Below are 55991 nucleotides of genomic sequence, written 5' to 3'. Positions count from 1 at the left end.
GGCGACCGCGTTGCGTACCGGGTGGCCGGTGCGCGGGTCGATCGTGTGGGCGTAGCGCGCATCGCCGTCGCCGGCGTGGCGCCGGTAGTCGCCCGACGTGGCGATGCTGCAGTTGTGCAGCGGCAAGGCCAGCGCATGGTCGTCGCTGGCGTCGGGGACTTCGATGGCGACGCGCCAGGATTGTCCGTCGGGACGCTTGCCGCGGGCGCGCAACTCGCCGCCGACTTCGACCAGGTAATCGGTGATGCCCAAGGCATCGAGCGCCATCGCCGCGCGGTCCACGCCGTACCCCTTGGCGATGGACGACAGGTCCAGATAGACGCCGCCGGGCTGCCAGGCCGCGCGGCGGTCTTGGTCCAGCGGCACGCGCCGCCAGCCGCAACGATCAAGCGCGGTCTGGATGGCGGCCGGAGAGGGCGGTTCAAAGGCGCGCTGGTGCGGCCCGAAACCCCAGGCGTTGACCAGCGGCCCCACGGTGGGATCGTAGGCGCCGCCGCTGTCCTCGGCCAGCATCAGCGCATGATGCAGCACATGGAAAAACTCGGGCGGCAGCGTCTGCCACCCGGACTCGGCACGGTTGTAGCGTGTGATGTCCGAGTCTGCTTCCCAGGTGCTCATTTGCGCGACGACCTGGTCCAGCGCGGCCTGGATGCCTTGCCGCGCTGACGCTTCGGTCACGCCCGCCGGCAGCGCCAGGCGCGCGGACCAGGTGGTGCCCATGGTGGCGCCGGCCAACGCGGCCGGGCGCGCCGGCATTGCGCCATAGGCGACGCGAACGGCCGGGGCCGCCGCGTTGCGCGGTGCGAAGGAAGCAGAGGTCGCCACGCGCGCGCCTTTGCCTTACGGTTGCAGCACTTCGACAGTGCCGGCGTACGACAGGCGGCGCTTCTTGGCCTGCGGCACGGTGACCTTGGCGTCTTCCATGCCGGCTTCGATCCAGTACAGGCCGGGCTGCGGCCACTTCACCGAGAACTTGCCGTCCTTGTCGGTCTTGATCTGGATTTCGCCGACCTTGTCGCGATAGCGGCTGCCGCCGGGCACGACGTTCACGTCCAGGTCGGCGGCGGGCTTGCCGTCCAGCAGCATCTGGAACGTGGCCGCTTCGTCGGTGAAGAGGTCGTTCGGGTGCGTCACGGGCGCCAGCTCCAGGCCACGGCCCACGGGCTTGACGGCCGAGGGCTTGCCGGCGGTGACGAAGGTCTCGACCCGGCCCAGGCTCTGCGAGACTTCAAGCTCGTCGGCCTTGGCCGGCACGGCCTGCGCCATGCCTTCCACCTTGCCGAAGTAGCGCTTGTTCTTGCCGTCTTCCTTCCAGCGCGCGAACACGCCGTCGTTGACCACGGCAACGCGGTAGGTGCCGGCTTGTTTCAACTGCAGGTCGAACGTGCTGCGCAGCTTGCCGCGGTTGATGTTCTCGGCTTCGGCGGCATTGCCGTCAGGCGCGGTGACGGTCAGGCCGTCCAGGCGCAGCGGCGCGTGGTTGAAGTAGAACTTGTCGTTGCCGACCGCGGCGTCCACGGTGATCCAGCTGTCGGTGCCCGACAGCACCGTCGAGGACGGCACGATCCAGACGTCATGGGCGTGAGCGGCAAAGGGCAGGCACAGCGCCAGGGCGGCGGCCAGTTTGGCGGCGGATTTCATCGTTGCGTTCCTTGCGTTTCTTGCGTTGCTTGCGTTGCTTGCGTTGCTTGCGTTGCTAAAGGGGCTGGTCACGAGGCCGGTCAGGGTTTGAGGTCGAGCGCGATGGCGCCCAGTTCGTGTTCGCCGCGCGCGCTCAGTTGCTCGGCCTTTTGCGGCGGCCATTGGAAGGGGATGCGCACCAGTTCGCGGCCGCCCACTTCGCGCGCGGCCTCGACCACCACCGCGTACTGGCCGGGCTTGAGCTGCGCGAGCGGCTTGCTGGCCGCGTCAAACGACAGCGCGTGCTTGCCCACGGGCTTGGTGGCGCCGCTGACGCCGTCCACCGGGAACTGCTGGTTGCGGCCGCTGCGGCGCCACCACTGGCGCATGTCCTTGAGCCATTCGGTGCCTTCGTTGTTCTTCTTGGCCACGTCGTACCAGACGGCCAGGTCGGTGGCCACGCTCTGGTCGGGGTTCTCGATCCAGATCGCCACGTACGGGCGGTGGTATTCGGCCACGTCCAGACGCGGCACCTCGATGGACAGGCCGATGTCTGCGGCGTGGGCCGTTCGTGCGATCAGGCCGGCGAGCAGCGCCGGCAACAGCAACTTGCGCATGGAAATCTCCAGGGCGTATCGATGGAATCAGTGAATGAAAAGCAGCGCCAGCACCAGCGGAATCACAACGCCCAGCCCCACCATGGGCCAGGTTGCGCAGCGGTTGCCGGCGTGCATCTTGAGCAGCACCAGTCCGGTCAGCGAGAACACCAGACAGGCGACGGCGAAGATGTCCAGGAACCAGCTCCAGGCCAGACCCGTGTTGCGGCCCTTGTGCAGGTCGTTCAGGTACGAGATCCAGCCGCGGTCGGTACGTTCGTATTCGATATCGCCGCTGGCGCGGTCGATGGACAGCCAGGCATCGCCGCCCGCGCGGGGCAGCGACAGGTAGACCTCGTCGGGGGACCACTCGGCCGTCTTGCCGGACGTCGAGGCGTCCAGCGTCTCGTCCAGCCAGGCGGCGACCGAGGCGGGCAGGGGCGCCTTTTTTGCCGCGGGCGCGGCTGCAAGCTGCTGGAGTTGGGCTTCGGGCAGATGGGCCTCGCGGCTGGTCACCACGGCCTTGGATTCGATGTGTGACGCGTTGTTCAGCGTCAGCCCCGTCACCGCGAACAACAGCATGCCCAGCAGGCAAAGCGCAGAACTGATCCAGTGCCACTGATGCAGTGTCTTGAGCCAGTAGGCGCGGCGGCGGGGAGCGGGTTGGGTGTCCATGGAATGTCGGGCAGGAAGCGGCCGGATTCTAGCATTTAATGAGAATTACTCTTAAAAAAGCGAGGCCTTTTCGCGCACGGAAATTTCAATCGATTTCGGCGGAAAGCGCCTTATTTGCCGAAGCTGAATGCAGGCTGAACGGGTGCGCCGGCCGACCAGCGGGACTAAGATAGGCCACCCTTTGCAAACACCGGAGGTCGTCATGCTGCAACAGCAAGTCGTGGATCAAATCGGTCGTCATTGGGGATGGGTGGCGCTTCGCGGCGTCGTCGCCATCCTGTTCGGGTTCATGGCCATGTTCATGCCGGCCATCACCTTGTCGGCGCTGGTGCTGGTGTGGGGCGCTTTCGCGCTGGTGGACGGAGTGCTGGCGCTGATCGCCGGATTCCGCATCCGCGACAACGGCAAACCGCTATGGGCGCTGATCATCGTGGGCCTGCTGGGCGTGGCGGCGGGTATAGTCACCTTTCTCTGGCCGGGGCTGACCGCGCTGATCCTGCTCTACATCATCGCGATCTGGGCGATCGTGGCGGGCGTATTCCAGATCATCGCCGCCGTGCGCTTTCGCAAGGCCATCCGCAACGAATGGCTGCTGGGCCTTTCCGGGCTGGTGTCGGTGGCCTTCGGCGCCATGCTGGTCATGCAGCCGGGCGCCGGCGCGCTGGCGCTGGTGTGGGTGATCGGGATCTATGCCGTGTTCTTCGGCATACTGCTGCTGGTCTTTTCCCTGCGTCTCAAACAACACGGCACCGTCTGACCTCCATGTCCGCCTATCAAACGCTGGTTCCCCTGAATTTTCTGGCCGTGGGCCTGGGCGCGATCCTTGGCGCGTGGTCCCGCTGGCTGGTCGGTCTGTGGCTGAATGCGGGCTCGTGGCCGTGGGGCACGCTGGCGGTCAATCTGGCGGGCGGGTATCTGGTAGGCGTGGTGCTGGCGCTGGTGGCCGGGCATCCCGAGTGGCCCGCCTGGGTGCGGCTTGGGGCCATCACCGGTTTCATGGGCGGGCTGACCACGTTCTCGACCTTCTCGGCCGAGACCGTAGCGATGCTGGAGCGTGGCGCATATGTCAGCGCGCTGGGCTATGCCGGGTTCAGTCTGGCCGGGTCACTGGCGCTGACGGCGGCGGGGCTGGCCACGGTCAGTCTGCTGCGCTAGGCACGTTGATGCGCGTGCTTTAGCGGCGATTGAAGCTGCGGGCGTGCCGCCGCCATTGACGCCTTGCGCGTGCCGCGCCGATCAGCCTCCGTCCGCCCGCGTGGCGACCGCCGCGGGCAGCCACGTCGGCTGGCCGGGCATGTCGTGCGCCTGCATGTTCATGCGGTATTCGTAGCGGTCTGGCCGGTAGCGGGCATGCAGCCACTCTACCGGCCGCCCGGACTCGTCGCGCACCACCCGGTGCAAGCTGAGCAGGGCCGACCCCACCGGCACCTCCAGCAATTCGGCGATGCCGGGCTCGGCCAGCACGGCTGAAATCGACTGTTCGGCCCGCGCCACGCGCACGCCCAGGTCGCGGAAGATGGCCAAGAGCGGTTTGGCGTCCAGATCCTGACGGCGGATGCGCTGGCCGATGTCATCCGGCACAAACGTGGTCAAGTAGGAAAACGGCTGGCCTTCGTGGCTGCGCACGCGCACGGCGCGCTGCACGGGTGCGCCGGGCGGCAGTTCCAGGCGAGCCGCCACCGGCGGCGGGGCGGGCGCGGTTTCCAGTTCCAGCAGGCGCACTTGCGTGTGCATGCCCATGCGGGCCAGGTGCGCCATCAGCGCGTCGATACCCGCACCGTGCTGCGGGCCCGGAAACTGCGCCGGCGGGGCCGCGAACGTGCCGCGCCCCTGCCGCCGCTCGATGAGGCCATCAGCCGCCAGCGCATCTAGCGAGCGCCGTATCGTCAGGCGGGACACGCCGTATTCGGCGGCCAGCGCGTTTTCGCCGGGCATCGCCCTGTCCGTGGCGAACCCGCCGGCTTCGAGCCGTTGCTTCAGCAGCAGATAGACCTTGTGATAAAGCGGCAGCGGGCTGTCGGGCACGGTGGGGCTCCTGGTTGACGTTCAGTCGACGGTCGCGCCGGTGAACTTGACGATCTCGGCATAGCGCGCGATGTCCTCGCGCACGAAGACGCCCAGTTCCTCGGGGCTGCTGCTGACCGCGCTGGCGGCCTCGCCTTCGAGCAGCTTGCGGAACGATGGCGTGTCGACCGCCTTGCGCGCCGCGGCGTTCAGGGCCGCCAGCTTGTCGGCCGGCATCTTGGCCGGACCAAACAGCGCGAACCACGCGTTCGATTCGAAACCCTTGATGGTATCGCCGATGAGCGGCACGCCGGGAAACTGCGGCAGCGCCTGCGGACTGGTGACCCCCAGCGCCCGCAGCGCGCCGCTCTTGATGTGCGGCAGCGCGTTCAGCGAACTGGCGAACATCATGTCCACCTGACCGCCCAGCAGGTCGGTGATGGCCGGCGCCGTGCCCTTGTACGGCACGTTCAGGATGTCCAGGCCTGCCATCATCTTCATGCGTTCACCCGCCATGTGCAGCGACGACCCGATCGCGCCCAGCGCCATCGTGTGCTTGCCGGGGCTGGCTTTGACCAGCGAGACGAACTCCGGCATGGTGCGCGCCGGGAAATCCTTGCGCACGACCAGCACGCTGGGCACGTTGGCCAGCATGCTGATCGGCGTGAAATCGGCCACGGGGTCGAAGGGCAGGTTCCGGTACAGCGTGGCGTTGATGGAAAAGCTGGTGAAGGTGACCAGCAAGGTATTGCCGTCGGGATTGCTCTTGGCGACATAGTCGGCGGCGATGTTGCCGCCCGCGCCCGGCTTGTTCTCGACCACGACGGGGCGTTTCAAGTCCACCGTCATGTGCTGGGCGATGCTGCGCGCCACGGTGTCGGTGGTGCCGCCCGGCGGTGCGCCGACGACCAGCCTGATGGCGTCCGCCTGCGCGAGGGCGGGGGCGGTTGGCATGGCGAACGCCGCCAGCAGCGCGCAGCCCGCGGCGATCCGATGAAGTCCCGGCATGAGTTGTCTCCTGATATGTTGTATTGAGGACAATACAAGTATAGGAAGACGCTCCCGGGCACGCCAGATCGTTTCCCCGTAGAAAGGCGTCAATTGTCCGGCGCACCTGCCGCCTTCGCGTACTCCACGATGGCGATGTCCCGGAACGCCTGGATCAACGCCAGGCGCGGCGACACGCGCGACCAGATCAGTCCGAAGCGGCGCGGTTCGCAGTGCGCGGGCAGCGGCAGGGCGAGCAGACCCAGCCGTTCGATCGTGCCGTTGGTGGACCGGGGCAGGATCGCCACGCCCAGATCCCGGCTCACCATGACCGCAATCGATTCGATCGCGTTCAGCTCGAACCGGTCCCGCGGCGTGATGCCGACGCGGCGCAGATACTCGTCGACATGGCGCCCGCTCCAGTCGTTGCGCTGGTAGCGGATGAACGGCTCCGCGGTGAGCAGGCTGTGCGGATGACGGCCGGCGTGGCGCGGGGCCGCCGCCAGCACATAAGGTTCTTCTCGCAGCAACTGCCAGCCCAGGCTTTTGGACAGCGGATAGGGCGCTTCCAGCGCGATGGCCGCATCGAGTTCGCCGCTTTCAATGGCCGGATAGAAGCGGGCGCTGTGCCCGGGCTGGATCTCCACGCTGATCAGCGGATGGCGTCCGACCAGATGTTCAAGAATGGCCGGCACCATGGAGTTCAGCGCGGTGTTGCCGGCGCCCAGCCGAAGCTCGCCCATCATCTCGCCCGACCGCGCCAGGTAGCGGATCTTTTCGATCCGCTCCAGGACCTCGCGCATCGGTCCGATCAGTTCGATTGCCTTGGCCGTCAGGTGCACGGTGCGGCCGGCGCGCGCGACCAGTGGCACGCCCAGCTCCTGTTCCAGCTTGCGTAGCTGCTGGGCGACGGCGCCGTGTGTCAGTCCCAGGCGGCGGGCGGCCTCGGCCATGGAGCCGTGCTGCGCTACGGCGGACAGCGTGTGGAGAAAGTCGGTGTTCATGATGATAGGGATTCTATCTTCTTATCGTATGGCGGCTTTCCCCTGGCGGCGTGCAGCGCGGTCACAATGCGGCCAGGAGACCACAATGAGAAGCAAGCTTTTCGTGCCGGCGTCACGCCCGGAACTATTCGACAAAGCCATGGCCAGCGCTGCCGATGCGCTGTCCTTCGATCTGGAGGACGCGGTCGCGCCGCCTCGCAAGGCGGCCGCGCGTGCCGAGCTGGCCAGCTGGCTCGGGTCGCCCGCCTTTCAAACGGCGCAGGCTCAACATCCCAAGAAAATTATCGTTCGCGTCAATGCGTCGGACACCCCCTATTTCGCCGACGACCTGGACGCGCTGGGACGATCGCCGATCGACATGCTGAATCTGCCCAAGGTCGAGTCCGCCGACGCGCTGCGCGAGGCCGCGGACCGCGCCGGCCAGGCCGGTTTCGAAGGCGAGCTGCTGGTCACCGTTGAAACGCCGCTGGCGCTGGCCCGCGCGGCCGAGCTGGCGGCGGCGCACCCCCGCGTGGCGGGCCTGCAATTGGGCCTGGCCGACCTGTTCGAACCCCTGGGCATCGACCGTTACCAGCCCGAGACCCTGCGCGCGGTGATGCTGGCGTTGCGGCTGGGCGCCGGTTCCGCGGGCAAGTACGCCATGGACGCCGCCTATGCCCGCGTGCGCGACGGCGAGGGCTTCCAGGCCGAGGCGCAACTGGCGCGCTCGCTGGGTTTCCTGGGCAAATCCTGCGTGCATCCCAGCCAGATCGCCATCGCCAACGAGGTCTTTGGATTCAGTGCCGAAGAGATCGATGCGGCGGAACGGATCGTCGCGGCAAGCAAGGCGCAGGAAGGGGTGGGCGCTTTTCTGCTGGACGGCAAGATGATCGACGCGCCCTTCGTGCGGCGCGCCCGCGACGTCCTGCTGGCCGCAGGACGCGCCGCCTGAAACGGCCTGCGCGAATCGCGGCCGAGCTTTTTATCGGATGAATTGCATGATGGAAATTGAAACCTCCGCTCAGTTGCCGCTGGCCGGCGTCAAGGTGCTGGACCTCAGCGCCTACATCGCGGGTCCGTACGGCTGCGCCTTGCTGGGCGACATGGGCGCCGACGTGATCAAGGTCGAGCCGCCCGAAGGCGACAACCTGCGCAAGTACCCGTCGACGCTGCCGGCCGAGAGCCGCGCCTTTCTGGGCATCAACCGCAACAAGCGAGGCCTGTGCCTCAATCTGAAAGACGAAGCGGGTTACGAGGTGCTGGTCAGGCTGGTGCGCGAGGCCGATGTGCTGGTTCACAATTTCCGCCCCGGCGTGCCGGAGCGCCTGCGCATCGACTTCGCCACGCTGGCCGCCATCAACCCGCGCCTGATCTATTGCGCGATGACGGGTTACGGCGCGGCCGGTCCGATGGCGCGCCACGCGGGCTACGACCAGGTGCTGCAGTCCATGACCGGCATGTGCGCGGCGCAGGCCAAGCCCGACGGCCCGCCCGAGGTGCTGTACGGATCGGTGGTCGACTACTACGGCGCCGCGCTGATCTCCAACAGCGTGTCCGCCGCGCTCTATCAGCGCGAAAAGACCGGGCGCGGGCAAGCCATCGAAGTGTCGCTGCTGGGCAGCGCGCTGGCCATGCAGTCCGCCCGCCTGGTCTGGGCCGAAGGCGAGCCGCGCCGCATCGAACGCGACATGCGCTCGGGCGGCATCACGGGCATCCATCCCACGCGCGAAGGCCATCTCTACATCTCGGCCAACACGCCGCATTTCTGGCGTGCGCTGTGCGATCACCTGGACCTGCGGGATCTGGCGGACCATCCCGACTACGACACCGTGAAAAAGCGCGCGGCGCAGGCGGCCGTGCTGATCCCGCTGGTGCGCGAGGCGCTGGCGCGAGCGTCGGCCCGTGAATGGGCCGAGCGCTTCGGCCAGAGCGTGCCTTGCGCGGAGGTGCGGCCGGTCGAGGACATGTTCGACCACCCGCAGGTGGAGGCGATGGGATTCATGCGCCCGTATCACAGCGAGAAGGCGGGCAATTACCTCGGTCTGGCGCAATGGGCGCAGTTTGGCGGAGCCGCCGCGCAAGACGAAGACAATGCCGGCGCCGTGCGCGCCGCGCCGGGTCTGGGCGAACACAGTCGCGCCATTCTGTCCGCCCTGGGATACACAACGAGCGAAATCGACCAATTGCTGCACACCTCCGTGGTGCAATAAGCAGTAACAACCAAGATAAGCATCGTCCGGCAAAAGGGCGAGGAGACAGGAATCATGAATCAAGCGCAACGCTATGTGCGCCGCCCGGACGGATCGAACTGGGGCGATTTCGGACACGATGACCAGCTGGGCACCCTCAACCACCTGGACGTCCAGGCGCGCCTGGCCGCGGTTGCCGAAATCCGCACCGGGATCTCGTTTTCGCTGAGCCTGCCGCTGACCGTGCCGCGCGCGCCGGTGCTGAATCCGCGCCGCAAGGGCCCGGTGATCCAGCCCGCCGAAAAGAACGGGGTGCCGGTCTACCGCTATCCGCTGGACCGCGACGTACCGGGCGCCACCGATGTCATCAGCGACGACCGCGTCACGCTGTCGCCGCAATATTCCACGCAATGGGACGCGCTGGGGCACGTGGGTTCGATGTACGACGCCCACGGCACCGGCCAGCCGCAGCCCACCGGCTACAACGGCTTCACCGTCAGCGAGCCCGCCACTGAGGGCTTTACAGGCACCCGCGACCTGTCCATCGCGCCGATGGCGCGCCACGGCATCCAGGGGCGCGGCGTCTTGGTGGATCTGCGCGCCCATTTCGGTGATGCGCAGCGCAAGGTGTCCCACCGCGAGCTGATGGACGTGATGCGCGCCGATGGCGTGGAAGTCCGGCCGGGCGACGTGCTGTGCCTGCACACTGGGCTGGCCGACCTGGCGCTGACGCTCGGCGACGACGAGCAGGAGCGGCTCAAAACGAGCTGCTGCGTGCTGGATGGCGGCGACGCGGACCTGCTGGCCTGGATCAAGGACAGCCGGATCGCGGCCATCGCCGCCGATAACCACGCGGTCGAACTGCGCAACCATCACCTGGACTCGGGCAAGGGCGCGCTGTTGCCCCTGCACGAGCAATGTCTGTTCAAGCTGGGCCTGCCCTTGGGCGAGCTCTGGCACCTGACCCCGCTGGCGCAATGGTTGCGCCAGCACGGCCGGCATGCCTTTTTCCTGACCGCGGCGCCCATGTACGTGCCCGGTCTGGTCGGCGCGCCGGTCAACCCCATCGCGACCGTCTGACGACGGCTCGCGCCACGACCCTTGACCGATCGAACATCCCCGCAGGGGAGACCCGAGGAGCACACATGAAGAAAACCCGTCGCACGGCCTTGGCCGCAATTCGTCCGCTGGCCGCCGCCATCGGTCTGGCCACCGCCTTTGGCGCCGCGCACGCAGCCGGCTACCCCGAGCAGCCCATCACCGTGGTGGTGCCGTATTCCGCCGGCGGCGGCGCGGACAACGCCGCGCGCATCATCGCGCAAGGCATGGGCGAAGTCGCCGGCCAGAGCGTCGTGATCGAGAACAAGGGCGGCGCCAGCGGTTCCATCGGCGCGGCGTTCGTGGCGCGGGCCAAGCCCGACGGCTACACGGTGCTGTACGACGCGTCGTCCTTCTCGATCAATCCGGTGCTGCGCAAGCTGCCCTATGACGCCAAGAAGGACTTCGTTCCGGTCTCGCAGGCCGTCAGCGTACCCAACATCCTGGTGGCCGCGCCCGGTTCCAGCTTCAACAACCTGCAGGACTTCATCGATGCCGCGCGCGCCAAGCCCGGCCGCCTGACGTTCGCGTCGTATGGACCGGGTAGCCTGGCGCAGATGGCCGCCGAGCTGCTCAAGAAGGATGCGAACCTGGATATGGTGCACGTGCCCTACAAGGGCGGCGCGCCGGCCATCGTGGACGTCATGGGCGGTCAGGTCGACGTCTACTTTGCCAACGCCGCGTCCAGCCTGAACTACGTCACCGGCGGCAAGCTGAAGGCGCTGGCGGTCTCGTCGTCGCAGCGCATGCCCGAACTGCCCAACGTGGCGACCGTGGGCGAAGCCGGCATCAAGAACTTCAACGTGGTCGAGTGGAACGGCTTCTTCCTGCCGGCCGGCGCCAGCCCTGAAGTGGTGGCCAAGCTGCAGGACCTGGTGCAAAAGGCGCTGGCGCGTCCCGATACCCGCGAGAAGCTCGCCAAGCTGGGCCTGACGCCGGTCGGCAGCAGCGCCGAGGACTTCGCCAAGTTTGTCGACGCGGAACAGACCCGCTGGGCCGAGGTCGTGAAAACCAATAACATCCAGGTGAATTGATATCCGGGGGCGGGCGCGGCAACGTTTGCACGCGCCAGCCCCCGATCCGAATGGAGATTGACCAGATGAGCCGGGAAGACGATTTCGAGCGCGGCCTGGAAAACCGCCGCGCCGTGCTGGGCGATGAATGGGTGCAGCGTTCGCTGGATCGCGCCACCACGTTCACCGCCGACTACCAGAACATGATCACGCGTTATGCCTGGCACGATATCTGGAGCCGCCCCGGACTGCCGCACAAGGCGCGCCGCATGATGGTGCTGGCGGTGACGTTGTCGCTGGGCCGCTGGGAAGAATTTGAACTGCACGTGCGCGGCGCGTTGACGGCACAGGATGCCTCGCGCCTGACGCCCGATGAACTCAAGGAAGTGCTGCTGCAGAACGCGATCTACGCGGGCGTGCCGGCGGCCAACACGGCCTTCAATCTTGCGCAGAACATCCTGCGCGAGGTTGCGGGGCAGATCGGCTATGAACTCGCCGCGGCGGATCCGCGCCAGGCCGACCTGTTCGGGACAAAGCCGGCTTGACCGGTCTGCGGAAGGCGGGCGGCTTGCCCGCCTGACGCTTTTCAGTCCGCGCGGGGATTCAGCACGCGAGCCGCCTGCAGGCCGCTGCGCACCGCGCCTTCCAGCACGCCGGGATAGCCGGTATCGGTCCAGTCGCCCGCCAATGCCAGCGTGGGCCACGGCGTCGTATTCAGCGGGCGGGTCAGGCCCGGCACCGCGGCAAACGTCGCGCGCTTTTCAATGAACAGTTCAGCCGCTGCCACCTCGGGCATCGGCGGCAGCCGCAGCGGATGCGCCGCGGCCTGTTCGGCCACCTGATCGATCAGGGCTTCAATAGTTTGCCGCCGGTTGCGTTCGCTCATGCCGATGGCGGCGCTGGCCACCAGGGCCAGTTCCCCGGCCTTGGTGTCGCCCGCGAGCTGGGCGCGGTCGAACAGCCATTGGCCGGCATGGCCGCGGGCCGAATCCTCGCGCAGCATCATCATTGGCTCGGGCAGCCGCCACGGCCCAGCCAGCCGTATGTTCAGCGTGGCGATGGGCAGATAGTCGAAGGCCTTCAGCGCATCAAGCAGCCCCGTGGCGCCGGCCTCGCGCAGCGGGCCGTCCAAGAGACGCGCGGCGAAGGTGGGCGGCACGGCTAGCACGGCCGCGTCAAAACGTTCCTGGTTGATGTCGATGCCGTCGGCGGACGGATGCAGCTGGCGCACCGTGCTGCCATAGCGCATGGTGACCTGTCGCGCGGCGGCGTCCGGCCATAGCGCCGACAGGTCCGTGCATGGCAGCAGCAGATCGCTGTCTTCACGCGCGCCGGCCAGGCTGTCGCGCAGCACGCGGGCGAACAGCACTGCGCTGGCCGTGGCGATCGGCGTGTTCAGCGCGGCCAGGCAAAGCGGTTCCCACATCTGCCGGATCAGCACATCGGATTGCGCGTGATAGTGCAGCAACTGCAGGACGGTCCAGTCGCGCGGGGGCGACCAGGACATGGTCTTCAAGCCGCGCATCAGGCGCAGCATCGCCAGCCGGTCGGACCAAGACAGGCCACGTGCGCGCAGGACGGCCATGGCCATGTGCAGCGGCGCCGGCAGGCGTGGGGCGGACAGGTTGAAGCGGCCGTCCAGGCTTGCCAGCCGCAAGGGGCGCCGCATCAGCAGGGCGTCGGGATTGCGGCCCACGCGGCGCATCAGCGCCAGGGTTTCCTTGTAGGCGCCGCACAAGAGATGCTGGCCGTTGTCGAGCGGCGCTTCAAAATCGCCGTGGAACACCCGCCGCGCGCGGCCGCCGGGGGTGTGCCCGGCCTCGAACACCGTGACCTTGGCGCCGGCTTCCCGCAGGGCGACGCTGGCCGCCAAGCCGGCCCAGCCTGCGCCAATGACCGCCGCCTTCACCGGGCCAACCGGCGGACCAGGCCGCGTCCGCCGCCCACCCAGGTTTTCCAGGCGAGCCAGAGTTTGCGCAAGGGGGTGAGCGAAATGCGCTGGTGCAGCACCTGCCAGTTGTCGCGCTCGATCTCGTCGAGCAGCGCATGGTAGATGGCGGCCATCATGAGTCCCGGACGCTGCGCGCGGCGGTCGGCCTCGGGCAGGTTGCTCATCGCCTCGCGGTAGAGTTCGCGGGCGCGGTCGGCCTGGAACTTCATCAGCGCGCTGAAGCGGTCGGAATACTCGCCATTCAGGATGTCCGAGGCCTTGACCTCGAACTGCTGCATGTCGTTGACCGGGATATAGATGCGGCCGCGGCGGGCGTCGTCGCCCACGTCGCGGATGATGTTGGTCATCTGGAACGCCAGGCCCAGCTTTTCGGCGTAGACCAGCGTCTTGGGATCGGAATAGCCGAACACGCCGGCGGACAGCTCGCCCACGACGCCGGCCGCGTGCCAGCAATACTTGCGCAGGCCGGGCCAGTCCAGATAGCGGGTCTGGTCCAGGTCCATTTCCATGCCGTCGATCACGGCCAGCAGCCGGGCGCGGGTGATCGAACAGCTTTCCAGGTGCGGCTGCAACGCGCGCGTGACGGGATGGTCGGGCTTGCCGTCGAACATCTGGTCGATCTGCGTGCGCCACCAGGCGAGCTTGATGCGCGCCAGCGACGGATCGGTGCACTCGTCGACCACGTCGTCCACCTCGCGGCAGTACGCATACAGGGCCGTGATGGCGCGCCGGCGCTCGGGAGGCAGGAACAGGAAGGAGTAGTAGAAGCTGGAGCCGCTTTTGGCGGCTTTTTCCTGGCAATACTCGTCAGGGGTCATTAGGCACGGCCTGTTACTTGATGGAGCGCCACAACATGATGGCCCAGTCTTTGGCGCCCAATTCGGGGCGATTCATGAATACATCGTAGCCGCTCGCCTCGATCCGCTCCAGGACGCGCAGCCCGCCTTGCACCACCAGGCGCAACTCCAGGCCGATGCGGCCCGGCAGGCGGCGCGCCAGCGGAGCGCCGAAGTGTAGCAGCGCACGTGTGCGGTCAACCTGGAAGGCCATCAGCTCGCGCCACGCCGGCGTAAGCCGGCAGGCGGCCAGGTCTTCATCCGACACGCCGTGACGGCGCAGGTCTTCCTGCGGCAGGTAGACGCGGTGCTTGTGCCAGTCCACTCGCACGTCCTGCCAGAAGTTCACCTGCTGCAGGCCGGTGCAGATGGCGTCGGACTCGGTGATGTTCTGCGGCGTGCTGGCGTCGAACAGGTGCAGCATCAGTCGCCCGACCGGGTTGGCCGAGCGGCTGCAGTAATCCATGAGGGTGGGGTAGTCCTCGTAGCGCTTGACCGTCAGGTCCTGCTCGAAAGCGGACAGAAGGTCGTAGAACGGCGTGATCGGCAACTGGTGCCGGGCGATCGTCTGCGCCAGCGGCCCGAAGATGTCGGACAGGGGCGGCAGGCCGGGCGCCGGGGGCGTGCCGGGTTCGGCGCCGATGCGGTGCAGCTCGGTGCGGAACGTGGCGAGCTGGGCCAGGCGCTCCTCGTCGGTCGCGCTGCCTTCGTCGGCAATGTCGTCCGCAGCACGGGCGAACCGGTAGATATCGGTCACGGCGCCGCGCAGCCTGCGCGGCAACAGCAGCGAGGCAACGGGAAAGTTCTCGTAGTGATCGATGGACATAAAAAGAGGCCAGTGGGCAGGAATGGACCTGCAAAGACGGCGTAAAGCGGAAAACGGTCTCATTTTAGAGTAGTCGCCCGCGCTTGATCCGGCGCGCCGCCGCCGCGGGCGGCGATCAGTTAGACTTGGACGCCACAGGATCCCACACCATGCCGCGCCCAATATCCGCCACCGTTTCCGTTTCCGCCCTTGCGCACAATCTGGCCACCGTGCGCCGCCACCTGGACCAGACCGCCGCCGCGGCCGCCGGGCTGCCGCCGTCGATCTGGGCCGTCATCAAGGCCAACGCCTACGGCCACGGTATCGAGCAGGCGGTGGCGGGCTTTTCCAAGGCGCAGGGCCTGGCCATGCTGGACCTCGAAGAAGCCGTGCGTTGCCGCGAGGCCGGCTGGGGCGGGCCGATCCTGCTGCTGGAAGGCTTCTTCAACCCGTCCGACCTCGACATCGTCGACCGCTACCATCTCAGCAGCACGGTCCACCACCGCGACCAGCTCGACATGCTGGCCCGAGCCCGCCTTTCCCGGCGCGTGGACATCATGCTCAAGCTCAACAGCGGCATGAACCGGCTGGGGTTCAGCCCGGCGGCGTTTCCCGCCGCCTACGAGCGCGCCGCGCTGCTGCAACAGCAGGGCACGCTGGGCTCGGTCGGCAAGATGACCCACTTTGCTTGCGCGGATGGTCCGCAAGGCGTGAACGAACAGCTCAGCGTCTTCAATTCGGTGACGCATAAGCTGCCCGGCGCGATCAGCGTGTGCAACTCGGCCGCCGCCCTGCGCTTTGCCGATATCGCCGTCGGCTCCGAAAGCCAGGCGCACTGGGTGCGGCCGGGCATCTGCCTCTACGGCGCGTCGCCTTTCGCAGATGCCGAAGCGTCCTCTTTCGGCCTGAAGCCCGCCATGTCGCTCCGCTCGGAAATCATTGGGGTCCAGGAAATCAAGGCCGGCGACTCCGTCGGCTACGGCGCGCTGTTCCGCGCCGAACGCGCCATGCGCATCGGCATCGTGGCCTGCGGCTACGCCGACGGCTATCCGCGTCACGCCTCCACCGGCACCCCGGTCGTGGTGGCGGGTATCCGGACCCAGCTGCTGGGACGGGTGTCCATGGACATGCTGGTCGTGGATCTGGGGCCCGTGCCGTCCGCCGGGGTCGGCTCGCCCGTGTCGCTATGGGGCGAAGACGGCCCCTCGGTGGACGAAGTCGCCAGCGCGGCCGGCACCATCGGCTATGAACTGCTGTGCGCCCTGGCGCCGCGCGTCCCGGTCACTCGGGACGTCTGATCCCCCCGGCGTCACGGCGTCCAGGGGGCAAGAATTGCTACGCAATTTACAAGACACGCGGCGCCGGATGGTGTCTACTTTGGAAACGGGGCGCTCAGGCGCCCGTTTTTGACCAAGAAAACAGACTGCGAGGTTTCAATCCATGAAGGACAAATGCGTGCTCATTACGGGCGCCACCAAAGGCATAGGCTGGGCGCTTACTCAGCGGTTGTCCGACATGGGCTGTCACGTGGTTGGCATCGCGCGCAACACGACCGACGTCGATTTCCCGGGCTACCTGTACGCCTGTGATCTGGCCGACGCCGGCCGCACCGAAGAGGTCCTGCGCGAAATCCGCGAAAAATTCCCGGTCGACGCCGTCGTCAATAATGTGGGCATCGTGTCGCCCCAGCCGCTGGGCGAAATCGATCTGGCCACCCTGTATAACGTGCTGGACCTGAACGTGCGCGTGGCGGTGCAGGTCACGCAGGCCTTCATCGAATCCATGAAGGTGCGCCGCGCCGGCCGCATCGTCAACGTGGTCAGCCGCTCCATCCACGGCGCGCTGGACCGCACCGCGTATTCGGCCGCCAAGAGCGCGCTGGTGGGCTGCACCCGCACCTGGGCGCTGGAACTGGCCGAATACGGCGTAACGGCCAATGCGGTCGCGCCGGGTCCCATCGAAACCGAAATGTTCCGCGCCACCCGGCCCGCCGGCAGCGACAACGAAAAGCGCGCGCTGGCTTCCGTGCCCATGAAGCGCCTGGGCACCCCGGCCGAAGTGGCCGCGGCCATCGCCTTCCTGCTGTCGGACGACGCGGGTTTCATTACCGGACAGGTGCTGGGCGTGGACGGTGGTGGCAGCCTGGCTGGCCGCTCCTGAACTTTGCCGCTGCATGGATCAGCAACGCACCTTCGGGTGCGTTTTTTGTGCCTGGCGGGCGCGCCGTTCTTCAATCGCGCGTCGCCGGCGCGTCCTGCAAGGCGCCGGCTTCGTGGCGCAAGGCGTCCAGGAAATGCGTCAGCGCCGCGGTCGGTTCCACGTGCGCCCGCTGCACGACGCCCACCGCCGGCAGGCTCCAGTCCGGTTTGAACTTCAGGATCGCCAGCACGCCCAGGTCCGCGTAATGATGCGCGACGGCGCGCGGCATGGCGGCCAGCATATCCGCGCCGCGCAGCAGCACTTCATTGGCCAGCAGCGACACCGATTCGGCGACGGGGGCGGGCAGCGCCATGCCCTGTTGCGCGAAATAGGCGTCGATCCGCTGGCGCAACGGCGCATCGGGCGGCGGCAGAATCCAGTCCTGGCGCACAAGCGTGGATGCAGTGATGCGGGTCGACCGCGCCAGCGGATGCCCCTTGCGCGCCACCACGCATATCGGCTCCTCGTACAGCACTTCGGTGCGGAACACTGCCTGGGCGGCATCGAGCATCAAGCGGCCCAGCACGCAGTCCAGTTCACCGCGGGTCAGACTGTCCAGCAGCGCGTCGTGCGCGCCCTCGTGCAGCATGACGGTGACGCCTGGATGATGTTCGCGCAATCGCTGAATGGCGCGCGGCACGAGCACAGGCAGGGCCACCGGCTGCACCCCGACCCGGATGCGGCCGCGCGCGCCGGCTGCCAAGGCGGCGATCTCGTTGCGCGCGCCCGCCAGGTCGGCCAGCAGCACATCCGTCTTGCCCGCAAGCGCCTGGCCGAAGGCGGTCGGCGTGATGCCCCGCCGCGAACGCACGAACAACGGGACGCCGAACATGTCCTCCAGTTCCAGCAGTAGCTTGCTGGCGGCGGGCTGGGTCATGCCCAGCCGCGCCGCGGCCTTGTGGACGCTGCCCAGCGCGTGTAGCGCGTGCAGCAGGTCAAGGTGGCGAAGGCGCAGGCGTCCGCTGATGTGGCGCAGGTCGGGAATGCGGGGGCTGGCGGGCATGGCGCAGTGATTCCTAGCGGTTTTCACAGCATTCTAATAATTGATCGTTCGGTATGCACCCCGTTCCTATACTGGTTTCGTGCTCACGCGAGCCCATGCTTCTGACCAGAGAGGATGCCGATGAAGATCACCATGCTGGGGACGGGCGCGGCGTTGCCCGATCCTGACCGGGCGCAGTCCGCCATTCTGCTGACGCTGGACGATGACCGGCACTACCTGTTTGACTGCGGCGAGGGTGCGACGCGGCAGATGGTGCGCGCCAACGTCGATCCTGCCAAGGTGGGGTTTGTTTTCCTGACCCACCTGCACCACGACCACATCTGCGACTACCCGTATTTCGTCATCTCAAGCTGGATTCTGAACAAGGAAGGCTCTCCGCTGGTGCTGGGCCCGAAAGGCACAAAGCATTTCGTGGACCACTTGTTCGAGAACGGCGCGTACCACACCGATTTTCAGGCGCGCGCCGCTTATCCCGTGCGCCAGCGCAACCTGGAGGCGATGCGGCCCCAGGTGCGCGAGGTGAGTCCCGGCGTGGTGTTCGAGGACGACAAAGTGCGCATTTCGGTGGATTGGGTGGAGCACATCCCGCGCGACGTCTGCGAGTGCTTCGGCGTGCGCGTCGAGGCCGAAGGCAAGGTCATCGCCTTCAGCGGGGATACCGCACCCTGTGAGGCGATGGTGCGCCTGGCCAAGGATGCGGACCTGCTCATCCACGAATGCACCTTTCCCGAGTCTTTCATCGCGCACCGCGCCAAGACCGGTGTCGGCACCTACGCGCACACCAGCCCGACCGACCTGGGCAAAATCGCACGCGAGGCCAATGTGAAGAGCCTGGTGGCCACCCATTTCGGTCACTTCGATTCGACCAGCCCGGTCCTCAAGCGCGCGGCGGCCAAGCATCTGCCCGTGGAACTCATGGGGCCGCACCTGATGGACGAGATCGTGGCGGACATCCGCAAACACTACCCGGGGCCGCTGCGTCTGGCCCACGATCTGATGCGTATCGACCTGTAGCACCCGCAACGTTGCAAGGCCGGCCGCCCGGGCAGCGCCGCCGGGTCGGCCAGGGAGATCACGATGCCGTACCGAGCTTGTGCCGTATCCATCCTGGCAGCGCTTGCCCCGGCCCTCATGCCGCCCGCTGCAAGCGCGCAATATCCCGAGCATCCCATCCGCGTGGTGCTGCCATACGCGCCGGGCGCGGCGGGCGACATCGCCTTGCGGCAGATCCAACCGCTGCTCGAAAAGCGGTTGGGCCACCCCGTGGTGGTCGACTACAAGACCGGCGCGGGCGGCAACATCGGCATGCAGGACGTGGCGCGCGCCAAGCCCGACGGATACACGCTGGTGCTGGGCGCCGCCAACAATTTCGTCATCAATCAGTTCCTGTATCGCAAGCTGGGCTTTGATCCGCTGACGGATCTGGAACCGGTGGGCAAGCTGGCGGACGTGCCGGCCTTCGTCTATGTCAGCGCCCAGGCGCCGGGCACCGACTGGCGGCAATTCCAGCAGTACGCGCGCGCGCATGCAGGCAAGCTCAATTACGGCTCGCCCGGCATGGGCACGACGCCGCATTTGTCGGCGTACCGCCTGTCGAAAGCCATGGGCGCGGACATGACGCACATTGCCTATCGGGGAGCGGCACCCGGTGTACAGGCGCTCCTGGCCAACGAGGTGCAGCTCTACATCGGCGGCTACAGCGTCGCGGCCGCCTACGTGCCGCAGGGCAAGGTCCGGGCACTGGCTGTAGCATCGCCCGAACGGTTTGCCGCCTTGCCCGACGTGCCCACGGCGAAAGAGGCCGGCATGCCGGACGCGGTGCAGGGCAACTGGTGGGGCTTTGCCGCGCCGAAGGGCACGCCGGCCGACCGCGTCGCGCGGTTTGCTGCCGTCTTGCACGAGGTGCTGGGTTTGCCCGAGGTGCGGCAGGCCTTTCTCGCGGGCGGCTTCGTCCCTGGTCTCGACACGCCGGCGTCGTTCGGTGCGGTGTGGCGTGACGAGGCCCGGCGATGGGAAACCGTGGTGCGCGAGTCGGGCGTGGTGCTGGACTGACGCCGCGCGGTGCCGACGTTTGGGCGGCGCGTGTTGCAACGTCCATCGCCGGAGTGGCCACCCCGCCGGGCTTGTATAATAATAACTATCATTTCCATTTTGGATGCTCGCCGTGTCGGACCGAGAGCACGCAGTTGGCGCATCGCTTTCCGCCCTGTACACCGCGCATTGCGGCTGGTTGCAGAATTGGCTGAATCGCCGTCTTCAGGACAATCACCAGGCCGCCGACCTGACCCAGGACACCTTTCTGACCTTGCTGGTGCGCCGGCACGCCATCGCGGATGTGCGTGAGCCCCGGGCATTCCTGACCACCATCGCGCGCGGCCTGCTGATCGATTTCTGGCGGCGCCGGGACATTGAACTGGCCTGGGCCGAAACGCTGGCCGCGCGTCCCGAGATCACGCACCCATCCCCCGAAGTGCAAGTCCAGGCGCTCCAGGCGCTGGTCGAGATCGACCGCAAACTGCATCGCCTGGGCGTGCGCGCGCGCGCCGCTTTCCTGATGCACCGTATCCATGGCATGACGCATCCCGCCATTGCAGCGGAGCTGCGCGTGTCCGAGCGGACGGTGCGCAACGACATCGCGCAGGCCATGTTGTGCTTTTTGCTCGATACCGACCTGCAACCCGCTGGTGTGTATGGCGAAGAGGCTGGACGTTGATAGGCGCCGCCGCCGTCGATCCGCGCATTCTTGAGGCTGCCGCGCAGTGGTATGCGCTGCTGAGCTCGGGGGCGGCCAGCGAGCAGGAGCGCGCACGCTGGCAGGCGTGGATGGACGCCGACAACGCGCATCGCCGGGCGTGGCAACGCGTCGAGGATGTGGGCGCTCAGTTCGATGCGCTGGTCGCCCAGCCGATGGGACGTGAGGCCAGCCTGGCCAGCCTTAATGCCGCCGCGCAGGGCCGGCGCGAGCGCCGCCGGCTGCTGACGGTTGCGCTGATTGCAGGCGCGACGGGATTGCTGGGCCTGGGCATTGCGCAGTCGCCAGCCGGCCGTCGAACCTGGGCGGTCTGGCAGGCGGACCTGGTTACACCGGTGGGCGGATCGAAAGAAATCCGGCTTGCCGACGGCACGCTGATCCAACTCAATACCGATACCGCAGTGAAGGTCGACTACACCCGCGACCAGCGCCGCCTGGTGCTGCTGCGCGGCGAGATCATGATCGCTACCGCGGCCGACCCCGGGCGCACCTTCGTGGTGGACACGCCTGAAGGGCGGTTGCAGGCGCTGGGTACGCGGTTCAACGTGCGCAGCCTTGACGGCGAAACCACGCTCGCCGTGCTGGAGGGCGCGGTGCAGGCGCATTTTGCGGGGGCGCCGCCCGCCGGGATTCGAGTCGATGCCGGCATGCGGATGCGTGGCGGATCGCAAGGCATGGACGCGCCGGCAGCGCTGCGGGCCGACGATCACAACTGGACACGCGGCATCGTGCAGTTCGAGGAGGCGCCGTTGGCGCGGGTGATCGCGGAACTGGCGCGTTACCGCCGCGGGCATCTCGGCTGTGCCGATGACGTGGCGGCGCTGCCCGTGACGGGCACATTTCCGCTGCATGACAGCGATCGCGCGCTGCGCCTGCTGAGCCAGGCACTGCCCGTGCGCATCAGCCAGCCGCTGCCGTGGTGGACGACCCTCCAAGCTCGCTGAACCCTCGCTGTTACAAATTAGTTTGCCGCTTTTGCCGCGCTCATCCGGCCTATGGGCAATTCAACACCCATATCGCGGATTCGTGGCATGACCAACCCCCTCACTGTTTTCCCCAACCTTCCGCGCCGCCGCGCGCGCATCGCCCCGCTGGCGCTTGCCATCGGCGTGATGCTGAGCGGCGGGGCGCCCCTGGGCGTCGTGCACGCGCAGTCCATCCAGACGCAGGTCCGCGACTACGACATCCCGGCCGGACCGTTGAGCCAGGTGCTCAATCTGTTTTCCGCCGAAGCCGGCCTCTTCGTCAGCGGCCACGGCGATCTGAGCAGCGGCCGGCAGAGCCCCGGCGTACGCGGCCGGTATACGCCCGAGGCCGGGATGGCCGCGTTGCTGACCGGCACTGGTCTCGTGGCGGAACGTCTGCCCGATGGCGGCTTCGTCCTGCGGCAAGGCCGCCAGGACGTGACGCTGCTGGAGCCGATTGCGGTGACCGCCCAGATCGAACGCCCGGATGGCCCGGTGCTGGGCATCGCCGCCACGAACAGCGCCACGGCCACCAAGACCGATACGCCGATCATCGAAACGCCGCAGTCGATCTCGGTGGTGAGCGCCGCGCAGATCAGCGATCAGAAGGCGCAGAACCTGCAGCAGGCGCTGGGCTATACGCCCGGCATCATGCCCGGCATCGTCGCCAAGAGCTCGATGTTCGAAGACACGATGAGCATCCGCGGCTTCGAAGCCAACCCGCAGACCGGCAGCTATTACCGCGACGGCATGCGCTACATGATCAATCAGTACAACGGTAAGCAGGAGCCGTACGGACTGGAGCGGGTGGAGGTGCTGCGCGGGCCGTCATCCGTGCTGTATGGCGCCGCCGCGCCGGGTGGCATCGTCAACACCGTGACGAAGCGTCCGCCCGGCGAAACGATGGGCGAGATCAATCTGGACGGCGGCAGTTTCGACCGCCGTCAGGTGTCGGCGGACATCGGCGGTCCGATCGATGAGGCCGGCGTGTGGTCCTATCGCCTGACCGGCCTGTTTCGCGAGAGCAAGCAGTTCATCGACTACAGCGCCGACGATCGCACCTACATCGCGCCCGCGTTGACGTGGCGCCCGTCAGCGGCCACCTCGGTCACGCTGCTGGCCAACTATCAGCGCAGCAAGACGATCAATCCGACGGAGGTGCCGGTCACCGGCTCGCTCTGGACCAACCCGAACGGACAGGTTCCGCGTTCGCGCTTTCTGGGCGAGCCCAACAACAACCGCTTCGATGTCGAATCGACGTCGTTGGCCGTGCTGATCGAACATGCGTTCAATGACACGCTGAAATTCCGCCAGTCGATGCGCTACTACGACGCGGACCTGACGATGCGCTACGTGCTGCTGCAAGGCGACGTGGACGCCGCGACGCAGCGCAGGGTGGCGCGTTCGGCACGCGGTTTCGATGACCGCACCACGGTGCAGACGATCGATACCAACATCGAAAAGCGATTTGAAACGGGGCCGGTGACGCAGACGATTCTTGCGGGCTTCGATTACACGCGCTCGACCTACAACAGCGACCGCCTGCGCGGCAATCTGCGGCCCATCGACGTCTTCGATCCGGTTTATATGCCCGGCGATGTCGTGGTCCTGCCCTGGCAGCAGCGCCGCAACACCGAGCATCGCCTTGGCATCTACCTTCAGGATCAGTTGAAGATTGCGGACAAGGTGGTGGTGCTGCTGGGTGGACGGTATGACAACGTGCGCGCCGAGAACCGCGCCTTGCACGCGCCGTCCACCAATTCGAACGACAAGGACACCGCCTTCACCGGCCGCGCCGGCGTGGTGTATCTGGCGGACAATGGTCTGGCGCCGTACGTCAGCTTCAGCCAGTCGTTCGAACCCACCAGCGGACGCGACCGCACCGAGGGCGCCTTCGAGCCCAGCCGCGGGACGCAGTACGAAGTCGGCATCCGATATCAGCCCGCCGGTCAAGACATCATGCTGAGCGCGGCGCTGTTCAACCTGGAGCGCAAGAACGTGCTCACGTCGGATCCGGTGGATCCGACCTTTCTGGTGCAGACCGGCAAAGTGCGCTCGCGCGGCCTGGAGCTCGAGGCGCGCGCACGCGTCACGCCGCAAATCGATGTGATTGCCGCCTACACCTACACCGACGCCCGCGTGGTCAAGAGCAATCTGCCGGGCGAAGAGGGCGAGCGCTTCAACACGCCTCTGCACGCTGCTTCTCTGTGGACCGACGTGAACCTGTCGGAGTGGGTGCTGATGGGACTTAAGGCCGGCGCCGGCGTGCGCTACGTCTCGGCGCGTCCCGACCGGCCGTCCAGCGGTTCGCTCGGCGGCGCGGGCTACACGTTGATCGACGCGCGCGTCAGTTATGAAAGCGGGCCGTGGCTCTACGCGCTCAACGTCACCAACCTGACGGACAAGACCTACATCCCGTCGATCTGCTACGGCGGCGTGTGCGACTACGGCGAGCCGCGCCGCATCATCGGCACGGTGAGCTACCGCTGGTGAACGTGCGCGCCGCGCTGCTGCGGCTGCATCGCGGGACCGGCCTGGTGCTGGCCGGCTTTCTATGCCTGGTGGCGCTGACCGGCATCCCGCTGGCGTGGTACGACACGCTGGACGCCGCCACCGCGCCGGCCTTGCATCGCGTGGCGCCGCCTTCGGCGGATGCCACGCGGCTGGACGCGTTGATCCTGCGGGAACACGTAGCCCGACTCGCGCCAGCCGCGGCGATGCCCGCCACGCCGCTCGGCGGACAGGGCGGCCGCAGCGTGCCGTTCCCGGTCTGGCTGCACGAGGAAGGCGCGGGCGCGCCGGTGCTGCACGAGGTCTTCGTCGACCCGTACTCCGGCGCCATTCTGGGCCAGCGCCGCTGGGGCGATCCGCGGGAAGGGCTGCGTAACCTGATGCCGTTCCTGCATCGGATCCACACGGCCCTGCTGTTCGAGGGTATCGGCGAGCTGTTGCTCGGCATCGTCGCCTTGGCGTGGACGCTGGACGGATTCGTCGGCGCGTGGCTCACGCTGCCTGCCCGGCCCCGAGCGCGCAAGCCGGCGTCCTCCGCGTGGCAGCGCTGGGCACCCGCCTGGCGCATCCGCTGGCGGGGCGGTCCGCATAAGCGCAACTACGATCTGCATCGTGCCGGCGGGCTGTGGCTGTGGGCAGCGCTGACGCTGATGGCATGGAGCAGCGTCGCGCTGAACCTGCCCTCCATTTACGATCCGGTGATGCGTGCCGGTCTGAGCTATCAGGCCGATCCCCGGCGCGGCGCGGCCGTGGCGGCCGGTGACCCGATGCCGCCCGCGCAGGCCCGCGACGCCGGGCGGCGGCTGATGGCGGAACTGGCTGCCCGCGAAGGCTTCGTCGTGCTCGGCGAACACTGGCTGGCGCTGGATGCGCGCCGCAAGCTGTATCGCTACAGCGTGCGCAGCAGCCGGGATCTGCGCACGCGCAGCGGCGCGACGTCGGTCGTGTTCAATGCGGTGAATGGGCAGCTCGTGGGCAGCCATCTTCCAACGGGCAGGGCCGCCGGCGATACCGCCAAGCATTGGCTGACCAGCCTGCACATGGCGGCGTTCTGGGGCTGGCCGTTGCAGCTGATGGTGGCGCTGGTCGGCGTGGTTACGCTGGCGCTAAGCGTGACCGGGGTCTGGCTGTGGTGGACGCGCCGCCGCGCCCGTCAGTACGGACCCTTGCTCGCGCCGACGGCGGCCAGTTCCTTGAACTCGCCGGCCAGCGCCTCGGCCGCGCGCGCCAGCAGTACGGCGTCCACGCCCACCGCCACGAAGGTCGCGCCCAAGGACAGGTAATGCTTGGCCTGCTTCACGCCGCTGTGCAGGATGCCTGCCGCCTTGCCGGACCGCACGATGCGCGCGATGGCATCGTCGATGGTCTTCTCGACCACGGGATGCTCCGGCTGGCCCAGGTAGCCCATGCTGGCCGACAGGTCGGCGGGTCCGATAAAGACACCATCCACGCCGTCCACGGCCAGGATCTCGTCAAGCGCCGCGATGCCGTCCGGGGTTTCGATCTGCACCAGCACGCACATCTGGTCGTTGGCGCGTTCAAGGTAGTTGGGAATGCGATTCCAGCGCGACGCGCGCGCCAGCGCACTGCCCACGCCGCGGATGCCCTGCGGCGGATAGCGCACGGCAGCAACCGCGGCGGCCGCTTCCTGTGCCGATTGGATCATGGGCACCAGCACCGTCTGCGCGCCGGTGTCCAGGATCTGCTTGATCTGGACGGGGTCATTCCAGGCCGGACGCACCACGGGGGCAACCGGATACGCCGCCACGGACTGCAATTGGGCGAGGGTGGAGTCGAGCGTATTGGGCGCGTGCTCGCCGTCGATCAGCAGCCAGTCGAACCCGGCGCCCGCAAGGATTTCCGAGGTGTAGGCGCTGGCCAGGCCGGCCCACAGGCCGATCTGGGGTTTGCCGTCGCGCAGGGCTTGCTTGAACGTATTGGTCAGGAGGTCCATGGACTGGGAATCGCGTGGAGGGAGGAGAGGGGATTGACGTTCAGGGCGTACCGGCATCGCGGGTGGGGCCGTCGCGCTTGATGAGGTCGACCATGGCGTCCACATCGGTGTACAGGCGCTCCAGCAATTCCTTGCCGATCCTTTCTTCGATTTCCTGGTACTTCGCGTCGACCTGGGGCCGCATGCGGTCGATGAGCTTGTTGCTTTTGGCGGTCAGGGAGATTTCCTGGCGGCGCTGGTCGGCGCTGGACCGCGTGCGCTTGATGAGCCCTTGCTCTTCCATGCCGGCCAGCATGCGCGTGAGGCTGGGGCTCAGGATCTGACAGGCCCGGGCGATCTGATTGGGTTCCAGCGAGCCTACCTCGCTCAGCGTGCGCAAGACCCGCCATTGCTGTTCGGTGACGCCGGCTGCGTGCAGGATGGGGCGGAAATGCGCCATCAGCGTTTCGCGCGCGTAGAGCAGCAAATGGGGAAGATTGCGGTGGTGGAAGCTCGGACTCATGGCGGCTATGTTAGCAAGAAGCCGCCCAAAAAATGCTCAATTATTCAGGCCTGAACGAGGCCTGCCCCGGCGCGGCGGCGGGCCGGGGCAGGGGCAGGTCAGGGGGGCGGATCAGCGGCGCGGTCTGGCGGCAATGCCAAGGCCGCGTTGGGACTGGCGAGGGCCAGTCCCGGACGTCACGCCGGGTTCTGGCGGGACAGTTCCTGCAGGTCGTCAGGCAGGGCAAAATCGGGCGCGCCCCGCTGCAGCTCGCGCAATGCCTGCACGGCGTCTTCTTCACGGTCGTCCACGATCAGGCCGCGGATCTGGGCCACGCGCGCCTCGATGTCCTGCTCGGTAAAGGCTGCAACCTGCTGTGCTTCTGCCGGGGCCTCCTGCGCGGCTGCTTGCGCGGATTCCTGCGCAGCCGTTTCAGGGGCCGCGGGCTCGGCGGGTGCTGCGGCCGCGGCGGATTGCGCCGCTGCAGGATGGGTCGATACGGGTTGGGTCGATGCAGGCTGCGACACCGCCGGCTGTGCCGGGACGGCTGGTTCCTGTTGCAGGGCGACGACGCGGCGCAGAGGCGACGGATCGCTGGCCGGCGCGGCGGACGCGGAAGGCGCAGTCTGCGCGGCGTCGCTTTCCTGTACAGCCACCAGTTGCATCTGAGGCTCGGTGTCCTCGATGGCCTCGCGCATGTCGGTCCATGCAAACAGGCCTGCGACCATCACGGCGCAGGCGGCGGCGCCCCAACCGGGATGCCAGCTATGGCCGGGGTGCCATCTGCGTCGTACCGCGGCATCCAGTTCCGGATTGGCGCCGGGACCCGGCTTGCGGTACAGGGCGCGCAGATCCCGTTCATCGTCTTCGTCAAAAGGGGGGCGATAAGTAATGCTCATGCGCGTACTCCTCGCACATACGCCGGGTGGCACAGCGTATCCGCGTTCGACCTTTGCGAGCGCCGCGCCGGTGGTCCGGCGTCTGGTCGTGCTGGGGTCATGTTCCGGTTTGAGCGGTCTCGTGAAAGGCCGCGAGTGATTGCGCCGCGATTCCCCACGCAGTGCGTCGCAAGGACGTCCGTCGTGGAGTATGCCGTCCGGTCGGGACGGTTCGACAATATGCGCTGCACCTGGCGATTATGCGCGATTTGAAACGGATCGGGCAGGAAATTTCTTCTGTTTGCATCATGTAACCACTGCGCTGGGCGGTTTGTGAAAGCTGTCTGAAAGAAATGCCTTTCGCCCGTGCGCAATCGGTGTGCCAAAACGATCTCGGTACTGGCGCAGCGCCCGCAGGTTGCCGGGTACACTTTCGCGCATGGCAAAAACCCGAACCGTATATGTGTGCGCCGATTGCGGCGGCACCACCCCCAAGTGGCAGGGAAAATGCCCGCATTGCAACGCGTGGAACACGCTTGAAGAAACGGTGGAATCGTCCGCGCCCGCGGCCGCTGCCCATCGTTATGCGCCGCTGGCCTCGTCCAGCCCGGTGCGCAGCCTGTCCGAAATCGAGGCCCGCGAAACCCCGCGCACGCCCACCGGCCTGGACGAATTCGACCGCGTGCTTGGTGGCGGCCTGGTGGCCGGCGCGGTGGTGCTGATCGGCGGCGACCCCGGCATTGGCAAGTCGACGCTGCTATTGCAGGCGCTGGCTTCGCTGTCAGAGTCCACCAACGTGCTGTACGTCACGGGCGAAGAATCCGCCGAACAGGTCGCGCTGCGCGCGCGCCGGCTTGGCCTGCAAACCGGCAACGTCAATTTGCTGGCCGAAATCCGCCTCGAAGCCATCCAGGCCGCGGTGTCGGAACAAAAGCCGTCGGTTGCCGTCATCGACTCGATCCAGACGCTGTACAGCGGCGAACTCACCGCGGCGCCGGGCTCGGTCTCGCAGGTGCGCGAATGTGCCGCGCAACTGACGCGGCTGGCCAAGCAGACGGGCATCGCGATCGTCATGATCGGCCATGTCACCAAAGACGGCGCGCTGGCCGGCCCGCGCGTGCTGGAACACATCGTGGATACCGTGCTGTATTTCGAGGGCGACACGCATTCGTCGTTCCGCCTGGTGCGCGCGTTCAAGAACCGCTTTGGCGCCGTCAACGAACTGGGCGTGTTCGCCATGACCGACCGCGGCCTGCGCGGCGTGGCCAATCCGTCCGCCTTGTTCCTGTCTCAACACGAACAGCAGGTCGCGGGCTCGTGCGTCATGGCCACGCAGGAAGGCACACGCCCGTTGCTGGTCGAAATCCAGGCGCTCGTCGACAGTTCCCATGCGCCCAATCCGCGCCGCCTGACGGTCGGCCTGGAAGGCAACCGGCTTGCCATGCTGCTGGCCGTGCTGCACCGGCATGCGGGCGTGTCCACCTTCGATCAGGACGTGTTCGTCAACGCGGTGGGCGGCGTGCGCATCACCGAACCCGCGGCCGACCTGCCGGTGCTGCTGGCCATCATGTCTTCGCTGCGCGACCGGCCGCTGCCGCGCGGTCTGATCGCGTTCGGCGAAGTCGGTCTGGCCGGCGAGATCCGTCCCGCCCCGCGCGGGCAGGAGCGCCTGCGCGAAGCCGCCAAGCTCGGCTTTTCGGTGGCCCTCATCCCCAAGGCCAACGCGCCGCGCCAGCCCATCGAGGGCCTGGAGATCTGGGCGGTGGACCGGCTGGACGCGGCACTGGAAAAGCTGCGCTGATGCGTGGCGTCGTTGGTTGGAGCAATACGTGAGTCTGTTCGTCATCGCCGCATGCCTGGCCGCCGGCTGCATGATCGGTTTCATGGGCGGCGTGCTGGGCATCGGGGGCGGGCTGATCGCCATTCCGGCCCTGGTCCTGCTGATGGGCATGTCGCAGCAGCTCGCGCAGGGCACGGCGCTCATCATGGTCTTGCCGACCATCATGATGGCCGTGCGCAAATACAACCAGCAGACGCGCATCGACAAGCGCGTCGCGTTGGCCGGTGCGGCGGGCGCCGTGGTGTTCACGTGGGTGGGCGCGCAGATGGCGCTGGGCATCGACTCGACCTTGCTGCGTCAGAGCTTCGCGGTGTTCCTGTTCTTCATAGCGCTGTTCTACGTCTGGCAGACGTGGCGCGCCTCGCGCCCGGCGGCCCACCACGCACCGCGGCCGACACGCGCCACGCCCGTCTTCACGCCGCGGCGCGCCAGCGTGCTGGGCATGCTGTGCGGCACGCTTGGCGGGTTCTTCGGCGTGGGCGGCGCGGTGCTGGCCGTTCCCATCATCACATCGGTCTTTCGCCTGCCGCAGACCGCCGCGCAAGCGCTCGCGCTCAGCATGGTGATTCCGGGCTCGATGATCGCGCTCGTCACCTACACGTGGGCAGGGCAGGCCAACTGGATGGTCGGCGCGCCGCTCGCGATCGGCAGCCTCATCCTCGTGCCCATCGGCGTGCGGCTTGCGTACCGGCTTCCTGAACGCAAGCTGAGAGCTTGCTTTGCGCTGATGCTGTTTGCCACCGTCGCGCTGTTGGCGTTTGAAGGTTAAACCGACAAAAGAACAGCCGCCCCGCCGCCCGGCCGCCCGAAGGCGGGGCAGCCCCCTCGGGGGGCAGCAAGCGAGCGAAGCGAGTGCGGCGTGGGGGCAACAATTTTTTAGTGACCGAAAAATTGTGGTTCGGTGTTGAACCTTCTTGGCGGGCAAGCTTCCAACCGCATACGGGCCTAGCGGCATCGTGCCGCCCCGTAACGGAAAAGGGCATATGCCCTTCACCAACCAGGAGTACTTACATGACGACTCACTCCCGCATTGCTGCGTTTCTTTCCACTTCGGCCCTGTGCCTTGGCCTCGCTGCCGCGCCGTCTGCGTTCGCGGCTGGCGCCAGCAAGACCGGCGACACCAAGACCCAGGCGCATCACAAGCATCACAAGGCTGACAAGTCGTCCGCCAAGCATTCAGCAGGCGCAGCGACCAACCACAAGTCCGGCGCCACGACGCCGACCAAGTAACCGCGCCGGGCGGCGACGCCCACGTTCCTTTGCGCGACAAAGACTGACCGGACACGCGGGGGCCGGAAAGTCGAAAGCCTCTCGGTATGGGCGCCGAGAGGCTTTTTCATTTCTGCTTCAAGCCGCGCGCCATGCCGGCGGCGGCCGCATTCGCTTACTCCACTGGCGTGATCACGCGGCCGTTCTCGAAGAACGACTGCAGGTTCTCCAGCATCATGTCTTCCATTGCCAGACGCGTTTCCTCGGTGGCGCTGCCGATGTGCGGCAGCAGCACGGTCTTGTCGCTCTTGATCAGCGCTTCCGGCACCTTGGGCTCGTGTTCGAAGACGTCGAGCGCGGCGCAGCCCAGCTTGCCGTCTTCAAGCGCGGCGACCAGCGCCGTCTCGTCGATGACCGGCCCGCGTGCAATGTTGACGATGATGCCCTTGGGTCCCAACGCCTCGAGCACCTCGCGGTTCACCAGGTGGCGCGTGCTCGGTCCGCCGACGGTTGCCACGATCAGGAAATCGGCCCACTTGGCCAGGTCCGTCAGCGAGGCCTCGTAACCATAGTCGACGTCGTCGCGCTTTCTGCGGTTGTGATAGCGCACGTCCATGTCAAAGCCCGTACCGCGCTTGGCGATGGCTTCGCCGATGCGGCCCAGACCCACGATGCCCAGTTTCTTGCCGCTGACGCGCAGCCCCAGCGGAATGCTGCCGTGCACCTGACCCCATTGGCCGGCACGCACGAAGCGTTCGCCCTGGCCCATGCGGCGCGCGCCTGCGATCAACAGGCCCCAGGCCAGATCGGCCACGCAATCCGTCAACACGTCCGGCGTATTGCTGACCAGCACGCCACGCTTGCGCGCGGCGTCGACATCGATCGTCTCGTAACCCACGCCCCAACTGCAGATGGCCTTCAGGTCGGGCAGCGCGTTGATGAGTTCGGCGTTGGCGCCGAAATTCGCGGACGTGACGACGGCGGTGACGCCCTTGCCATGTTCGGCCAGCGCGGCCTTGCGGTCCGGGTACTTCCACAATTCGATGACGTCATAGCCGTCGGCCAGGCGCTTGTTGGCGGAGGGAGAGCCGGCCAGCGAGCCGACCTGGATGATGCGTTGCTTGGTGGTCATGTTGTCGTACGGTTGGGTGGCGAAGGGTTCATGCTACTTGATTCATGCGCAAGACCGCGGGCCAGCCCCGCATCCGCGGGATCGGGACGGGCCGCGGACAAAAGATGCCAGCCTTCGGGCATCCCGTCGCTTTACTCGAGCTGGATGTTGGCTTTCTGGATCACGTCCTTCCAGCGCTTGACCTCGGCCTGCTGGAATTCCGCGAACTGCTGCGGCGTGTTGGCGACCACTTCAAAGCCCAGGCCTTGCAGCGTCTTCTGCGTCTGCGGTTCGCGCAGCGCGGTGCGCAGGGCTTCGGCCAGCTTGTCGACGACCGGCTGCGGCGTACCCTTGGGCACGGCAAAGCCCTGCCAGGAATACACGACCATATCCTTGATGCCGGCCTCGGCCAGCGTCGGCACGTCGGGCAGGTCGGTCGCGCGCGTGTCGCCCGTGATGGCCAGCGCCTTCAGCTTGCCCGCCTTGATGTGGTTCTGCACCGCGCCCAGATTCTGGAAGGACACGTTGACCTGGCCGCCGATCAGGTCCGCGATGGCGGCGCCGCCGCCCTTGTACGGCACGTCGACGCCGGTGCTTTGCGTGCGCTGCCGGAACAGCACAGCCGACAGGTGGTCCGACGATCCCGTGCCGGACGAGGCGTACGACACGCGGTTCGGATTCTTCTTGGCGTAGTCGACCAGTTCGGCCACGGTGCTGGCCGGGAACGACGTCGCCGCGACCAGCACGTTGGGGTTGCGCACCGCCTGCGTCAGGTAGGTGAAGTCCTTGCTGGGGTTGTACGACAGGTTCTTGTACAGGGCTTCGTTGATGGCGAAGGTGCCGATGGATCCGACCATCATGGTGTAGCCGTCGGGCGTGGAGCGGGCCAGCGCCTGCGCGCCGATCGCGCTGTTCGCGCCCGGCTTGTTCTCGACGACGAAGGTCTGCCCCAGGATCTTCGCCAGCGCCGGCGTGACCGAGCGCCCGGTGATGTCGGAAGAACCGCCTGGCACGAAGGGCACGATCATGGTGACGGGCTTTTCCGGGTAACCGGCGGCAAGGGCCGCCGGCGACCCAAGCACAACGGCGCCCGCCGCGAGTACGGCGCTGATCAGTTTGCTCATGGTGTCTCCTGGTTCGCGTGATGATGAAGAGCCCGCCGCTCACGCGTTGCGGACGGGCCCCGGATCGGCGCAGGGTCAGTCGACCTTGGCGCCGGATTTCTTCACAACGTCGGCCCACTTGACGGTTTCCTGGGCCATGAACTGCTTGAACTGGGCGGGCGTGTTGCCGGAGGGGGTCGCGCCTTGCGCCTGAAGCTGTGCGCGCACGGGCTCCTGCTGCAAGGCCGCCGCCACGTCGCGCTGGACCTTTTCCACGATGGCGGGCGGCGTGCCGGCCGGCGCCAGCAGACCGAACCAGCTCGAGGCCTCGTAGCCCTTCACGCCGGCCTCGGCCATCGTGGGCACGTCGGGCAGGGCGGGCGAGCGGTTGGCGGTCGTCACTGCCAGCGGGCGCAGTTTGCCGGCTTTGATAAAGCCCATGGACGAGGGGAGATTGTCGAAGATCAGGTCCGCCTGCCCGGCCATCACGTCGGTGAGGGCGGGGCTGCTGCCCTTGTAGGGCACGTGCGTCATGCGCGTGCCGGTCATGCTCTGGAAGAGTTCGCCCGACAGATGCGTGGAAGTGCCGTTGCCCGTGGACGCCATGTTGACGCTGTCGGGATTGGCCTTCAGGTATTTGATCAGGTCCGCCACGTTGCCGATGCCGTGCTTGTCGGCGAACTTGGGGTTGACCTCCAGGATGTTGGGCACCGGGATCACCAGCGTCACCGGCACGAAGTCCTTGACCGGGTCATAGGGCAGCTTGGCGTACACGGACTGATTGATGGCGTGGGTGCTGACCGTGCCCATCAGGAAGGTATAGCCGTCGGGCGTGGCGCGCGCGGCTTCGGCCGAGCCGACATTGCCGCCGGCGCCCGCCTTGTTGTCGACCACCACGGGCTTGTTCCAGCTCTTGCCCAATTCGGCCGCCACGACGCGCGCAGCGATGTCGGCGGTGCCGCCGGCGGGGAAGGGCACGATGATCTTGACTTCGCGTTCGGGGTAGTCCGCGAAGGCCGGCGAGGCCGGCAGGGCAAAGGCGGTGGCCGTCAGCAGGGCGGCCGCAATAAACCGGCCTCGCACAGGGGCTGCATGCATGGAATTCGTCTCCTCGGTGTGCGCGTGGCCGCGCATCGTTTCTGGGGGTATTCCGCTCCCGGCGAGCCGGGAGCTCAAAGTCGCATGCGGCCCGCGCCTCATGCGACTTGTGTGCTGCCGAACTACTTGTAAAACAAATATAGGTATTGAGCTATAGCTTGTCAACCAAGTATACTTTTTTCACCTTACTTATCTGACAACCGCACTGACAACCCACCCGCCAGGAGCCCCTTCCATGAAAACCACCCCGGTCACCGCCCAGGATCTGCAGCGCTCGGTCATCGCCGTGCCGCCGCTGGCCCGCAACGCCGATCTGTCGCTGAACGAAGCGGCCAACAAGACGCTGCTCGGCCACCTGGAAGCGGGCGGCGTGCGCAACGTCATGTATGGCGGCAACGCCAATTTCTACAACGTGGGTGTGAGCGAATATGCACGCATCGTGGACATGCTGGCAAGCCTGGCGGGTCCGGACACCTGGATCCTGCCCTCGGTGGGGCCCGACTACGGCAAGATGATGGACCAGGCCGCCATCCTGCGATCGCGCGCCTTTCCGACCGCGATGCTGCTGCCCATGTCCTTCCCCTATACCGACGCCGGGCTGGCCGACGGCGTGCGCCGCTTCACGGATGCGCTGGGCAAGCCTGCGGTGGTCTACATCAAGTCGGCCGACTACCTGGCCCCGGAAACCGCGGCACGTCTGATCGAGGAAGGGCGTCTCGTCGCCTTCAAGTACGCCGTCGTGCGCGACAACCCGTCCGAGGACGCCTACCTGTCCGCGCTGCTGCAAGCCGTGGATTCGCGCTGGGTCGTCAGCGGCATCGGCGAGCGCCCGGCCATTGTCCACTACCGCGAATTCGGCCTGAAGAGCTTCACGTCGGGATCCGTCTGCGTGGCGCCGCGCGGTTCGATGCGCCTTCTGCATCTCTTGCAGGAAGGCCGCTTCGACGAAGCCGAAGCCGTGCGTGAGCAGTACATGGGCCTGGAAGACTGCCGCGACGGCATCAGCCCCATTCGCGTGCTGCACGATGCCGTGACGCTGTCGGGCGTGGCGGACATGGGCCCGATGCTGCCGCTCCTGACCGGCATCTCCAGCACCGAGCGCGAACGCGTAGCGCCCGTGGCGCGCGCGCTGGCCGCCTGGGACCGCGAAGCCGCCACGGCATGACCGCGTGCGGCGCAGCGGACGCAATGCGGGTACGATGAGCGCCGTCCGCGCATCGCAGCAGTCTTTCAGGGCCTGTTCTCCGCGCGAGGACAGGCCCTACTACCAGGAGTTTCCGTGGCTCGACCCAAAGCATCCCCCTCATCCACGCCGCACGCGCCCGACGAGGCGCAAGCGCCCGCCGCGCCGGTGCTGGAACGCGGGCACCGGGTGCGGCTGGCGGACCAGCTTTACGGGCAGATCTTCGAACAGATCGTGTCCGGCGGACTGAACGTCGGCGACAAGCTGCCGTCCGAAAACGAAATCTCCGAACGCTTCGGCGTGTCGCGGCCCGTCGTGCGCGAAGCCTTGCTGCGCCTGCGCGCCGACGGCCTCATCACCGCGCACCAGGGCCTGGGCACTTTTGTCAGCCACCAGCCTGCGCCGCGCCTGAAGGCCTTCAACGATGTGCAGAATGTCAGCGCCTATCTGCGCGCCCAGGAGGTGCGTGTGGCGCTGGAGGGCGATGCCGCGCGTCTGGCGGCGCTGCGGCGCACCGACGACCAGCTCGGAAAGATTGCCGACGCTCACGCCGCATTTGCCGACACGCTGGCAAAGGGACAAGTGTCCGCCGAAGCGGATCTGGCCTTTCATGCCAGCATTGCCGAGGCCAGCGGCAACGACTTCTATCTGGGCGTGCTTGAAAGCATCCATGAGTCCATCAGCGGCTTCATGCGACTGACGCTCAACCTGACGCGCACCGGCTCGCGCCAGCGCGCGCAGCGCGTTGTGGACGAACATGCCACCATCCTGGACGCCATCCGCGAACAGGACGGCGAACGCGCGCGCGTCGCCATGCAATTCCATCTGGGTCAGGCGCGGCACAGACTGGTCGACCGCGACCGGGACTGACACCGCTGCCGACGCCCGCCTCACCTACAAGACGACAGGAGACAGACAGTGTCAGGGAACGGAGCAAACGCCACGGCCGTGCCGGTGGAGCAGGTGCGAGAACAGATCCTGCAGGTGCTGATGGCATGGGGCATGGCCGAAGACCTTGCCCACATCACCGCGGGCCTGATGGCGCGCACGGACCTGCTGGGCATCGATTCGCATGGCATCTCCATGCTGCCCGCCTATGAGGACAAATGGCGCGCCGGCACGCTGCGGCTGGACGCACGGGCTCGCGTGGTGCGCGACGGCGGCGCCAGCGCGCTGATCGACGGCATGGGTGGCCTGGGCTATCCGGTCGCCGCGCAGGCCATGAACCTGGCCGTGGACAAGGCGCTGGAACACGGCGTGGGCGCTGTCTCGGTCTGCAACTCGCACCACTTCGGCGCGGCCGGCGTCTATGCGCGCATCGCCGTCGAGCGCGGCGTGGTGGGACTGGTCACCAGCAGCGCCAACGGCGTCATCATGGTGCCCACGCGCGGCGCGATGCCGATGCTGGGCACCAATCCCATCGCGTTCGGTGCGCCCGCCGCCTACAACGAACCCTTCGTGCTCGACATGGCGACGACGACCGTCGCGGCCAACAAGGTCAAGGTCTACGACTTCCTGGACAAGCCGCTGCCGCCGGGCTGGGCGGTGGACGGGCAGGGCGCGCCGGTCACGGACGCGGATGCGGCCATGCAGTACATCTTCAAGCGCCCCGAGGGCGGCCTCACGCCGTTGGGCGGCACCACCGCCATGAGCAGCCACAAAGGCTATGGCCTGGCGATGATGGCGCAGATCCTGGGCGGCACGCTCAGCGGCAGCGCGTTCGCTGCGCGGCGTGCGGGCACGCGCCGCCCCGGCGAGCCCGACGACGTCGGACATTTCTTTTTGGCGCTCAACCCCGACGCCTTCCGCGCGGCCGGGTCGTTCGAAACCGACATGGACGACATGATCGACGCCATGCACGACACGCCGCCCGCCGATCCCGCCGAACCCGTGCTGGTGGCGGGCGAGCCCGAAGCGGCCGAGCGCATGCGCCGGCTGCGCGAGGGCATCCCGATTCCCGCAGCGCTGGCCGAACGCCTGCGCGCCATCTGCGAGCGCGCTGGCACGCCGTATCTGCTGGATCCCGCCTGACCGGTCGTGGCGCGCGCGCAAGAAGCCCGAGCCGCTTTGCGGTCCCGTGGCCATCGGATTCCAAGTTCACTTTTCAAGACATGAGGTCAGCAATGAATTCACCTCTTCCCAATCGTTTCCGGCAACGCATCCTGGCCCGCGAGCGGCTCATCGGATTTTGGATGTGCATGTCCAGCCACATCACCGCCGAACTCGTCGGCCTGGCGGATTTCGACTGGCTGCTTCTGGATGGCGAACACTCGCCCAACGAGGTGCCGATGTTCCTGCAGCAGCTCCAGGCCCTGCAGGGCAGCGCCAGCGCGGCCGTGGGGCGTCCGTCCTGGAATGATCCGGTCGAGATCAAGCGGCTGCTGGATATCGGCTTCTACAACCTCTTGATTCCGTTCATCGAATCCGAAGAAGACGCGCGCCGCGCGGTGGCCGCCACGCGCTACCCGCCGCAAGGCATCCGCGGCGTGGCGGGCGCGATGCGCAGCAACCGCTACGGCACGGTGCCGGACTATCTGCACACCATCAACGACAACATCTGCGTGCTGCTGCAGATCGAAAGCCGTCCGGGCATCGAGGCGGTGGACGAGATCGCCGCTGTCGAAGGCGTGGATGGCGTGTTCATTGGCCCGTCGGACCTTGCTGCGGCATTGGGTCATATTGGCAACCCCGGCCACCCCGAGGTGCAGGAGGCGATCCGCCACCTGCATCAGCGCGTGACTGCGCAAGGCAAGGCGGTGGGCATTCTGGCGCCCGTGCATGCCGACGCGCGCCGTTATCTGGACATGGGGATGCACTTCGTGGCCGTGGGGACCGACCTGGGCGTATTCAAGCAGGCAACCTTCGCGTTGCGCGAGGCGTTCCCGACCTGATGTCTTGATGCGCCAGGCCCCCGTGGGGGCGCTGGCCGTTGCGAGCGAAACCGCTACGCCGGCGCCGGACAGGCAAACTGTCCGGCGCCGTTTGCATTTACAGGCGGCTTACTCTTCCAGCGCGAGCAGCTCGGCCACGGTCTGGCGGCGCCGGATCAGGCGTGCCTCGCCCTGGTCCAGCAAAACCTCCGGTGCGAGCGGTCGGCTGTTGTAGTTCGAGGACATCGACGAACCGTAAGCACCTGCGTTGTGAAAGACCATGAAGTCGCCGATGCGCGGACGCGGCAGCAACTGGTCGGTCATGACGCCGCCTTCGTTCTGCGTGAATACGTCGCCCGATTCGCACAGCGGGCCGGCCACCGCGATGCGCGTCTGCGGCGCGTCCTGCGGGTCGCTGCCGTCCGGCGCATGCACCGAGATCCGGTGATAGCTGCCATACATGGCCGGGCGCATCAGATCGTTGAAGCCCGCGTCAACCAGCGCAAAGTCGCGCTCGGGACGCCGGTTGATCGAATGCACTTCGGCGACCAGCACGCCGGACTCGGCGATCAGGAAGCGGCCGGGTTCGATCTCCAGGCGGATCTCATGACCCAGATACTGGGCAATGCGCTGACGCGCGGCATCCCATTGCTCGAAGTAGTGATCGCAGTCGATGCGCGGCTCGCCGTCGCGGTAGGGGATCGACAGCCCGCCGCCCGCCGAAATGGCTTCGATGTCGTGATCCAGCGACTTCACCACGTCCACCATGGCGTCGCACACGCTGGAAAGATGGCCGTAGTCCACGCCCGAACCGATGTGCATGTGCACGCCCACCAGCTTCAGGCCGTGGCGGCGCACGATGGAGATCGCCTCGGCCACATCGTCGATCCAGATGCCGTGCTTGCTTTGCGGACCGCCGGTGTTGGTCTTGTTGCTATGGCCGTGGCCAAAGCCCGGGTTGATGCGCAACCAGACGCGATGGCCCGGCGACGCCTGGCCCACACGCGACAGCATGTCCAGCGAGCCGGCGTTGACCGTGATGCCGTGCTTGAGCGCGGTGGCCAGTGTGGCGTGGTCGATCAGGTCGGCCGTGAAGACGATGCCTTCCGGTTCGCTGCGCGGGTCGAAGCCGGCGGCCAGGCTGCGTTCGATCTCGCCCAGGGATACCGCATCCACCACCACACCTTGCGCGCGCATCAGGCGCAGGATGTGCAGGTTCGAGCACGCCTTCTGCGCGTAGCGGATCGTGTCGAAGCGGCGCAGTTGGGCGATGCGTTCGCGGATGACGGCGGCGTCGTACACCCAAAGCGGCGTGCCGTGTTCGGCGGCAAGTTGGGTGAGCTGGCGCGGATCGAAGGTCATGATGAAAGGAACCCTGTGGGAAGTGAAGCGAAGGCGGCATGATGCCTGCGTTGGTCCATCCAGTAAAATGCTTTGATTTTCGACACCGATTCATTCCTGATATGGGAGGCGCGATGCTCACGCATCGGCATATCGAAGTCTTCCGCGCGGTGATGATCGCGGGCAGCGTGACGAAGGCCGCCGATCTGCTCAACACGTCGCAGCCCACCGTCAGCCGCGAACTGGCCCGGATGGAGCAAACGATCGGTTTCGCTCTCTTCGAACGGATTGCGGGGCGTCTGCGGGCCACGATGCCGGCGTTGGCGCTCTTTGAAGAGGTGCGGCAGTCCTACGCCGGCCTTGAGCGCGTGGCGTCCGCCGCGGCCCGTCTGCGAGCGTTTCGCGAGGGGCAGCTGTCGGTGATCACCCTGCCGGCGTTTTCGCATTCGATACTGCCTGATGCGTTTCAGCGTTTTCATGGCCAACACCCCGGTGTGAGCCTGTCCGTCGAAACCCAGGAGTCTCCGCTGCTCGAAGAGTGGCTGACAGCGCAGCGCTACGACCTGGGCTTGACCGAACACGATGCCGCGCCCGCCGGCACCCGGCTGGAATTGCTGGTGCAGGTTGACGAGGTCTGCGTGCTGCCTGACGGCCATCCGCTGCTGGCGCGCGCGGCGGTCGAGCTGGCGGATTTTGAAGGGCATTCCTTCGTCAGTCTGTCCGCCAGCGATCCCTACCGCGTCCAGATCGACGAAGCGTTCGGCCAGGCGGGCGTCTTGCCCCGCTCCATTGTGGAAACACCTACTGCGGTGTCGGTTTGCACATTCGTGCGACAAGGACTGGGCCTGGCGATCGTCAATCCGCTGACCGCGCTGGACTTCGTGGGGCGAGGGCTGCACATCCGGCCGCTGACACGGTCGTTTCCGTTCCGCGTGAATGTGGTGTTTCCGGAACACCGTCCGGGCAATCCGCTGGTCGCCGCGTTCATGGAATCGCTGCGCGACGCCGCGGCAGCCATCAAGGGCAGGCTGGCGGCAGCAGAATCCGCATGAAGCGGGGCAGGGCACGCCGGAGAGGGGGCGGCCCGGTAGGCCGGCTGAGACGCAGGTGCTGGGCCTTGGGGCGCGCAGCGAACCGCTCAGTCAATCGGCGCAGACAACAAAAAAGGATGCCCGTGGGCATCCTTCTTTATTTGCCGTATTCGTGTCGCCCCGGAAGACCGGGGCGGCAGAATGGCTTAGGCCAGCGCCTTGATGGCGGCAGCCAGGCGGCTCTTGTGGCGAGCGGCCTTGTTCTTGTGGATGATGTTCTTGTCAGCCACGCGATCGATCACGCTGGTGGCCTTCTGGAACACTTCGCCAGCCGCAGCCTTGTCGCCAGCGGCGATGGATTGGCGAACGCGCTTGATGGCGGTGCGCAGCATCGAGCGCAGGCTGGAATTGTGCTTGTTGCGCTCAACGGATTGGCGAGCGCGCTTGCGGGCTTGGGCGGTATTGGCCATGTTGCTTTGTAAGTTGAATTCGGCAAAGTCGAACATTGTAGCAAGCCCCGTAGGGAATGCAAGCTTTTAATGTCGCTTTAACCGATGGAGCGCCCGTCAACCGGGCGGGAGGGCGCTGCTGGGAAGAATTCCCGGGTTGGAGAACCCTTGCGTCAGATCCTCTTGAAAACATGAGGAAAATTCGCGGCGCCTATCGATAAAACCAATGGACAAACCACTGGATAAAAACTAGGTGTCGAGTATACAACGGAAACCGCGCCGCCCGGCATACCTTAGGGGCGGACGTTGTCAGGCGGCGACGTTGATGGAGACGAACCAGGGCGTGAAACGGCGCACCTGGATGGGCATCTGGTCTTGCAGGCTGTCCAGCGCGGCGTCGGTGTCGTCCAACGGAAAATGGCCGGACACGGGCAAGCCGCCTGCGGCCATGGACACGCGCAAGGTGCCGCTGCGATAGGGGCGCAGCGCCGCGATGACTTCGCCCAGGGGACGGCCACGGGCCTCAACCCAGCCCGATTCCCAAGCGGCTTCGGCCATGAGCTCGGCGCGCGGCGTGTCCATGCGGGCATTGTCGAAGCGGGCGCCGGTGCCGGCGCGAATGGTGCCGTGCGCCCCGGACATGGTCTCGACCTCGACTTCGTGTTCGTGCACCACGACGACCGTACGCTGCGCCTGCTGGCGCACCATGTAGCGGGTGCCGAGCGCGCGGACCGTGCCCTGGGCAGTCTGCACCAGGAAAGGACGGCGGGAATCGGGTGCGACCGACACGGTCACGGCGCCATCCAGCAGACGGACCTGACGATACGCAGGCGTGAAGTCCAGGTTGACGCGGCTGCGCGCGTCGAGCAAAAGCTGGCTGCCGTCCGACAGCAGGTAGCGGCGGCGCTCGCCCGTTGCGGTGGCCGCGTCGGCGGCAACGTTGTTCAGCGGGTAGAACGCATTGCCGACATAGGCAGCGGCCGCGCCGGTGCTGGCGAGCGCAAGCGCGCCAGTCAGAAAACGGCGGCGGGGCGGCACGATGGCGGCGGGTGGGGGCGGGATCAGCGACTGGGCAGCGGCCGCGGCGTCGCCACTGCCGGTGGCATAGGCGTCGCCAAGCCGGCCAAACGACGATCCTGCCAGGGTGCCCGTCAGTTGCTGCCAGGCGTTTTCATGGACAGGGTCAGCCGCTCGCCAAGCCAGGAAGTCGTTGTAGTCTTGGGCTGTTGCCTTGCCGGAGCGCAGCAGCAGCAGCCAATTGATCACCTGGTCCGCCATGGGTTGTCCTTGGGCGTACTTCAATTCATGCTTCCCGCAGGCAGGGGCCTACAGGGGGTCCTCTCAGTGGCAATTTTTAAATCATAAAGGTTTTTTACCAAAGATTACGGTGTGGTTGTCAATTCTTGACGAAATTAATGCGAAAAGCCGGCGTTTGGCCGGCTTTTTGAAGGCAATGTAGCCCGAACAGGCGGAATTACTGCTTCGGGCGTCGTCCGAAGTCCCTGGGGCGAAATCCAAACAGTAACAACATTCCGAAGTACACCACGCCGCTTGCCGCCAGCACGCCGGCCAGCAAGAGGACACGCTGGCCGGAGTGGGTTTGCAGCGCGATCCAGTCGATCCGTGTGTCCGCATACCAGAGCAGCGCCGCCAGCCCGGCCAGCGCGGGCATCAGGCGCAGGGCAAACGCAGTCCAGCCGGCGCCCGGCATGTACACGCCCCGCCGCCGCAGCCCGATCAGGAGCGCCAGCGCGTTCAGGCAGGCGCCCAGGCCAATGGCCAAGGCGAGCCCCGCGTGGGCCAGCGTCGGCACCAGCATCACGTTCAGCAGCTGCGTCACCACCAGCACGGCGATGGCAATCTTCACGGGCGTGCGGATGTCCTGCTTGGCATAGAAGCCGGGGGCCAGGATCTTGACCGCCAGCAGGCCAATCAGCCCGGCAGAGTAGGAGATGACGGCCAGGCGCGTCTGCAGCACGTCCTGGGCGCTGAAGGCGCCGTAATGAAACAGCGTGGCGACAAGGCCGTCCGACAGCATTGCCATGCCCACCGCCGCGGGCAGCCCCAGCAGCAGTACCAGGCGCAGGCCCCAGTCGAGCAGCGCGCTGTAGCCGCCGTGGTCGTCGCGGGCATGCGCCGCGGACAGGCTGGGCAGCAGGACGGTGCCCAGCGCCACGCCCAGCAGCGCCGTGGGAAATTCCATGAGGCGGTCGGCGAACGACAGCCACGTCACGCTGCCCGGCGTGAGCCACGTCGCGATATTGGTGTTGATCAAGAGCGAGATCTGCGCCACCGACACGCCCAGCGTGGCGGGCGCCATCTGCTTGAGGATGCGCTGCACGGTCGGATCGGCCCAGGCCTGCCCAAAGCGCAGCGAAAAACGTGGCGTCAGGCCCAGGCGCGCCAGGGCCATCCATTGCACGGCCAATTGCAGCACCCCGCCGATCATGACGCCGACGGCCAGCGCGTAGACCGGGACGTCCATGCGCGGCGCAAGCCAGATGCAGGCGCCGATCATGGACAGGTTCAGCAGCACGGGCGTGAAAGCGGGCACTGCAAAGCGCCGCCACGTATTGAGCACGCCGGACGCGAAGGCGATCAGCGACATGCAGAGGATGTACGGGAACATCATCCGCGTCATCCAGACCGCCGCGCCGAATTCGGTGTCGCGCGCCGCACCCCGCAGGCCGCTGGCCATGGCGGACACCACCCAGGGCGCCGCGACGATGCCGATCAGCGTGACCAGCATCAAGGCGGCGGTCAACAGCAGGGCCACGCGGTCCAGCAGTGTGCGGACTTCTTCTTCGGAGCGGTTGTTGCGCGCGGCGCCCAGGATGGGGACGAAGGCCTGGGCGAAGGCGCCCTCGGCGAACAGGCGGCGCAGCAGATTGGGAATGCGGAAAGCGACCCAGAAGGCGTCGGTAATGGGGCCGGCGCCAAACGCGCGGGCCACCAGGATGTCGCGGATCAGGCCGGAAATGCGGGACAGCAAGGTGAAACTGCTGACCGTGGCCGCCGAACGGAACAGGCTCATGGGTGGACTACTGAAGTGAAAAGCGGGCCGGATCGCCGCGTTGATGGGGACGGAATGCCGGCCATCTGCAGGGCCGGCATTGCAAGGCCGGCCCCTTTGGACCGGCCCGTACGGACCGGCCATGAAGCTGAGTTACTTCGGCGGCATGCGGATGGCGCCGTCGAGACGGATGGTTTCGCCGTTCAGCATGTCGTTGGTGATGATGCTGTGGACCAGCTTGGCGTAGTCTTCCGGGCGGCCCAGGCGCGCGGGGAAGGGGATGCTGGCAGCCAGCGAGTCCTGCACTTCCTGCGGCATGCCGAAGATCATCGGGGTGCCGAAGATGCCCGGGGCGATGGTCATGCAGCGGATGCCGGTCTTGGACAGGTCGCGCGCGATCGGCAGCGTCATGCCCGCCACGCCCGCCTTGGAAGCTGCATAGGCCGCCTGCCCGATCTGGCCGTCAAAGGCAGCGACGGATGCCGTGTTGATCATCACGCCGCGTTCGCCGGTGGGTTCGGGCGTATTGGCGCTCATGGCCTCGGCGGCCAGACGCATCATGTTGAAGCTGCCGATCAGGTTGATCGACACGACTTTCTGAAAGAGTTCCAGCGGGTGCGCGCCATTCTTGCCGACGATCTTGGCGGCGGGAGCCACACCCGCGCAGTTGACCAGACCAAACAGCGAGCCCAGTTCCAGCGCGGCGGCCACGACCTTCTTGCCGTCGGCTTCCTGCGTCACGTCGCAGTGCACGTAGCGCTGGCCGAGTTCCTTGGCGAGGGCTTCGCCCGGCTCGTCCTGCAGGTCGGCAATGACGACCTTGGCGCCATGTTCGACCAGCATGCGGGCGGTGCCGGCGCCCAGGCCGGATGCGCCGCCGGTAACGATGAATACCTTGTTCGCGATTTCCATGTGTGTACCACCAGATCAGTTCAAGGGAAGGAAGGCGGCGCGCCGGGCGCCGGATGCAACAAGGCCTTCGGGCCTGGGCCGGAACGCGCTGCGTCCGGCCGGCGCCGAAGGCCTTTGGGCCATCGAGACGCCGATCAGCTTTGAACGGCTTCGAACAGGCGCGACTTGATTTCGTCGACGGCGCCCACGCCCGAAATCTTGCGGTACTTCGGGGCCGCGGCGGAATCTTGCTGCGCCCAGGCCGAGTAGTAGTCGACCAGCGGACGCGTCTGCTCGCGGTACACCGACAGGCGATGGCGCACGGTTTCCTCGCGGTCGTCGTCGCGCTGGACCAGGTCCTCGCCGGTGACGTCGTCCTTGCCTTCGATCTTGGGCGGGTTGAAGCGCACGTGATAGCTGCGACCGCTGGGCTGGTGCACGCGGCGTCCGCTCATGCGTTCGATGATGTCTTCTTCGGGCACGGCGATTTCCACGACGTAGTCCAGCTTGACGCCGGCGCTCTTGAGCGCGTCGGCCTGCGGGATGGTGCGGGGAAAGCCGTCGAACAGGTAACCGTTGGCGCAGTCGGGCTGCGTCAGGCGGTCTTGCACGAGGCCGATGATGATCTCGTCGGAAACCAGGCCGCCGGCGTCCATGACCTTCTTGGCTTCAATACCCAGCGGGGTGCCCGCTTTCACCGCGGCGCGCAGCATGTCGCCGGTGGAGATCTGGGGAATGCCGAAGTGCTGCGTTAGAAACGCGGCCTGGGTGCCTTTGCCGGCGCCGGGGGGTCCGAGCAAGATGAGACGCATGAGTGCTCCTGAAGGGGTTTATTTTTTGTGATCCGGGGGATTATGCCGCAACGCAGCAGCCAATGCGGGGCTGCGCCATGGGAAATAACCCTTATATCTGATTGCTGTAGATCAAGCGGACGCGCTCGAGATCGGCCGGGGTATCTACCCCACCCGCAGGAGGCGTCGACGCCCGATGGACGACGATGACGTGGCCGTGTTCCATGGCCCGCAATTGCTCCAGCGATTCGAAGCGTTCCAGCGCGCCTTGGGGCAGGGTCGGGAAGCGGCGCAGGAACGACGCGCGGTAGGCGTACAGGCCGATGTGATGCCAGGCGGGCAGTCCCTGCGCCAGCACACGTTCGCCGCCGGCCAGCGCGTCGCGCGCCCAGGGAATGGGGGCGCGCGAAAAATACAGCGCGCGGTCGTCGGCGGCACAGACCAGCTTGACGACGTTGGGGTTGAACAGCGCCTCGGCATCGGCCAGGGGGCAGGCACAGGTGGCGATGTCGGCCTGCGGATACGCTTGCAGCTTGGCCGCCACCGCGTCGATGAGTTCGGGTTCGATCAGGGGTTCGTCGCCCTGCACGTTCACCACGATGGCGTCGTCGGGCAGGCCAAGCTGCTCGACCGCTTCGGCCAACCGGTCGGTGCCGGTGGGGTGATCGCCACGGGTCATCAGGGCGCGCAAGCCGTGCGCCTGCGCCGCCTGCTGCACGCGCCCGTCATCGGTGGCGATGAAGATCTGCGAGGCGCGGGACAGGGCAGCACGGTCGGCGGTGCGCACGACCATCGGCTTGCCGGCGATGTCGGCCAGCGGCTTGTCGGGCAACCGGGTCGACGCGGTGCGTGCCGGGATGATGGCGATGAAGCTCACGATGCAGCGTTCAGCGAGGGGCGGCGGTGTCGTCCAGCGCGCGGGCCTCGGATTCCAGCATGACCGGAATGCCGTCGCGCAGCGGGAAGGCCAGCCGGTCCGCACGGCAGACCAGTTCGGCCTGCTGCCGGTCGTGTTCGAGGCGGCCCTTGCACAAGGGGCAAACGAGGATGTCGAGAAGGCGGGATTCCATGACCGCGATTCTAAAACAGTTTTGCCGCCGGACAGCGCGCGCCGCGTCGGGGTTGCGGCAAGAGGCCTGTTACGCCGTTGGGTTGCGGCCCCGGTTTTCGCTGCCACCGTTCTGCCCACGACCCGGACGCTCTTTGCGAGCGCGCAGCGCGTCGGCCAGCCAGTCAAAGAGCCTCGGGTCGGAGAACGCGGCTTGCACCGGCACTTCCCACAAGCGGGGATCGTTCAAGGCGCCGCATTTGATGGCGTCCTTGGCGGTCACCAGGATGACGTCGGCGTCCAGCGCCTGGAAGGGTGACGTAGCGTAGTCGTGGTGATCGGGCAGGGGAAGCGTTGCGGACAGCGTGATGCCGGCTGAGCGCAGCGTGGTGAAAAAGCGCTCCGGATTGCCGATGCCGGCCGCGGCCGCGATGCGGGGCTGGCCGGCAAAGGCGGACAGCGGCTGCGTGGCCTGTCCCCCGATATGGCGCGCCAGGCCCGGTTCTAGCCACATCTGGATATGGCGGGGCCGGGTGTCTGACACCGTTGAGAGACGGCCGTCATGCTGCGAAGGCGCCTCAAGGGTGTCGGACACTGCAGGCGAGGCGCCGGGCGTGCCGATATTCGTGACCACGGCGTCCACGTCGGCCAGACGGCTGGCGGGTTCGCGCAGCGGGCCGGCGGGCAGCAGGCGCCGGTTGCCCACGCCGCGCTGGTCCTGCACCACGATTTCGATGTCCCGTGCTAACGCCAGATGTTGCAGGCCGTCGTCCGAGACGATGACATCGACCTTCGGATGCGCCTGCAGCAACACCTGGGCGGCGAGGGCGCGCTTGGGGTGGATGCACACGGGGGCGCCGGTGGCGCGCGCGATCAGCGCGGGTTCGTCGCCGAATCGAGCCGCTTCCAGGTCGCCCAGCCCCACCCGCGGATGGGGACCGACCTTGACGCCATAACCCCGGCTGACCACACCGGGCGTGTAGCCGCGGGCCCGCAGGTTCTCGACGGTGGCGATCACCATGGGCGTCTTGCCCGTGCCGCCCACGAAGATATTGCCGATCACGACCACGGGCACGGGCGGCCGGTAGGACACCTTGGCGCCGCTGGCGTAGCGCGCGCGCTTGCGCTCGACCGCCCAGGCGGTCAGCGCGGACAGCGGGCGCAGGGCGGTGGACAGCCAGCCGCCGCGCTGCCATTGGCGGGCCAGCAGTGATGCGCGTCGGGTTTTCAACGGTTGGTCTGGGCGGCGAAATTGACGCGGCCGATGCCGGCAAGGCGCGCGGCTTCCATGATGTTGATCACGGACTGGTGGGTGGCCTGGGCGTCGGCATTGATGATGACGAGCGGCTCGGTCTTGCCGGCCGCGGCCTGGCGCAGGGCGTCGGCGATTTCGGGCGGCGTGGAGACGTCGATCAGGGTGCCGTTCAGGGCGTAGCGGCCATCCTGGCTGACCGCGACTTCCAGCGCGGGCGGCGTGTCCTGTTCGGACGATGCCTGGGGCAACGTCACCTTCAACTGCGTGAACCGGGTGAACGACGTGGTGGCCGCCAGGAAGATGAGGATGACCAGCAGGACGTCGATGAGCGGAATCAGGTTGATGTCCAGCTCATCGCGGTCGCCCCGGGAACCGCGGAAATTCATGGGCGGGCCTCGCGGGAGGCGCGCGCCGGCGCAAGGGCGCGGATCAGGCGGGAGGCAGCCTGTTCCATGGCGTTGAGGTAGCCGTCCACGCGGCCGCGCAGATAGCGGTGCGCAATCATGGCGGGAATGGCGATCAGAATGCCGAAACCGGTGTTGTAGAGCGCGATCGAAATGCCGCGCGCCAGTTGGGCGGGGTCGCCGCCGCCGGGCGTGTAGGAGCCGAAGATTTCGATCATGCCGACGACCGTGCCGAACAGGCCCATCAGCGGGGCGACGACGGCGATGGTGCCGATGGCGGAAATGTAGCGGCTGAGATCATGCGCGACGGCGCGGCCAGTGTCTTCGACCACGTTGCGCAGTTCTTCGCGCGGCAAGTGGCGGTGGCGCATCACTTCGGCCAGCACGCGGCCCAGCGGCGAATTGCGTTCCAGCCGGTGGATCGAGTCTGGCGTGTCCTGGTGATTGCGCAGCATTTCGGCGACCTGCTCGTTCAGGCCGCGCGGCATCACCAGGTTTCGGCGCAGGGACAAAAAGCGCTCGAAGATCAGCGCCAGGCCCAGCACGGATGTCGCCAGCAGGGGCCAGATGGGCCAGCCGGCCTCGCGCAGAATGGAAAGCAAAGCGGTCAACTCCTGAGGAGCCGAAGGCGCCGCAAGCGGCGCACAGTGGCATCTGAACAAGCCGAAACTGTAACGGTGCGGCGCGTATGTGGCAAGGCGGGGGAAGACCCGAATTATCCACAGAATCTGTGGATAATTCTGTGTAGAACTCAGCCGGAAGGCTTATGGGCACGGGGCTTGCGCTTGTTTGCTTCAAATGCGCGCACTGCCGTGTCCTATATAAGTCCTTATAAATCAATGATTTGCACCGAATTTGCTGGCTTTCTGGGCAGTTCGTGCAAATTTCTGCGAACGCGGTATCATTGCGCCCCGCTCCGCCTGCCCTGTGGACAGGTTCGCATCGGAAAGCCCCATGACAATTGAGCTCCCAGTCACAAACAACGCATTTGCGCGGGAAATCCTTACAGTTGCCCAGCTAAACCAAGCAGTGGGGCAGTTGCTGGAACGCAGCATCCCGGCGCTGTGGGTTCGCGGCGAGATTTCCAATTTCACGCAGGCGGCGTCCGGGCATTGGTACTTCACGCTCAAGGACAGCCGGGCCTCCGTGCGGGCCGTCATGTTCCGCAGCCGCGCCAGCGCCGTGGGCTTCGTGCCCCGGGCGGGCGACCAGGTCGAGATCCGGGCGCGCGTTTCCCTGTACGAACCGCGGGGCGACTATCAGCTCCAGGCTGACGCCATGCGGCGGGCAGGATTAGGGAATCTGTACGAGGCTTTTTTGCGCCTCAAAGAGCAACTGGCCTCCGAGGGGCTGTTCGATCCGGCCCGCAAGCGCGAGCCCGTCCGTCTGCCCCGTGCGATCGGGGTGATCACCTCGCTGCATGCGGCAGCGCTGCGTGATGTGCTGTCGGCCCTGGCCCGGCGGGCGCCGCAGGTGCCGGTCATCATCTATCCGGCCCCGGTTCAGGGGGCGGATGCCGCCAACAAGCTGGCCGCGCAGTTGCGTCTGGCCAACGAGCGGGCCGAGGTCGATACGCTCCTGCTGGTGCGGGGCGGCGGCAGCATCGAAGACCTCTGGAGCTTCAACGACGAAGACCTGGCGCGCCAGGTGGCGGTCAGTGAGATTCCCGTCATCAGCGGCGTGGGTCACGAAACCGACTTCACCATCGTGGACTTCGTGTCCGACCTGCGGGCGCCCACGCCCACCGCCGCGGCCGAACTGGCCTGCGCGCCGCGCGCCGAATTGCTGGGCCGCGTCATGCAGACACTGCAAACCATGGTGCGCGGCCAGCAGCGCCGGCTGGAGCGGGCAGCGCAGCGCCTGGACCGCGCCACCGCGCAGTTGGTGTCCCCGGCACAACGCCTGCAACACCAGCGCGAGCGCTTGAACAGCCTGCAATACCGACTGGCCTCGGCCTGGTCCGCGCCGCAAGGCCGGCGCGCCGCGCGCGTCAATCTGCTGGCGCAGCGCCTTAGCCATCGCGTGCCGGACACGGGCAGGGCCGCCGAACGTCTGGCGGGCGCCGTGCGTCAACTGGGGCAGGCCCATGCCCGCCTGCTGGTGCAGCGGCGCAATCGCCTTGCCGCCGCCTCGGCGCAACTGCGCGCCCTGGATCCGGGCAATACGCTGGCGCGCGGTTACGCGATCGCCCGCGACGCGGAGGGCCGCATTGTTCGTGACGCGGCCGCGCTGTCGGCGGGCCAGCCGCTCGACCTGAGCTTCGCGCAGGGCGGGGCGCAGGTCCAGGTGCAATCCACGCGTTCCACGCGCGACCCAAGCTAGTTTTTCCGCGAGCCCCGAAAGGGGACGGCGCGCGGCGTGAACGCACGCAAATCCTCTCCACCCGAATCATGGCGGCAGGATGTTCCACGACAGAAATCTGAAATGGGCGGCCACCGGACTGGCCGCGGCGATATGGGCGACCGGGGTGGGCTCCGTGGCCTACGCGGAAAACGCGACCGTTTCCCCGGCAGCGCCCGCAGCCACCGCACCCTCAGTTACACCACCCTCAGCCGCAGCCGCCGATTGCAACTGCACGTCGCCGTACCGCGAATACAAAAGCGCCGACACGCCGGAAACGGAGGCCCTGTTCGCAGCTGCCGGGCGCAACGACGAGGCGGCATTCCTGGCCGCGCTGGCGCAGGTCGAACGGCCCGGCGACTATGCCCGTGACGGCGTCCCCTTGCTGCATGCCTTGCTGATGCCGCCACGTGATCTGCGGTCGCAGTACGTGTATTGGGACATGACGCCGGAAGACGCGGCGCGGTTGCGCCAGACGCACGAGGCCAGCATGCCGGCCCGCGCGCGCATGCTGGCCGCGCTGCTGGCCACCAGGCCGGACCTGAACGACATCACGTACGAATCGCGCCGGCCACCGCTCCACCTGGCGCTGTTGTACGGCACGCCGGCCATCATGGAGGCGTTGCTGGCCGCGGGCGCCAACCCCGACCAGCGGGGTGACCAGAACAACACCCCGCTGGAATTCCTGCTGCACCGCGATTTCGAATTCGCGGTGCGCCAGACCTACCTGCCGCGCCTCGTCGACCGCAAGAGCCTGACGCGCATGGTGGTGGCCTTGTTCGGCGCCGGCGCCAGCCGCCCGTATGCGGCGCTCGACGCCGATACCGCCGCGTCAAGTGTCTTGAAGGACGGACAGGGCAAGACGCGGCCCGCGGCGGACTTCCTTGCGTGGTTGCCCCTGGTGGAACTGACGGAAGGTGCGGAGGCGCTGCGAGCGCTGGCCGCCACGGGCAGCCGGCCGGCCTATGAAGAGGAACTGACCGCCCTGGCGTTCGCCGCCTACGAAGGCGATGCGCAGGCCGTGTCGTACCTGATGGAGGTGGGCCCTCGCGCGATCCCGGCCACGGCGTACGGAGAAACCGGCGACCGTGACGTGTGGCTGGATGCGGCGCAAGCAGCGGTCGAAGGCGGACATCCCGCAATCGCCGAACATTTGCTGCGCGCGGGCATGCCCTTCGCGCAACGCGGCCCGCAAGTGGGCTCGGGCGGCCTGATATTCGCCAAGCCCCAGATGGGCAATCGGCCGATCCTGAACCTGGCGGCCCAGCGCGGCGACACGCAGACCGTGCAGCGCCTCCTGGCCCTCGGTGCGCCGGTCGACGGCGATCCCGCGGAACCGCATGGCAACACGCCGCTGGCCGATGCCGTCGAAGCCGGCAAGTCCGGCGTCGTGAAGGCGCTGCTGGCCGGGGGCGCCGATCCGGGCTTGCGGCGCGAAGGCTACGACCGCCGGTCGGCGCTGGAGGTTGCGGTGCGGGCCGGAGACACCGCGCTGCTGCGCACCCTGTTGGCGGCGATGAAACCCGACACGCTGCGCGCGGCGCTGCAGAACCCCGCCGACTCGCCCGTCGCGCAACTGCTGCGGCAGCCGGGCGGGCAGGGCGCGGCAGTGCTGCGCATGTTCGCGGACGCCGGTTTCGATATGAAGACGCTGGACGCAAGCGCCATTCGCCAGGCGCTCGAAAGCCGTGATACGGCGCTGGCCTTGATGCTGATCGAGGCGGGCGTGCCGGTGAATCCGTATGTGGACCCCGCGGTAAAGGCGGCCGATAAAGCAGCCGGGGATGGGGCCGGCCGCGATGCCTGGCCGCCAATCCTGGACGATCCGCGCGGCACGCCGCCGCTACTCCTGGCGGCGACCTCGGGTCAGGTGGCGGTCGTCGACGCATTGCTGGCCAAGGGCGCGGACCCCGCCGCCATCGCGCCGGACGGCGAGAGCGCTTTGTATTGGCTGATCGGTCGTCAGGACACCGCCATGCTGGATCGGCTGCTGCGCGCCGGCGCTCGGTTGGACGACCCGCGGCTGCCGGTCGCGCCCAACCCGTACGCACTGCTCAACGCCGCCGTGGCGTCCGGCGACATGGAAACGGTGCGCCGCGTGAGCGCGGTGAACCGCCAGCCGCTTGCGCAAGCGTGCATGCCAGACAACGGGGAGTTCGTGCTGATCGACAAGCCTGGCTACTTTGCAGCACTGCATGCGGCCGGTTTCACCGGTCAGCCATCGTCATGCGCGCGGGATGGACGTGCCTTGCCCGATCGCATCGTGTCGATGCTGCTGCATAGCCGGGAGCTGGTCACCGCGCGGCATGACACTGTGGTGCAGGTATTGCGTCTGTTGAAGGCGTCGGGCACCGATCTGGATGCGCCGCTGCCCGATGGCGATACGCCCCTGAACGCCGCCATCCGGCTGGGACGCCGGGACCTCGCCCAAGCGTTGCTCGACGCCGGCGCCAGCCCTGATGCCGGCGACGGCTCGGGCCGCGGTCCTGCGTGGATCGCACTTGAAACCGGCCAGCCCGCCATGCTGGCCTTGCTGGCGCAGCACCACGCGCGCTTCGACGCGGCGGTGGCGCCGCCGGGCCAGTCGTTCCGCACGGCGCTTGCCTGCCAATCCGATCCGGCCTTCGCGCGCGTCCTGCAGGATGCGGGTATCACGCTGCGGGCAGACTGCGCGCCGCCGCCCGCGCAAGGCCGGCGCGTGGGATCCAAAGCCGCCAGCAAGTCTTCGGAAGCCGTGCGCATTCCGGGCCATTACTACCTGCGCGGCGTGCGGGAAGTGGGCAGCGAATTGCTGCTTCTGGAAGACGGCAGCTTCGAATATTTCCTGAGCTATGGCGCCGTCGACATCAACGCGCGGGGCGCCTGGCGCAGCGACGGCAAGCAGGTGTTCCTGGACACGCCGCCGCTGCGGCCGTACTCCGCCATCGCGAACGTGCGCGCGGACACCAGGCCGGCCAAGGCCGGCATGCTGACGGTGCGCGTGTATCACCGTGACCGCCCGGTCAATATCGACGTGGCGGTGTCATCGGCCGATCAGGACTACGGCGGCGGGCCGCGCCAATCGGAAGGGGCGGACGGCGTCTCCGTGCCCATCGCGGCAGGCGCGTTGAAGGCGCTGGCCGTCTTCGTGCCGGCGCCGTCTGGTGGACGTTGGCACGAGGTGGACGTGGCCCGCATCGACGCCGCCACGCGGGCTGTGCGCATCGACGTCGACGTGCCCGACGACGCGGCCAGCGCGCCGCTGCACAAGGTCCTGGCCATGGATAAGGACGGCGCGCTGGTCGAAACCGGCAGCGGGCAGGAGCTGCGTTACGTGAAGTGACGACATGCGGTGACGCCATGCGGTGAGGCCATGCGGTCACGCCGTGTGCGCCGCCGCGCGCGGTCGCAACAACGCGCGGTCATAAGCATGTGCCCGTTAACCCCGCGCCAGCGCGGGGTTAACACGGTATCCTCAGGAGTTGCCGATACAATTGACCGGCTTGATCGTGCTCTCAACAGAAGGAACCATCACATGGCACATACTCTTCCCCCCCTGCCTTACGAACTCGACGCTCTGGCGCCGCACATCTCCAAGGAAACGCTGGAGTTCCACTACGGCAAGCATCACCAGACGTACGTCACGAATCTGAACAACCTGATCCCGGGTACGGAATTCGAAACGCTGTCGCTGGAAGACATCGTGAAGAAGTCCTCGGGCGGCATCTTCAACAACGCAGCCCAGGTCTGGAACCACACGTTCTACTGGAACAGCCTGGCTCCCAAGGCCGGCGGCGCACCGACGGGCGCGCTGGCAGACGCCATCAACGCCAAGTGGGGCAGCTTCGACGCCTTCAAGGAAGCCTTCAACAAGTCGGCTGCCGGCAACTTCGGTTCGGGCTGGACCTGGCTGGTCAAGAAGGCCGACGGTTCGGTCGACATCGTCAACACCAGCAACGCCGCCACCCCGCTCACGACGGCCGACAAGCCGCTGCTCACCTGTGATGTCTGGGAACACGCGTACTACATCGACTACCGTAACGCGCGTCCCAAGTACCTGGAAAACTTCTGGGCCCTGGCGAACTGGGATTTCGCTGCCAAGAACTTCGCCTGATCGGCGGTTCCGGCGCGCATGCGGTCTTAGCGCCGCATGCCTGGACACACGACCCCTCGCCCCGGCGAGGGGTTTTCTTTTGTTCAGAAAAAAGTCAGTTTCGAAAACCCTGTCGACTGTCGCGTTCATTACACGGAACTGACGCCTGAACTGGCTTTTTCTCAGGGTAAGCCCTAGACCAAACGGCGATATCGTTCCTCCCCGGTCAGCGCTTGCACCCCGGAGCGCATGGCTGCGGCGAAGCCGCCACAAGCCGGGGCACACACAGGGAAGGGAAGCATGTTGCGGTTATTTTCGGGGATGCGCATCGGCGCTCGCCTGACAGGCGCGTTTTTGCTGGTGGCGGTGATAGGCGGTGCGATCGGGGCCTTCGGCGTATGGGGGCTGTCGCGTATCAATGAAATGAATGACAGGCTTTACGACACCGAATTGCGCGGCATTTCGGATCTGAAGGAAGCCAACATCAATCTGATCTACGCAGGTCGTGCGCGCAATGCGTATCTGGGGGCGTCGACCGACCAGGAGCGTCTGGCGCTGCGCAAGCAGTTTGACGACGCGGTCAAGAACATGGACGTGCTGCGCGAGAAGGCAGCCGCCAATTTCTACGAAGAACAGACCAAGCACCTGCTCGCGCAGTTCGGCGAAACCGAACAGGTGTGGAAGCGCGAGGCGGCCGCATTCTTCGATGCGGCCAAGTCGCAGCCCATGACGCAGACCGATCCGCGCGTGGCCGAGGCCGAAAAGCGCGTCATCGCCTCGTCGCAGAAGCTCGATGACCTGATGACCAATCTGGCCATCAGCAAGGAAAAGGCCGCCGAGCGCTCGGTGGCGGAAGGCACGGCGCTCTACAACACGGTTCGCGCCATCATGATCGCCCTGGCGATCGCGGGCGTGGCGGTTGGCATGCTGTTGGGATGGCTGGTGACGCGCGGCATCGTGCGTCCGCTGGGCGAAGCCGTATCGGCCGCACGCCAGGTGGCCGCGGGCGACCTGACCACCGATATCCGCGTGGTCACGCGCGACGAGACCGGCGATCTGATGGGCGCGCTCAAGGCCATGAATGAAAGCCTGGCCCGCATCGTCAAGGACGTGCGCGACGGCTGTGAAAACATTGCGTCGGCGTCGTCGCAGATCGCGCAGGGCAACGCCGATCTGTCGCAACGCACGGAAGAGCAGGCCTCCTCGCTCGAGGAAACCGCGGCCTCGATGGAAGAGCTGACCAGCACGGTGCAGCAGAACGCCAACAACGCCAGCGAGGCCGACCGCCTGGTCAGCCAGGCGTCGAACGTCGCCGTGCGCGGCGGCGAGGTGGTCGAGGGTGTCGTGCAGACCATGAGCGCGATCTCGGACAGTTCGCGCCGCATTGCCGACATCACGGGCGTGATCGACGGCATCGCGTTCCAGACCAACATCCTGGCGCT

At 67.0% G+C, this 55991-nt stretch carries 54 protein-coding genes and 1 pseudogene (1 of these 55 running past the window's edge); 27 read left to right on the top strand and 28 right to left on the bottom strand.

The genetic code is table 11. The features are described from left to right. The 4 genes from B2W22_RS09310 to B2W22_RS09295 all read right to left on the bottom strand — a co-directional run. Positions 1-756, bottom strand: partial view of an FAD:protein FMN transferase gene (locus B2W22_RS09310; RefSeq protein WP_286937353.1) — the 5' portion only. 192 nt of this gene lie to the left of the window's left edge; the window shows 756 of its 948 coding nt (coding positions 1-756); the start codon lies at positions 754-756; its stop codon lies off the left edge, out of view. An 84-nt stretch (positions 757-840) separates the two neighbouring features. Next, entirely contained in the window at positions 841-1641 is an 801-nt protein-coding gene (locus tag B2W22_RS09305; protein WP_175123521.1) for a DUF4198 domain-containing protein, read from the bottom strand. Between the two features lie 80 nt (positions 1642-1721). Continuing rightward, positions 1722-2237, bottom strand: a complete 516-nt coding sequence (locus B2W22_RS09300) for a DUF2271 domain-containing protein (RefSeq protein ID WP_056562769.1) — start codon at positions 2235-2237, stop codon at positions 1722-1724. A 27-nt stretch (positions 2238-2264) separates the two neighbouring features. Continuing rightward, positions 2265-2891, bottom strand: a complete 627-nt coding sequence (locus B2W22_RS09295) for a PepSY-associated TM helix domain-containing protein (protein ID WP_286937300.1) — start codon at positions 2889-2891, stop codon at positions 2265-2267. A gap of 202 nt (positions 2892-3093) precedes the next feature. On the opposite strand from B2W22_RS09295, the gene B2W22_RS09290 reads away from it, so the two are divergent. After that, a complete protein-coding gene (locus B2W22_RS09290) occupies positions 3094-3648 on the top strand; it encodes an HdeD family acid-resistance protein (protein ID WP_056562763.1) in 555 nt (184 codons plus the stop codon). 5 nt (positions 3649-3653) lie between these two features. Further along, a complete protein-coding gene (locus tag B2W22_RS09285; RefSeq protein WP_175123518.1) occupies positions 3654-4046 on the top strand; it encodes a fluoride efflux transporter CrcB in 393 nt (130 codons plus the stop codon). An 81-nt stretch (positions 4047-4127) separates the two neighbouring features. Here the strand turns inward: B2W22_RS09285 and B2W22_RS09280 are convergent, their stop codons facing one another. The 3 genes from B2W22_RS09280 to B2W22_RS09270 all read right to left on the bottom strand — a co-directional run bounded on the left by B2W22_RS09280 (position 4128) and on the right by B2W22_RS09270 (position 6886). Further along, entirely contained in the window at positions 4128-4916 is a 789-nt protein-coding gene (locus tag B2W22_RS09280; protein WP_175123517.1) for a GntR family transcriptional regulator, read from the bottom strand. Between the two features lie 21 nt (positions 4917-4937). After that, positions 4938-5903 (bottom strand): Bug family tripartite tricarboxylate transporter substrate binding protein, encoded by a 966-nt coding sequence (locus tag B2W22_RS09275; RefSeq protein WP_286937298.1) that lies wholly within the window; start codon positions 5901-5903, stop codon positions 4938-4940. An 89-nt stretch (positions 5904-5992) separates the two neighbouring features. Next, entirely contained in the window at positions 5993-6886 is an 894-nt protein-coding gene (locus B2W22_RS09270) for a LysR family transcriptional regulator (RefSeq protein WP_175123515.1), read from the bottom strand. Between the two features lie 85 nt (positions 6887-6971). Between B2W22_RS09270 and B2W22_RS09265 the strand changes: the two genes are divergently transcribed. The 5 genes from B2W22_RS09265 (at position 6972) to B2W22_RS09245 (ending at position 11710) form a co-directional block, all read left to right on the top strand. Beyond that, positions 6972-7817, top strand: a complete 846-nt coding sequence (locus tag B2W22_RS09265; protein ID WP_286937296.1) for an HpcH/HpaI aldolase/citrate lyase family protein — start codon at positions 6972-6974, stop codon at positions 7815-7817. A gap of 49 nt (positions 7818-7866) precedes the next feature. Next, entirely contained in the window at positions 7867-9075 is a 1209-nt protein-coding gene (locus B2W22_RS09260; RefSeq protein WP_286937351.1) for a CaiB/BaiF CoA transferase family protein, read from the top strand. 54 nt (positions 9076-9129) lie between these two features. Beyond that, positions 9130-10134 carry a cyclase family protein gene (locus B2W22_RS09255; RefSeq protein WP_286937294.1) on the top strand — a complete coding sequence of 335 codons (1005 nt, stop codon included), beginning with the start codon at positions 9130-9132 and terminating at the stop codon, positions 10132-10134. A 65-nt stretch (positions 10135-10199) separates the two neighbouring features. Beyond that, positions 10200-11186, top strand: a complete 987-nt coding sequence (locus B2W22_RS09250) for a Bug family tripartite tricarboxylate transporter substrate binding protein (protein WP_175123512.1) — start codon at positions 10200-10202, stop codon at positions 11184-11186. A 65-nt stretch (positions 11187-11251) separates the two neighbouring features. Continuing rightward, positions 11252-11710 carry a carboxymuconolactone decarboxylase family protein gene (locus B2W22_RS09245; RefSeq protein WP_286937292.1) on the top strand — a complete coding sequence of 153 codons (459 nt, stop codon included), beginning with the start codon at positions 11252-11254 and terminating at the stop codon, positions 11708-11710. Positions 11711-11751: 41 nt separating this feature from the next. Here the strand turns inward: B2W22_RS09245 and hpnE are convergent, their stop codons facing one another. Genes hpnE through hpnC form a run of 3 tightly spaced genes read right to left on the bottom strand, consistent with a single transcriptional unit; the run spans position 11752 to position 14778 of the window. Further along, positions 11752-13074, bottom strand: a complete 1323-nt coding sequence (gene hpnE, locus B2W22_RS09240; protein WP_175183866.1) for a hydroxysqualene dehydroxylase HpnE — start codon at positions 13072-13074, stop codon at positions 11752-11754. Beyond that, on the bottom strand, positions 13071-13934 hold the full coding sequence (hpnD, locus tag B2W22_RS09235) for a presqualene diphosphate synthase HpnD (RefSeq protein WP_175123509.1): 864 nt from the start codon (positions 13932-13934) through the stop codon (positions 13071-13073). Before hpnD ends, hpnE begins: the two co-directional genes overlap by 4 nt. Positions 13935-13947: 13 nt before the next feature. Next, a complete protein-coding gene (hpnC, locus tag B2W22_RS09230; protein WP_175138412.1) occupies positions 13948-14778 on the bottom strand; it encodes a squalene synthase HpnC in 831 nt (276 codons plus the stop codon). A 149-nt stretch (positions 14779-14927) separates the two neighbouring features. Between hpnC and alr the strand changes: the two genes are divergently transcribed. Then, on the top strand, positions 14928-16055 hold the full coding sequence (alr, locus tag B2W22_RS09225) for an alanine racemase (RefSeq protein ID WP_279972284.1): 1128 nt from the start codon (positions 14928-14930) through the stop codon (positions 16053-16055). A 142-nt stretch (positions 16056-16197) separates the two neighbouring features. Continuing rightward, positions 16198-16917, top strand: coding sequence for an SDR family oxidoreductase (locus B2W22_RS09220; RefSeq protein ID WP_175123506.1), 720 nt, complete (start codon positions 16198-16200; stop codon positions 16915-16917). Between the two features lie 70 nt (positions 16918-16987). Here the strand turns inward: B2W22_RS09220 and B2W22_RS09215 are convergent, their stop codons facing one another. After that, entirely contained in the window at positions 16988-17959 is a 972-nt protein-coding gene (locus tag B2W22_RS09215; protein WP_175123505.1) for a LysR family transcriptional regulator, read from the bottom strand. A gap of 120 nt (positions 17960-18079) precedes the next feature. Between B2W22_RS09215 and B2W22_RS09210 the strand changes: the two genes are divergently transcribed. The 6 genes and pseudogenes from B2W22_RS09210 to B2W22_RS09185 form a co-directional block, all read left to right on the top strand. Next, positions 18080-18973 (top strand): MBL fold metallo-hydrolase, encoded by an 894-nt coding sequence (locus tag B2W22_RS09210; RefSeq protein ID WP_175123504.1) that lies wholly within the window; start codon positions 18080-18082, stop codon positions 18971-18973. A 63-nt stretch (positions 18974-19036) separates the two neighbouring features. Further along, on the top strand, positions 19037-20011 hold the full coding sequence (locus B2W22_RS09205) for a Bug family tripartite tricarboxylate transporter substrate binding protein (RefSeq protein WP_286937288.1): 975 nt from the start codon (positions 19037-19039) through the stop codon (positions 20009-20011). Positions 20012-20123: 112 nt separating this feature from the next. After that, complete coding sequence (locus B2W22_RS09200; RefSeq protein WP_239215806.1) at positions 20124-20672, top strand: sigma-70 family RNA polymerase sigma factor; 549 nt, start codon at positions 20124-20126, stop codon at positions 20670-20672. Further along, positions 20669-21655 (top strand): FecR domain-containing protein, encoded by a 987-nt coding sequence (locus B2W22_RS09195; RefSeq protein WP_286937285.1) that lies wholly within the window; start codon positions 20669-20671, stop codon positions 21653-21655. Before B2W22_RS09200 ends, B2W22_RS09195 begins: the two co-directional genes overlap by 4 nt. A gap of 87 nt (positions 21656-21742) precedes the next feature. Beyond that, the gene (locus B2W22_RS09190; RefSeq protein WP_286937283.1) at positions 21743-24169 is read left to right on the top strand and encodes a TonB-dependent siderophore receptor; all 2427 of its coding nucleotides are present in this window, start codon (positions 21743-21745) and stop codon (positions 24167-24169) included. Further along, positions 24115-25317 (top strand): annotated as a pseudogene (locus B2W22_RS09185) (PepSY-associated TM helix domain-containing protein); the annotation flags it as partial. The gene B2W22_RS09190 and the pseudogene B2W22_RS09185, both read left to right, overlap by 55 nt. Positions 25318-25340: 23 nt before the next feature. On the opposite strand, the gene hpaI reads toward B2W22_RS09185, so the two are convergent. The 3 genes from hpaI to B2W22_RS09170 all read right to left on the bottom strand — a co-directional run bounded on the left by hpaI (position 25341) and on the right by B2W22_RS09170 (position 27521). Then, entirely contained in the window at positions 25341-26141 is an 801-nt protein-coding gene (hpaI, locus tag B2W22_RS09180; protein ID WP_175138408.1) for a 4-hydroxy-2-oxoheptanedioate aldolase, read from the bottom strand. Between the two features lie 40 nt (positions 26142-26181). Beyond that, a complete protein-coding gene (hpaR, locus tag B2W22_RS09175; RefSeq protein ID WP_105239511.1) occupies positions 26182-26643 on the bottom strand; it encodes a homoprotocatechuate degradation operon regulator HpaR in 462 nt (153 codons plus the stop codon). 176 nt (positions 26644-26819) lie between these two features. After that, positions 26820-27521, bottom strand: coding sequence for a hypothetical protein (locus B2W22_RS09170; RefSeq protein WP_175123499.1), 702 nt, complete (start codon positions 27519-27521; stop codon positions 26820-26822). A gap of 418 nt (positions 27522-27939) precedes the next feature. Here B2W22_RS09170 and radA point away from each other — a divergent pair, with 418 nt between their 5' ends. The 3 genes from radA (at position 27940) to B2W22_RS09155 (ending at position 30570) form a co-directional block, all read left to right on the top strand. Further along, positions 27940-29301: a DNA repair protein RadA gene (radA, locus tag B2W22_RS09165; protein ID WP_175123498.1), complete on the top strand. Its 1362-nt coding sequence runs from the start codon at positions 27940-27942 to the stop codon at positions 29299-29301. A 28-nt stretch (positions 29302-29329) separates the two neighbouring features. Further along, positions 29330-30109 (top strand): sulfite exporter TauE/SafE family protein, encoded by a 780-nt coding sequence (locus B2W22_RS09160; RefSeq protein WP_286937279.1) that lies wholly within the window; start codon positions 29330-29332, stop codon positions 30107-30109. Positions 30110-30351: 242 nt separating this feature from the next. Further along, complete coding sequence (locus B2W22_RS09155; RefSeq protein WP_175123496.1) at positions 30352-30570, top strand: hypothetical protein; 219 nt, start codon at positions 30352-30354, stop codon at positions 30568-30570. 154 nt (positions 30571-30724) lie between these two features. Here B2W22_RS09155 and B2W22_RS09150 read toward each other — a convergent pair whose 3' ends face one another. The 3 genes from B2W22_RS09150 to B2W22_RS09140 form a co-directional block, all read right to left on the bottom strand. Next, positions 30725-31681: a 2-hydroxyacid dehydrogenase gene (locus B2W22_RS09150; RefSeq protein ID WP_286937278.1), complete on the bottom strand. Its 957-nt coding sequence runs from the start codon at positions 31679-31681 to the stop codon at positions 30725-30727. Between the two features lie 131 nt (positions 31682-31812). Further along, on the bottom strand, positions 31813-32784 hold the full coding sequence (locus B2W22_RS09145; RefSeq protein WP_286937275.1) for a Bug family tripartite tricarboxylate transporter substrate binding protein: 972 nt from the start codon (positions 32782-32784) through the stop codon (positions 31813-31815). Positions 32785-32859: 75 nt separating this feature from the next. Then, positions 32860-33861: a Bug family tripartite tricarboxylate transporter substrate binding protein gene (locus tag B2W22_RS09140; protein ID WP_286937273.1), complete on the bottom strand. Its 1002-nt coding sequence runs from the start codon at positions 33859-33861 to the stop codon at positions 32860-32862. Between the two features lie 235 nt (positions 33862-34096). Here B2W22_RS09140 and B2W22_RS09135 point away from each other — a divergent pair, with 235 nt between their 5' ends. From B2W22_RS09135 to garL, 4 genes are all read left to right on the top strand, one after another. Further along, positions 34097-35026 (top strand): dihydrodipicolinate synthase family protein, encoded by a 930-nt coding sequence (locus B2W22_RS09135; RefSeq protein WP_286937271.1) that lies wholly within the window; start codon positions 34097-34099, stop codon positions 35024-35026. Between the two features lie 114 nt (positions 35027-35140). Then, the gene (locus B2W22_RS09130; RefSeq protein ID WP_370633056.1) at positions 35141-35914 is read left to right on the top strand and encodes a FadR/GntR family transcriptional regulator; all 774 of its coding nucleotides are present in this window, start codon (positions 35141-35143) and stop codon (positions 35912-35914) included. Between the two features lie 48 nt (positions 35915-35962). After that, on the top strand, positions 35963-37075 hold the full coding sequence (locus B2W22_RS09125) for an Ldh family oxidoreductase (RefSeq protein ID WP_218344721.1): 1113 nt from the start codon (positions 35963-35965) through the stop codon (positions 37073-37075). Positions 37076-37167: 92 nt separating this feature from the next. Next, the gene (garL, locus tag B2W22_RS09120) at positions 37168-37935 is read left to right on the top strand and encodes a 2-dehydro-3-deoxyglucarate aldolase (protein WP_056562673.1); all 768 of its coding nucleotides are present in this window, start codon (positions 37168-37170) and stop codon (positions 37933-37935) included. Positions 37936-38043: 108 nt separating this feature from the next. Here the strand turns inward: garL and lysA are convergent, their stop codons facing one another. Next, positions 38044-39276 (bottom strand): diaminopimelate decarboxylase, encoded by a 1233-nt coding sequence (gene lysA / locus B2W22_RS09115; RefSeq protein WP_175138402.1) that lies wholly within the window; start codon positions 39274-39276, stop codon positions 38044-38046. 113 nt (positions 39277-39389) lie between these two features. On the opposite strand from lysA, the gene B2W22_RS09110 reads away from it, so the two are divergent. Further along, entirely contained in the window at positions 39390-40307 is a 918-nt protein-coding gene (locus tag B2W22_RS09110; protein ID WP_218344723.1) for a LysR family transcriptional regulator, read from the top strand. Positions 40308-40492: 185 nt separating this feature from the next. Here B2W22_RS09110 and rpsT read toward each other — a convergent pair whose 3' ends face one another. From rpsT to B2W22_RS09060, 10 genes are all read right to left on the bottom strand, one after another. Then, the gene (gene rpsT, locus B2W22_RS09105) at positions 40493-40756 is read right to left on the bottom strand and encodes a 30S ribosomal protein S20 (protein ID WP_043542310.1); all 264 of its coding nucleotides are present in this window, start codon (positions 40754-40756) and stop codon (positions 40493-40495) included. A gap of 288 nt (positions 40757-41044) precedes the next feature. Continuing rightward, positions 41045-42013 carry a FecR domain-containing protein gene (locus tag B2W22_RS09100; RefSeq protein WP_175123488.1) on the bottom strand — a complete coding sequence of 323 codons (969 nt, stop codon included), beginning with the start codon at positions 42011-42013 and terminating at the stop codon, positions 41045-41047. A gap of 196 nt (positions 42014-42209) precedes the next feature. Next, entirely contained in the window at positions 42210-43769 is a 1560-nt protein-coding gene (murJ, locus tag B2W22_RS09095; RefSeq protein ID WP_286937269.1) for a murein biosynthesis integral membrane protein MurJ, read from the bottom strand. 132 nt (positions 43770-43901) lie between these two features. After that, positions 43902-44660: a 3-hydroxyacyl-CoA dehydrogenase gene (locus tag B2W22_RS09090; RefSeq protein ID WP_175123486.1), complete on the bottom strand. Its 759-nt coding sequence runs from the start codon at positions 44658-44660 to the stop codon at positions 43902-43904. A 134-nt stretch (positions 44661-44794) separates the two neighbouring features. Continuing rightward, positions 44795-45451, bottom strand: coding sequence for an adenylate kinase (gene adk, locus B2W22_RS09085; protein ID WP_175123485.1), 657 nt, complete (start codon positions 45449-45451; stop codon positions 44795-44797). A gap of 91 nt (positions 45452-45542) precedes the next feature. Beyond that, the gene (kdsB, locus tag B2W22_RS09080; RefSeq protein ID WP_175123484.1) at positions 45543-46307 is read right to left on the bottom strand and encodes a 3-deoxy-manno-octulosonate cytidylyltransferase; all 765 of its coding nucleotides are present in this window, start codon (positions 46305-46307) and stop codon (positions 45543-45545) included. Positions 46308-46317: 10 nt separating this feature from the next. Continuing rightward, the gene (locus tag B2W22_RS09075; RefSeq protein ID WP_175123483.1) at positions 46318-46500 is read right to left on the bottom strand and encodes a Trm112 family protein; all 183 of its coding nucleotides are present in this window, start codon (positions 46498-46500) and stop codon (positions 46318-46320) included. Between the two features lie 69 nt (positions 46501-46569). Continuing rightward, entirely contained in the window at positions 46570-47709 is a 1140-nt protein-coding gene (gene lpxK, locus B2W22_RS09070; RefSeq protein ID WP_286937268.1) for a tetraacyldisaccharide 4'-kinase, read from the bottom strand. Continuing rightward, complete coding sequence (locus tag B2W22_RS09065) at positions 47706-48119, bottom strand: ExbD/TolR family protein (RefSeq protein WP_175123481.1); 414 nt, start codon at positions 48117-48119, stop codon at positions 47706-47708. The genes lpxK and B2W22_RS09065 overlap by 4 nt, the downstream gene beginning before the upstream one ends. Beyond that, positions 48116-48739, bottom strand: a complete 624-nt coding sequence (locus B2W22_RS09060) for a MotA/TolQ/ExbB proton channel family protein (RefSeq protein WP_175138397.1) — start codon at positions 48737-48739, stop codon at positions 48116-48118. Before B2W22_RS09060 ends, B2W22_RS09065 begins: the two co-directional genes overlap by 4 nt. A 352-nt stretch (positions 48740-49091) precedes the next feature. On the opposite strand from B2W22_RS09060, the gene xseA reads away from it, so the two are divergent. From xseA to B2W22_RS09040, 4 genes are all read left to right on the top strand, one after another. Next, positions 49092-50459, top strand: coding sequence for an exodeoxyribonuclease VII large subunit (gene xseA / locus B2W22_RS09055; RefSeq protein ID WP_175123479.1), 1368 nt, complete (start codon positions 49092-49094; stop codon positions 50457-50459). Between the two features lie 79 nt (positions 50460-50538). Then, a complete protein-coding gene (locus B2W22_RS09050) occupies positions 50539-53799 on the top strand; it encodes an ankyrin repeat domain-containing protein (RefSeq protein WP_286937266.1) in 3261 nt (1086 codons plus the stop codon). 192 nt (positions 53800-53991) lie between these two features. Next, positions 53992-54570: a superoxide dismutase [Fe] gene (sodB, locus tag B2W22_RS09045; RefSeq protein WP_056324270.1), complete on the top strand. Its 579-nt coding sequence runs from the start codon at positions 53992-53994 to the stop codon at positions 54568-54570. Positions 54571-54849: 279 nt separating this feature from the next. Next, on the top strand, positions 54850-55991 hold a 1142-nt coding region (locus B2W22_RS09040; RefSeq protein WP_286937265.1), incomplete at its 3' end, for a methyl-accepting chemotaxis protein.

Source organism: Achromobacter sp. UBA4530, from assembly GCF_002388205.1.
Lineage (GTDB): Bacteria > Pseudomonadota > Gammaproteobacteria > Burkholderiales > Burkholderiaceae_B > Achromobacter > Achromobacter animicus.
Note: the sequence above shows the minus strand (reverse complement) of the source record. Positions and strands in the feature narration are given on the sequence as shown.

Bases quoted from the DNA above. Each gene is read 5' to 3' on its own strand.
- B2W22_RS09205 (WP_286937288.1), top strand. From the start codon at position 19,037: ATGCCGTACCGAGCTTGTGCCGTATCCATCCTGGCAGCGCTTGCCCCG.
- hpaI (WP_175138408.1), bottom strand. From the start codon at position 26,141: ATGGACCTCCTGACCAATACGTTCAAGCAAGCCCTGCGCGACGGCAAA.
- B2W22_RS09210 (WP_175123504.1), top strand. From the start codon at position 18,080: ATGAAGATCACCATGCTGGGGACGGGCGCGGCGTTGCCCGATCCTGAC.
- B2W22_RS09135 (WP_286937271.1), top strand. From the start codon at position 34,097: ATGAAAACCACCCCGGTCACCGCCCAGGATCTGCAGCGCTCGGTCATC.
- B2W22_RS09265 (WP_286937296.1), top strand. From the start codon at position 6,972: ATGAGAAGCAAGCTTTTCGTGCCGGCGTCACGCCCGGAACTATTCGAC.
- radA (WP_175123498.1), top strand. From the start codon at position 27,940: ATGGCAAAAACCCGAACCGTATATGTGTGCGCCGATTGCGGCGGCACC.
- B2W22_RS09275 (WP_286937298.1), bottom strand. From the start codon at position 5,903: ATGCCGGGACTTCATCGGATCGCCGCGGGCTGCGCGCTGCTGGCGGCG.
- B2W22_RS09290 (WP_056562763.1), top strand. From the start codon at position 3,094: ATGCTGCAACAGCAAGTCGTGGATCAAATCGGTCGTCATTGGGGATGG.
- B2W22_RS09100 (WP_175123488.1), bottom strand. From the start codon at position 42,013: ATGGCGGACCAGGTGATCAATTGGCTGCTGCTGCTGCGCTCCGGCAAG.
- B2W22_RS09090 (WP_175123486.1), bottom strand. From the start codon at position 44,660: ATGGAAATCGCGAACAAGGTATTCATCGTTACCGGCGGCGCATCCGGC.
- B2W22_RS09270 (WP_175123515.1), bottom strand. From the start codon at position 6,886: ATGAACACCGACTTTCTCCACACGCTGTCCGCCGTAGCGCAGCACGGC.
- B2W22_RS09150 (WP_286937278.1), bottom strand. From the start codon at position 31,681: ATGACCACCAAGCAACGCATCATCCAGGTCGGCTCGCTGGCCGGCTCT.
- B2W22_RS09260 (WP_286937351.1), top strand. From the start codon at position 7,867: ATGGAAATTGAAACCTCCGCTCAGTTGCCGCTGGCCGGCGTCAAGGTG.
- B2W22_RS09110 (WP_218344723.1), top strand. From the start codon at position 39,390: ATGCTCACGCATCGGCATATCGAAGTCTTCCGCGCGGTGATGATCGCG.
- B2W22_RS09215 (WP_175123505.1), bottom strand. From the start codon at position 17,959: ATGCCCGCCAGCCCCCGCATTCCCGACCTGCGCCACATCAGCGGACGC.
- adk (WP_175123485.1), bottom strand. From the start codon at position 45,451: ATGCGTCTCATCTTGCTCGGACCCCCCGGCGCCGGCAAAGGCACCCAG.
- B2W22_RS09305 (WP_175123521.1), bottom strand. From the start codon at position 1,641: ATGAAATCCGCCGCCAAACTGGCCGCCGCCCTGGCGCTGTGCCTGCCC.
- sodB (WP_056324270.1), top strand. From the start codon at position 53,992: ATGGCACATACTCTTCCCCCCCTGCCTTACGAACTCGACGCTCTGGCG.
- B2W22_RS09245 (WP_286937292.1), top strand. From the start codon at position 11,252: ATGAGCCGGGAAGACGATTTCGAGCGCGGCCTGGAAAACCGCCGCGCC.
- B2W22_RS09145 (WP_286937275.1), bottom strand. From the start codon at position 32,784: ATGAGCAAACTGATCAGCGCCGTACTCGCGGCGGGCGCCGTTGTGCTT.
- B2W22_RS09140 (WP_286937273.1), bottom strand. From the start codon at position 33,861: ATGCATGCAGCCCCTGTGCGAGGCCGGTTTATTGCGGCCGCCCTGCTG.
- B2W22_RS09300 (WP_056562769.1), bottom strand. From the start codon at position 2,237: ATGCGCAAGTTGCTGTTGCCGGCGCTGCTCGCCGGCCTGATCGCACGA.
- hpaR (WP_105239511.1), bottom strand. From the start codon at position 26,643: ATGAGTCCGAGCTTCCACCACCGCAATCTTCCCCATTTGCTGCTCTAC.
- B2W22_RS09050 (WP_286937266.1), top strand. From the start codon at position 50,539: ATGTTCCACGACAGAAATCTGAAATGGGCGGCCACCGGACTGGCCGCG.
- B2W22_RS09065 (WP_175123481.1), bottom strand. From the start codon at position 48,119: ATGAATTTCCGCGGTTCCCGGGGCGACCGCGATGAGCTGGACATCAAC.
- B2W22_RS09220 (WP_175123506.1), top strand. From the start codon at position 16,198: ATGAAGGACAAATGCGTGCTCATTACGGGCGCCACCAAAGGCATAGGC.
- murJ (WP_286937269.1), bottom strand. From the start codon at position 43,769: ATGAGCCTGTTCCGTTCGGCGGCCACGGTCAGCAGTTTCACCTTGCTG.
- alr (WP_279972284.1), top strand. From the start codon at position 14,928: ATGCCGCGCCCAATATCCGCCACCGTTTCCGTTTCCGCCCTTGCGCAC.
- lysA (WP_175138402.1), bottom strand. From the start codon at position 39,276: ATGACCTTCGATCCGCGCCAGCTCACCCAACTTGCCGCCGAACACGGC.
- rpsT (WP_043542310.1), bottom strand. From the start codon at position 40,756: ATGGCCAATACCGCCCAAGCCCGCAAGCGCGCTCGCCAATCCGTTGAG.
- B2W22_RS09170 (WP_175123499.1), bottom strand. From the start codon at position 27,521: ATGAGCATTACTTATCGCCCCCCTTTTGACGAAGACGATGAACGGGAT.
- xseA (WP_175123479.1), top strand. From the start codon at position 49,092: ATGACAATTGAGCTCCCAGTCACAAACAACGCATTTGCGCGGGAAATC.
- garL (WP_056562673.1), top strand. From the start codon at position 37,168: ATGAATTCACCTCTTCCCAATCGTTTCCGGCAACGCATCCTGGCCCGC.
- B2W22_RS09285 (WP_175123518.1), top strand. From the start codon at position 3,654: ATGTCCGCCTATCAAACGCTGGTTCCCCTGAATTTTCTGGCCGTGGGC.
- B2W22_RS09255 (WP_286937294.1), top strand. From the start codon at position 9,130: ATGAATCAAGCGCAACGCTATGTGCGCCGCCCGGACGGATCGAACTGG.
- B2W22_RS09075 (WP_175123483.1), bottom strand. From the start codon at position 46,500: ATGGAATCCCGCCTTCTCGACATCCTCGTTTGCCCCTTGTGCAAGGGC.
- hpnC (WP_175138412.1), bottom strand. From the start codon at position 14,778: ATGTCCATCGATCACTACGAGAACTTTCCCGTTGCCTCGCTGCTGTTG.
- B2W22_RS09295 (WP_286937300.1), bottom strand. From the start codon at position 2,891: ATGGACACCCAACCCGCTCCCCGCCGCCGCGCCTACTGGCTCAAGACA.
- B2W22_RS09250 (WP_175123512.1), top strand. From the start codon at position 10,200: ATGAAGAAAACCCGTCGCACGGCCTTGGCCGCAATTCGTCCGCTGGCC.
- hpnD (WP_175123509.1), bottom strand. From the start codon at position 13,934: ATGACCCCTGACGAGTATTGCCAGGAAAAAGCCGCCAAAAGCGGCTCC.
- B2W22_RS09155 (WP_175123496.1), top strand. From the start codon at position 30,352: ATGACGACTCACTCCCGCATTGCTGCGTTTCTTTCCACTTCGGCCCTG.
- B2W22_RS09190 (WP_286937283.1), top strand. From the start codon at position 21,743: ATGACCAACCCCCTCACTGTTTTCCCCAACCTTCCGCGCCGCCGCGCG.